Consider the following 54,187-nt stretch of genomic DNA (forward strand, 5'->3'; position numbering starts at 1 on the left):
GCGGCGACGGCGTCGCGAACCGGGACGAGCCACGGCGTCAGGAGGAACGCCGCCGTGGCGACCACGGCGAGGTCGACGGCGAGGAGGAGGACGAGTGTACGGAGGATGCGGCGAGTGAGCGTCCGCATAGGGCGTGTCCAGCTATCCGTACAGCGAACGAAAGGTCTTCTGGTGGGGCGAGTCTCGCGGTCGGATCCCACGGGGGAGGAAAGTATTTACTCTGCTGGGCGGAAACCGTGAGACAGTGTCAGCGAGCCCCGCTCGCGCCGCCCTCGCCCTCCTCTGTGCCGTCGCGGTCCTGTTCGGCACCGCGCTGTTCCCCGGCGCGCTCGGCGTCGGACTGGACGCCGGTAGTCCGCTCGACGGACGGAGCGGCGGCCCGGTCGGCCCCGACGGAGCGCCTGCCGACGGCCAGCACCGCCAACCCGGATCGACCCCGGTCGACGCGTCGACGGCGGCCCCGGCCGAGCAGACCGAGTCGACGACGGCGACACCGGACCCGACCGACACCGAGACCACGGGTGCGGACCCCGACACCGGCGGTCGGGTCTCGCTCGTCGGAACCGTCGTCGGCCTGTTGCTGATGGTCGGGATCGGCATCGTCGCCGCCGGCGTGTATCGGTCGGCGAGATCGGGGCCTTCCGACGCCGGCGTGCTGGTCGGTCTCCTCCCGGCGACGGTCGCGCGGGCCGTCGAGACGGCGTTATCCGCGCTCTCCGGGGCATCCGCGGGCCGCGCGTTCTCGCGCATTCCGCAGTTGACGACCACCGCTTTGCTCGCCGGGTCGTCGGCCATGGCGCGTGTCGCTCACGGCGTGGAGGCCGTGGCGAGCGGCGTGCTTGACGGCCTGGCCGCCGGCGTCGTCCCCATCGCGAAGCTGTCCGGTCGGGGGCTCGTGCAGTTCCCGCAGGCGCTCGGCGCGCTGACGGTCGCGCCGTTCCGGGCCCTCGGCGGCCTCGGCGGTGGCGACGGCCTCCTGTCGTCGCTCCGTGACGGTGTCGAGCGACCGTCGCTGTTCGGCTCGGCGGCCGACGAGCGCGGCCCGTCGACCGAACCTGCCGGGACCACGGACGACGGCGGTCTCGACGTCGACTCCCTGTCGGTGCGGGACGCCTGGGCGGCGATGACCGAGCGCGTCCCGGTGTCGAACCCGTCGGCGACGACGCCCGGCGAGTACGCCCGCGCCGCCATCGAACGCGGGCTGCCCGCGGAGCCGGTCCTGCGGCTGACGGATCTGTTCCGCGATGTCGAGTACGGCGGCCGCTCGGAGAACGAGGGCCGAACCGCGGCCGCCCGTGCCGCCGTCGAGCGCCTGCTTCGAGGGGGTGACGAGCGGTGACCGAGGGCGAGCGGAGCGACGAGACGCCCGACGGCGTCGGTCGAGCGACCGTCGACGCCAGCGTCGAGCGGCCCGAGCCGGGGCGGCGATTCCTCGCGCTCACGTTCGCGGGCCTCGCCTCGCTCGCCGCCGCGGTGCTGGTCGTCACCGTCCCGTCGCTGGTCCCGGCGTCGGAGTCCGTCGATCCGGCGGCGCTCCGCACGCTCGCCAGCGCCGGCGCGGTCGCGGTCGGACTGGTCGGGCTGTACACCATCTGCTTCGAGCCCGTCCCCGACGGACGAGCCCAGCGCGAGGCTGACGACGAGTCCCACGACGACCTGCTCCGCGACATCGAGTCGACGGAGCGACCGAGCGGCGGCAGTGCCGACCTGGTCGGCGGCGACATCGACTACAAACTCGAACGGATCGGTGGTCGCGTCGACCCCGCCAGCGGGCTCGAAGCGAGCTACGCGGCCGACGTCAGGGGCGACCTCCGGGCGGCGGCCAGACGGGCGCTCGTCCGGCGGACCGAGCGGACACGCGACGAGGCGGTCGAGGCAGTCGAAACGGGAACCTGGACGGACGACCGGCGGGCGGCCGCGCTCCTCGGAGGAGACGCCGCGCCGGACCCGCCGATCGCCGTGCAGGTGCGCGACTGGGCCAGCGGCGAGGGGTTCGACCGTCGGGTGGAAGCCGCGACGGCGGAGATCCACGCGCTGTCCGAGGAGGGCGATAGATGAGCACCCGCGAGACCTCGCGGCGGAACGTCGGCGTCTCGGCCGCGCTCGTCGCCGGCGGCGCGGGCGTCGTCACCGGGAATCCGGCGGTGTTCATGGTCTCGGTCCTCGGCCTGGCGTACGCGGCCTACCAGGCCGCCATCGGCGACCCGGAGCCGACGCTGACCGTCGAGCGCGAGGTCGAGACGACGGAGCCGCTCCCGGGCGCGGAACTGGGCGTGACCGTGACGCTCCGAAACGACGGCGACGCGACGCTGCCCGACGTGCGCGTCCGCGACGGCGTCCCCGAACGCCTCGACGTGGTGGACGGCTCGCCGCGGTTCGGCACGCACCTCGAACCCGGCGGGAGCGACTCGTTCACCTACACCATCCGGGCCCGGCGGAGCGACCACGCCTTCGCGGAGACGACCGTCGTCTGCCGGAATCTCACCGGGACTGTCGAGTTCGCCGAGCGGGTCGGCATCGAGACGCCGATCGAGTGCAGCGCGCCGGTCGACCGCTTCGAGCTCTCGGCACAGACGCTCGCCCAGACCGGGCGCGTCCCGACGGACGCGGGCGGCGACGGCGTCTCGTTCTACGCCATCCGGGAGCACCAGTCTTCGGACCCGATGAGCCGGGTCGACTGGAACCGGCTGGCCAAGACGAACGAACTGGCGACCGTCGAGTTCCGCGAGTCGCGGGCGGCCAGCGTCGTCGTCCTGGTCGACGCCCGCCACCGGGCGGCGAGCGAGGCGGGCGCGCCAACGGCGGTCCAGTACAGCGGGTACGCGGCCGAACAGGTCGCCACGGCGCTGCTCGACGAGGACAACCGCGTCGGGGCCGCGGTGTACGACGACTGCTCGTACCTCCGGCCGTCGGCGAGCCGGGAACAGGCCCGCCGCCTCCGGTCGTTCCTCGCCGAGATCGGCGACGGGTCCACCTCCTCGGAACGCCGGGGCACGGGACCGCTCTCGGACGGGTCGCGGCACTCGTTCTTCCAGTCGGTCGACGAGGTCGAACGGCGCTACGGCCTCACCGACGGCGGCGACCCGGTCGCGACGCTCGACCGAACGATTCCGGGCGAGGCGCAGGTCGTCTTCTGTACCCCCCTGCTCGACGACCGGGCGGTCGACGCGGCGACGCGACTGTCCGCGCACGGCCACGACGTCACCGTCGTCAGCCCGGACCTGACCTCGACGGAGACGCCGGGGGCGACGCTCGAACACGTCGAGCGGAGCGAGCGCGTCGGCGACCTCAGAGGAACGGTCCGCGTCGTCGACTGGCCGCGAACGGAGCCGCTCGCGAAAGCGCTCGTCCGGTCGACGGAGCGGTGGTCGCGATGAGCCGAGACGACGCGTCGACGCTCGACAGGCGACCCGCCGAGTCGAGTTCGGCGCTGGCCGGCGCGGTGGCCACCGTGACCGCGCTCGGACTCGGCCTGGCCGTGGGAGAGCCGGTCCCGGCGCTGGTCAGCCTGCTGGGCGGCCTGACGGTCGCCGCGGGCGTCTGGTCGCTCCGGGAGTCGTCTCACGCGCGCGTCGCGGTCGGCAGCGCGAGCGTGGTGCTCGGAACGGCCGCCTTCACCGGGAGCGCCTGGCTGACGGGGGACGCGTGGCTGCTTGCGACCTACCTCGGGTTCGCCCTCGGCGCGACGTTCGTCGTCGTGGACGCGACGAGTGGGCTGGTCCCGGACGACGCGGACGCGGACCCCCTCCCGCGGATGTTACGCGCGGCCTCCGCGGCGACGGCCGTCGGCGTCGGCGTCGCGGCCCTGCTGACCGTCGCCGCGTACGTCGACCTGCTGTCGGTCGCGCTCGGAGCCGTCGAGAGCGGGATTCACCCCCTCGTGGGCTTCGCGACGCTCCAGGCCGGCGTCGTCGCCGGCCTCCTGTTGCTCGATCGCGCCGTCCCGATACTCGACTCGTGGCTCCCGTCACCGGCGGCGACCACCGACAGGGCGCTCGACGGGCTGGCCGCCGTCGGGACGGACTGGTGGGAGATCGACCGGTCCATCCGCGTCGCCGTCGCGATCCAGCTCGTCGTCGCGTTCGCGCCCGTCGCACAGCGGCTCTTCGACCGGTTCCTCGCGAGCGTTCCGGTCGTGGGACGAGTGCTCCGCGTCGCGCTCTCCGGTCCGCTGCACGTCCCGCTCGCGGCCTGTCTCCTGCTGTTGCTCGGCGTCGTCGCCGCGGACGTGGTCCGGAGGTGGACGGTTCGCTCCCTCGGCGACGACCCGGCGATCACGCTGGCGCTCGCGGCGGGCGGCATCGTCGTCCCGGCGCTGGCGCTCCTCGGCGGGACCGCCCTCGCCGCGGTCGGCGTCACGGTGCCCGTCGGAGACTCGCTGGCCGGAACCGGCAACTACGCGGCCGCCACCGCCGCGCTGCTCGGCGTGCTGGTGGCGCTGACCGCGTGCCGGGCGGTCGTCCACGTCCTCAGTGCAGTGGCCCGCGAGGGGACGCTCCCGCGGCGCACCGCCGGGTTCGCGACCGGGAGCGCGCTGTTGTTCGTGACGACGCTGGTCGCGGCCGAACTCGGGCTCGCGCCGCTGCTCGTGCTCGCCGGCGCGGCGGCGGCGCTGCTTGTCTGGGACACCGGCGCGCACGCGAGCAGCGTCGGCGCGCAACTGGGGCGCGACGCCGAGACGACCGACAGCGAGTTCGTCCACGTCACGGGGACTGCGGCCGTCCTCGGCGTGGGCGTCGTCGCGGTCCTGCTCGTCAGGTACGCCCTGTTCCCGTTCGTCGTCCCGACCGCGGCCGCGGGCCTGTCGCCCGCCACGGTGATCGCGCTGGGACTCGTTCTGCTGTCGGTTCTGCTCGTCACCGTCGCGCTCCTCTCGCACCGCGAGCGGCCGCGGCAGCGCGAACGGGCCGGCGGCGAGGGGTGAGCGGCGGTCGCCATCTGCACCGGTCGAGACGCGCCGGCCGAGAGTCGGGTGCTTTTACTCCCGCACTGCGAATCGAGGCGTATGCTGGACGGTGTCAACGTCGTGCTGGGGGTCTCGGGGTCTATCGCCGCGGTGAAGACGGTCGAACTCGCCCACGAACTCCGCCGCGAGGGGGCCTCGGTCCGGGCCGTGATGACCGACAGCGCCGCGGGCATCATCCACCCGTGGGCGCTCGAGTTCGCGACCGAGCACGAGGTGGTGACGGAGCTGACCGGGAGCGTCGAGCACGTCGACCTCTGCGGGCGGACCGGCTGGGGCGACGTGCTCCTGCTCGCGCCGGCGACGGCCAACACCGTCGGCAAGGTCGCCGCGGCCGTCGACGACACGCCGGTGACGACCTGTGCCACCACCGCTCTCGGAGCGGACCTGCCGGTCGTCGTCGCGCCGGCGATGCACGAACCGATGTACGACCACCCCGGCGTGCTGGACGCAATCGACCGCGTCGAGTCCTGGGGCGTCGACTTCGTCGACCCGCGCGTCGAGGAGGGAAAGGCGAAGATCGCGACCGAGGAGGCCATCGTGACCGCCACGGCCAGAGCGGCGGGCGAGACGCCGCTCGCCGGCAAGCGCGTGGTCGTGACCGCGGGCGCGACGACGGAATCGGTCGACCCCGTGCGGACGCTCTCGAACCGTGCCTCCGGGAAGACCGGGCGCGCGGTCGCGCGGGCCTGTCACGTTCGAGGCGCGGACGTGACGCTCCTCCACGACGGGCCGGACGTGCCGTACGCGACCGTCGAGCGGGTCGAGTCCGGGGCGGAGATGACGGCGGCGGCGACGGGCGTGGCCGACGAGGCCGACGCGCTGGTCTCCGCCGCCGCCATCTCGGACTACACGGTCGAGCGGGCCCCCGAGAAGATCAAGAGCGGACAGGAGGGGCTAACGCTCTCGCTCGAACCGACGCCGAAGCTCATCGACGCCGTTCGAGAACGCCACCCCGACCTCCCCATCGTCGGCTTCAAGGTCGAGACCGAGGGCGACGACGAGACGCTCGTCGCCCGTGCGCGGGAGATCCGCGACCGCGCGGGCCTCGCCTTCGTCGTGGCCAACGACGCGAGCGTGATGGGCGCGGCCGAGACGCGCGCCCTGCTCGTCGACGACGACGCGACGGAATACGTCGGCGACAAGCAGGGGCTGGGAATCGCCGTCGCCGACGAACTGGCCGAGCGATTGACGGATTGAACCCACGCCGTGTCCGATTACGAAATAGTTTTGCGTGTCCCGTTGTTCGGGACCGATAACGACAGTAACGCTCGTCAAACAGCTACAAACAGGATTTTCAAGGAACACCGTGACTGCATCCCAACCCCGTCGTCTGCTGGTGCCACTCGACGACTCGGTGACGGTCCGGAATACCGTCGCTTACGCCGTCGAACAGGCCGAGACGACGGCTCGCGACAGTCAGCAGCAGGTAGCGCTCCACCTCGTCGTGGTTGCGAGCACGCGCGCGGTCGACCCCGAGGCGCAGGCGGAACTCGGGGATGCCAAGTCGCTGCTCGACCGCGCCGAGGTCTGGGTCGAAGAGGACCTGGGCGCGGACCCGCCGACGAACCTCGACGTGACGTTCGAGATCACCGGCGCGGACCGCTATCTGTTCAGCCCGGGCGACTACGCCGACGCGATACTGGCCTACGCGGCCGACAACGACATCGGGCAGGTCGTCCTCGACCCCGAGTTCAATCCCGGCGGGACCACGCCGATGCTCCGGCCGCTGGAAGTCGAACTCGCACGCGACGACGTGACGGTCGTGACGGCACCGGTCGAGCGACCGGCGCGGTCGACCGCCCTCGCTCGGGCGGCGACGCTCCCCAAGTACGGCACCGTATTCGGCATATCGTACCTGTTTTACCTCCTGTTGAGCACCTACAAGCCGCTCGACTTCCTGACCGGCGCGATCACCGCGGCCATCGTCTCCGGGCTGCTCGCACCGATCGCGTTCAGCCGGCAGCCCTCGCTGACCCGCATCCCGAAACAGCTCGCGCGGCTCGCGATCTACGTCCCCTACCTCATAAAGGAGATCGCGGTGGCGAACGTCCAGATCGCCTACGTCGTCTTGCACCCCTCGCTGCCGATCGACCCGAAGATCGTCAAGTTCGAGGCGGCCGTCTGGGGCGACGCCCCCGTGACGACGCTCGCGAACTCGATCACGCTGACGCCCGGGACGCTCACCGTCAGCGTCTCAGAGCGGGCGTTCGACATCCACTCGCTCACCGCCGACGTGCGCGGAGACCTCTTCGAGGGCGGCCTGGAGCGGGCCGTCCGGTTCGTCTTCTACGGCCGCGAGGCCGCTGCGATCCCCTCGCCGCGCGAGCGCGGCCAGGGCGAGGACGAGGACGCCGGGAGCAGCGGCGACCCGGAGGTGCCAGCGGATGGTTGAATTCGAGACGGCGCTGCTCGCCATCGCGGCCGCGTTCGTCGTCTTCGCCGTCGTCTCGCTGTACCGTGTGATCGCCGGTCCGACCGACCACGACCGAGTCATCGCGGTCAACGTGATGGGGACGAACACGGTCATCGCCATCGCGCTCGTCTCCAGCGCGCTCGACGCGCCGCTGTTCCTCGACATCGCGCTCGTGTACGCCCTGTTGAACTTCCTGCTCTCGATCGCGTTCTCGAAGTTCAACGTCGAGCACGGAGGTGTGCTATGACGCCGACCGAGTGGGCCATCGTCGCGCTCGCGCTCGTCGGCGCGTTCTTCGGCGGCGTCGCCGCCGTCGGTATCGTCCGGCTACCGGACGTGTACACGCGCGCCCACGCCGCGTCGAAGAGCGACACGCTCGGAGCCGTCCTCACGATCAGCGCGGCGGCGCTGGCGCTTCAGACCGACCTCTCGACCATCAAGGCCGTCTTCCTGCTCGCGTTCATGTTCCTGACGAACCCGACGGCCGCCCACGCCATCGCCCGGGCGGCCCAGGACCAGGGAATCGAGCCGTGGACCGCCGGCGACGAGGAGGGAGAGCGATGACGCTGACGCTCATCGAGGGGGCGCTGCTGGTGTTCGTCCTCGGGTGCGCGCTGGGCGCGGCGCTCCTCAAGGACGTGCTGGCGTCGGTGATGGCCTTCGCCGCCTACAGCCTCGGCGTCTCCATCATCTGGGTGATACTGGAAGCGCCCGACGTGGGGCTGACCGAGGCCGCCGTCGGGGCCGGCATCATGACCATCCTGTTCCTGCTGGCGCTGGCGAACACCGTCCGCCCGCAGGAAGACCAGATCCTCGAACGGGTCCGGTTTCGGACCGTCGCGTTCGTCGGGGCGTTCGTCCTCGTGATGCTGGCGACGGTCCCTTCGCTCCCCGCCATCGGTGCCGATGGGGCGGCGAATCCGGTCGTCAGCGGCGAGGTCACGCAGTACTACCTCGCGAACGCCTACGAGCAGACGGAGGTCCACAACGCCGTGACCGCCGTGCTCGCGGCCTACCGCGGATTCGACACGCTGGGGGAGGCCGTCGTGGTCTTCTCGGCCGGCGTCGCCGCGCTGACCGTCCTCAGGCAGGAGGTGTTCGCATGAGCGGCGAGGACCGGCCGGGACTGTACGTCGAGAGCACCATCATCATGACGACCGTCCGGGTCGTCGCGCCGTTCGTCCTCACGTTCGCGCTGTTCGTCATGTTCCACGGGGCGAACTCCCCCGGCGGCGGATTCCAGGGCGGCGTCATCGCCGGGTCCGTGATCATGATGCTCGCGTTCGCGTACGGCATCGACTCGACGCGCGAGTGGGTCGACGTGCGCGTCGTCGCGACCCTCGCGTCCGGCGGCGTGCTCCTGTTCGCCGCCATCGGCCTGGGCACGATCCTGCTCGGGGGGAACTTCCTCGAGTACCACCTGTACGAGCGGTTCATCTCGCACGCGACCGCGTACGGGATCGAACTCGTCGAACTGGGCATCGGCGGTATCGTCGCAAGCGTCGTCATCGGGCTGTTCTTCCTGCTGGCGGCGGGCTACGGCCACGCGGTCGACACACCGGAGGCTGAAGAGTAATGTTGGGACTGCTCGATTCGCACTACAACTACGTCGCGGTCATGCTGTTGCTGGGTATCGGCCTGTACATGCTCGTCGAGTCCCGGAACCTCGTGAAGAAAGTCATCGGGATGAACGTCTTCCAGACGGGCATCTTCCTGTTTTTCATCACGCTCGCGTTCCGGGCGGGCGGCAATCCGCCGATCATCGAGGACGGCGGCGGCCCCTACGTCAGCCCGCTCCCGCACGTCCTCATCCTGACCGCCATCGTCGTCGGGGTGAGCCTGACCGCGGTCGCGCTGGCGCTGCTCATCCGCATCTACACCGAGTACGGCACGCTGGACGAAGACAAACTCAAACAGCTCTACTATGATTGATCACCTCCCCGTCCTGCTGGTCGTCCTGCCGATACTCGGCGGCGCGGTGCCGCTGGTGGTCAGCCTGCTCCACGAACGGGCCGGCTGGGCCGTCGCGACGCTGACCGTCGCCGGGCAGGTCGCCCTCGCGGGACTGCTGGCCTGGACTGTCGAAACGAGCGGCACAGTGAGCTACGAGGTGGGCGGCTTCGCCGCCCCGTACGGCATCGAACTCGTCGTCGACGGGCTCTCGGCGGCGGTCGCGCTGCTCGTCGCCGTCGTCGCGCTGGGCGTGCTCGCGTACGCGCGCCACGCCGGCCCGCGGTCGAACTCCTTCTACAGCCTGTACTTGCTGCTGGTCGCCGGGCTGACCGGCATGAGCGTCACCGGCGACGTGTTCAATCTGTACGTCTTCCTCGAGATCACCGGGCTCGCGGCCTACGGGCTGGTCGCAAGCGGCGACGAGGCGAAGTCCGCTGTCGCCGCGCTGAAGTACCTCATCATCGGGACCGTCGGCGCGTCGCTGTACCTCCTCGGCGTCGGCTACCTGCTGGCGGCGACGGGGACGCTCAACATGGCCGACCTGGCCGGGAAGCTCGGGTCGATGGCGGCCTACGACTCCACGCTGGTCCTGACCGCGTTCGGGCTGATGGTCGGCGGGCTGACGGTGAAGGTCGCGCTGTTCCCGCTGCACACCTGGCAGCCCGACGCCTACGCGAACGCGCCCGACACGGTCAGCGCGTTCATCTCAGCGCTCGTCTCGACCGTCTCCGCGTACGCGCTCGCGAGACTGCTGTTCTCGGTGTTCACCGTCGAGTTCCTGTCGGCCGTGCCAATCGCGCGCTGGGCGCTGCTCGGCCTGGCCTGCGTGAGCGTCGTCACCGGCAGCGCGCTCGCCGTCTCCCAGAGCAGCGTCCAGCGGATGCTCGCGTACTCCTCGGTGTCGCAGTTCGGCCTCGTCGTCGCCGGCTTCACCGTCGGGACGCCGATGGCCGTCGTCGGCGCGAGCGTCCACCTGCTCGGACACGCGGTGATGAAAGGCGGACTGTTCGCCGCGACGGGCGTCATCGAGCGCAAGACCGGCGCGACGACGCTGAACGGCTACGCCGGAATGGGCAGTCGCGTCCCGGTGACCGCCGGCGCGTTCTCCGTCCTCGCCCTCGCGATGGTCGGCGTCCCGCCGGCGATCGGCTTCGTGGGCAAGTGGTTCATCGTCTTCGGCGCGGTCAAGGCCGAGATCTGGCCCGTCGTCGTCGTCCTGCTCGCGAGCACGCTGCTGACGCTCGCGTACTTCGCGCGCCTCGTCGAGCGACTCTACTTCGCCGAGGCGACCATCCACGCGGATGAACAGGCCGACGCGACCGCGGACGTACCGGCCGACGCCACCGTCGCCGACGGCAGCGGTCGAGCGGTCTCGACGGGGATGGTCGCCGTCGTCGTCGCCGCGGCCGTGCTCGCCGTCGCGCTGACCGCGGCAGTCCCGGCGTTCGAACAGGTTCTGAACGAGACGCTTCCGCAACTCCTCACCCAATGACCGACATCACCTCACTTCGACCCCTGTTCGCGATCCTCGTCTCGGCGCTTGCCATCCCCGTCATCCTCTCGCTCGAGCGGCGGCCGAACGTTCGGGAGGGCGTGACCATCGCCGTGGCGCTCGCGAAGTTCGCCATCGTCGCGAGCATGGTGCCCGGCGTGCTCTCGGGCACGCGCTACGTGTTCTCGCTCGGGAAATTCGGTCCCGGCATCGAACTGACCTTCCGGGTCGACCCGCTCGGCCTCCTCTTTGGCCTGCTCGCGAGCCTGCTGTGGATCGTCACGAGCTTCTACAGCATCGGCTACATGCGCGGGCTCGACGAACACGCCCAGACGCGCTACTTCGCCTCCTTCGCGGCGAGCCTCGCGTCGGCGGTCGGCGTCGCGTTCGCGTCGAACCTGCTCACGCTGTTCGTCTGCTACGAGCTGCTGACCGTCTCGACGTACCCGCTGGTCACCCACGACGAGACCGACGAGGCCCGCGCCGCCGGTCGGAAGTACCTCGCGTACACGTTCGGCGGCGGCGTCGCAGTGCTGGGCGGGACCGTCCTCGTCTTCGTCCTCACCGGGACGACGGCGTTCACCCCGGGCGGCATTGAAGCGCTCGCGACGGCCGACCCGACGCTCGCGCGGGCGGCGTTCGCGCTGCTCGCGGCCGGGTTCGGTGTCAAGGCTGCACTCATGCCGGCACACTCCTGGCTCCCGGACGCGATGGTCGCGCCGACGCCCGTGTCTGGCCTGCTCCACGCCGTCGCCGTCGTCAAGAGCGGCGTGTTCGGCATCGCTCGCGTGGTCCTCGACGTGTACGGAACCGGGACGATGGAGCAACTCGGCGTCGGCCTGCCGCTGGCCGCCGTCGCGGCCTTCACCCTCTTGACCGCGAGCGTCATCGCGCTGAGACAGGACAACCTCAAGCGCCGGCTCGCGTACTCGACGATCAGCCAGCTCTCGTACATCGTGTTAGGACTGGCGCTGCTGAAGGGCGACGCGCTCATCGGCGGCCTGCTCCACATCCCCGCCCACGCGTTCATGAAGCTCACGCTGTTCTTCTGTGCCGGCGCGATCCACGTCGAGACGCACACCGACGACATCAGCGACATGGCGGGTATCGGGAAGCGGATGCCGCTGACGATGGCCGCGTTCGGCGTCGCCGCGGCCGGGATGGCCGGCATCCCGCTCGTGGCCGGGTTCGTCAGCAAGTGGTACCTCGTCATCGGCGCGCTGGACGGCGGCGGCCTCGTCTTCGCCGCCGCCCTGCTGGTCTCCGGGGTCCTGAACATCGCGTACTTCTGGCCGATCGTCTACCAGGCGTACTTCGAGTCGCCGGAGGGCCACGACGAGAAGCCCCTCCTCGAAGGCCCGCTCGGCGGGCGCGACGTCGTGCGGACCGACGGCGGCGACGCGGACGACGACACGGCCGAATCGTCTCCGGTCGAGTCGAGCGAGGACATTCCCGAGCCCCAGCACGTCGACCACCTCGGCAAGCACCACGAGGACGACGAACACCACGGCGGCCCGCCGGCGGGCGGCTGGACGAAATCCGGGTGGCGCGGCGGCGAGAGCACGTGGTTCATGCTGGGGCCGATACTGACCGCGGCGACGCTGTCCCTGCTGCTGGGGACCGTCCCCAACTCCGTCGTCTTCCTCCGCATCGTGACGACGATCGTCGGTAACCTCCCGGGGGTGACGCTCTGATGAGCGAGTTCCTGACGCTCGTCCCGCCGGTGGCCGTCCTGCTCCCCGTGGCGGTCCTCGTCGCGCTGTTGCCGCGTCGGAGCGGGCACGCCCTCGGGGCGCTCGTTCCCGCGCTCGCGGTGGCCTGGGTCTGGTTCGTGCCGACCGGCGCGCACCTCCAGACGACGTTCCTCGGCTTCGACGCGGTGCTGTTCAACGTCGACGACTTCTCGCGGTTGATGGGGCTCATCTTCGGCCTCATCGCCGCCGTCGCGGTGCTGTACTCCTACGCCAGCGAGGCCGACACCACGCAGACCGGCTTCGCCCTCTCCTACGTCGCGACCAGCTTCGGGGCCGTCTTCGCCGGCGACTGGCTCTCGCTGCTGTTCTTCTGGGAGCTGATGGCCGTCACCAGCACGCTACTGGTGTGGCATTACGGCGGCAAGGCCGTCAGAGCGGGCTTTCGCTACGCGCTCCTCCACGGCCTCGGGGGCACGCTCCTGATGGCCGCGATCCTCCAGACGTACGTGGCGAAGGGGACGTTCCTGTTCGCGTCGGTCCCGAACGGCCCCGAGACGGCCGGTATCGCGGCGGGACTTCCCGCTGCGCTCGCGGCGGTCGGGATCGGGGTCAACGTCGGCTTCATCGGCCTGCACGCCTGGCTCCCCGACACCTACCCGCGCCCGCACGTCGCCGCCAGCGTGTTCCTCTGTGTGTTCACCACGAAGACCGGCGTTTACGGGATGTACCGCGCGTTCCCGGACGGGCACGTCGCGGTCGCGTACATGGGCGGCGGGATGGCCGTCTTCGGCGCGATGTTCGCGCTGTTCCAGAACGACATGCGCCGCCTGCTGTCCTACCACATCCAGTCGCAGGTCGGCTACATGGTGGCCGGCGTCGGCATCGGCGGTGCGCTCGCGCAGGCCGGCGCGTTCGCGCACGTCTTCAACCACATCCTCTACAAGGGACTGCTGTTCATGACCGCGGGCGTCGTGATCTACCGGACCGGCACGGAGAGCCTGAAGAAGCTCGGCGGCCTCTGGCGGGAGATGCCACTTACTGCGGGGGCGTTCTCCGTCGCGGCGCTCTCTATCGCGGGCTTCCCCGGCTTCAACGGCTTCGTCAGCAAGGGCATCGTCATCTCGGCGAGCCACTACAGCTTCTCGAAGGGGCCGCTGCCCGTCGGGGAGTTCTACACGCTCGAATGGCTGCTACTGCTCGGCGGCGTGGGCACGTTCATGTCGTTCATCAAGTTCGGCTACTACGCCTTCTTCCACGGCGAGTACGAGGGGAGCGTGCCGGACGCCAACCGCCTCCAGAGCGTCGCCATGCTGACCGTCGCCGCGCTGTGTGTCGCCTACGGCATCTTCGATAGCGCGCTGTTCGCCATCCTGCCCTTCGACGTGACCAACGAGGCGGTCGTCGACCACGTCTACAAGACCTACACGGTCCCCCACATCGTCGAAGGCGTCGCACTCGCCGCGCTCGGACTCGTCGGGTTCGCGGCGACGAAAAAGCCCCTGTCGAAGCTCGGCCGCGTCCCCGACGTCGACCGACTGTACAACCCCGTCGTCTTCTACGGGACCCGCGCCCTCGTCGTCGGCGTAACGGAACTGTACGCGGCCGTCGACCGTGCTGTGGTCCGGGCAACGGCAGTAGTCGTGCGGACGGCCACGGAGCCAGACGAACTCCTGGCGCAACTCCGTGACACGTCGGCGGGCGACGACGGGCTGGCCCATCCGCTTCGGGCCGGTATCGGGTTCAGCGTCCTGATTCTCGCGGTGTTCGTGACGGTGGCGTTGTTATTGCTCTCGTAGCCAGCCCGTATATCTGAGCTGATAACAGTTTTTGCGATCTGTGTATCAGGCCGCACTTGTACACGTTTGATCGACTTGAATATTCCCAGAGATTACAGGCTCTGATAATACAGGTGCAAGCTTAAATAGCTCCATATCCACTCCCGAAGTAAGCACAACGTACCGGGACATCTCCACGGCGGTGGCCGTCCCGTCCGCGTGTGCCGGATAGACAACCATGGAATTCAAACGGTTCTTCAACGACGACGACGCTGTATCGCCCGTCATCGGGGTCATCCTGATGGTCGCGATCACGGTCATCCTCGCGGCCGTCATCGCGACGTTCGTGCTCGGTCTGGGAGACCAGGTCAGCAACACGGCCCCGCAGGCAAGTTTCAGTACGGAATACGATTCCGGCGCGAACGATGTTGATGTCACCCACGACGGCGGTGATTCAATTAAGGCGAGCAATCTCTATTTCCGGGGAACTGGCTTCGGAAGTGATAGCAGCGACGATATCGATGGCAACAACCAGAACTGGCCTGACTCCGCTACTAGTGGGTCCAACAGCAAAGTCGTGGCCGGTGACCGCGTCGTGGTCTCCGTAACGGGCGGCAGCTACGACTTCAACGTCGTCTACGAGTCGGCGACCGGCGACAACTCCGCGACCCTCGCAACGGCGACCGGGCCGAACGCGTAATCTCGGCTCTTTGCCTTTCATTACGCCGCCGATATCAGTGATATTATAACCGATGGACCACCTGACATTCGCTATAATGCACGGACAGGGTGGTGGATCGGAGGCGATCGCATGAGCAAGCAAGTACATGGAGACGGCTCTGACGACGAGCAACACATCTCCAAAGGGGAGATCTTCGACGTGCTCCAGAACGAGCGGCGTCGACACACCCTCCAATATCTCCGGGAGAACGGCGGGCCGGTGTCGCTCGGTGATCTCGCGTCGCACGTCGCGGCCCAGGAGTACGATTGCCCCGACGCCGACGTGACGAGCGCACAGCGAAAGCGCGTCTACACCACGTTACAGCAGTCACACCTCCCTCGGATGGACGAAGCCGGCATCGTCGAGTACGACGACGAGACCGGAACGATCGAACGGACCGAGCAGACGGAAGAGCTCACCGTCTATCTCGAAATCGTTCCCGGGAGCGAGTTTCCTTGGCGGGAGTACTACCTCTCGCTGGGAGCGGTGAGTCTGGCAATCGTCACCATCCTCTGGGTCGGCGTCTATCCGTTCACGCTCATTTCGCCGCTGGTCTGGTGGGCGGTGCTCTCCATCGTCCTCTGTATCTCGGCCGGATACCACACGTATATCGGTCGGGAGATGACCCTCACCGAGTTTACCGAGCAATCCGACTGCGACGACTGAATCGGGCCTCGAAGGAGCGCTTTTTGACTCAGCCTCGACCGCCCATTATATATCCAGTACGCTCGGGAAAAATGGATTTACAGGCTCTCTTGAAGGGTTTCAGGCCGCCATTGAACGCCTGAAACGTACTACGTGTTTAAGTGGATCCCTCCCATGTGCCTGAATCAGCGCACCGCCGTGAGTCAGTAAGCATCCCTTTCGATGCGTAGGATGTTGTTACTCGGGTCGTACTCGCGGTGTGCGACGAAAGGCAACCGAAACAATGGATATCAAACGTCTCATTCAAGACGACGACGCAGTCTCGCCGGTCATCGGGGTCATCCTGATGGTCGCAATCACGGTCATCCTGGCGGCCGTTATCGCCTCCTTCGTCCTCGGGCTCGGGGACCAGGCACAGCAGGCGACCCCGCAGGCCAGCTTCTCGTGGGAATACGAGGGCGGTGGCACGGATACGGTCACCATTACGCACGACGGTGGGGACTCCATCGAAGCACAGGAACTCTACGTCCGCGGTGACTTCGATAGTGGTGGAGACTCTGCAGACACTTGGGGAGGAGGGACTTTTGATGGGACCTCAATCTCAGGTGCTTCAGAAGTCACTGCAGGTAACTCGATAGATGTTGACGCAGGACCTGCGTACGAACTCCGCGTCGTCTACGAGCCCGTCGAGGGCGACACCTCCGCGACGCTCTCCGAAGACTCTGGACCGAACGCGTAATCCGACCGCCGCTTCTTCATTTTTCGGCCGGTGAGCGACAGCACTGCGCCACGATGCTTTTATTTCCGCGCATCCAGTGAGCGAATACGATGGATGTGACCCGGGGCGTCGTCGCCGTCGTGACGCTGATCATCGTCGGCGTCACGCTGCTCTCCGGGCCGCTCGTTCCCGGTGTGACGCTCGCGTCCGAACCCGAACCGCTGACGCTGGAGACGGGGACCGTCACGGTCGGCGACGCGCGGTTACCCGCCAACGCGACGCTGGAGAAGGGGGCCTACGGCGCGGCGAGCTACTACCTCGACGTGCCGCCGGCGACGGTCCAACTCTCGTCGCTCGACGGCAATCCGACGCTGGTCTACCGGTTCGCGATCGACGAACTGGGCTACACGCGGACGACGAACCACTTTCTGAACGACGACACTGCCGAGACGTACGAACTGACGCTGGCGTCGGACACGTTCGAAGCGGACGAGATCGATCGAGAGCGATACGACGGCACCGTGAGCGTGAGCAAGCGCGACGGCGAGGGCCACGCCGAGGTCGCGTCGCGGAACGTCACGGTCAGGGTGATCGAATGAGCGCCGAATCGCTCGCCGTCGAACTCCGGGACCGGTCGACGGTACTCGCGGGCGCCCGCCGAACCGCGGTCTCGGTCCTGTTCGGCGACCGCCTCGGCCTGACGGTGTTCCTCGCGGCTGTCTGTCTGTTCGGGCTGGTGTGGCGGACGACGTTTCTCATCAACGACTCCGTCACGCTGGCGAACGGGTTATACAGCCTCTCGAACGGACAGGTCGCGCTGCTGGAGCCGGCCTACGGCGGGACGCTCAACACCCCCGGCGTGAACAGCTACGGCGGCCGGGAGTTCGCGCGGAACTACGGCGTGATCGCGCTCTCGCTCCCGTACCTGCTCGGGCTACAGGCGCTCGCTGCGGTGGTCGAACTCCGAATCGCACTGGTCGGGATCTGGTCGCTCGCGCTGTTGGCGCTCGTCGTCCAGAGCGGGCGACTCACCGACAGCGACGGCGTAACCGTCGGCGGCAGCCTCGCGGTCCTCGGCCTGTTCGGCCTCAACGTGGCGCTGGCGCGGCCGCTCGACCCCAGCGCCGTCCACCTCTACGCCCTACAGCTGTTCCACCTCACCGTGGCCGCCTTCGTCCCCGTCTTCTGCTATCGGCTGCTCGCGCTCGCGGAGACCCGGCGGCTGGGATTACTGGCCGCGGTCGCGGTAACGGCGGGGACGCCACTGGCGTTTTGGGCCTCCGTCCCCAAGCGGCACGTCGTCACCGCCACAGTGGTGATGGGCGTCGCGTACTGCCTCTACCGCAGTCGCCGCGAGGCCGACGGACCGCTCGTCTCGCGCCCCCGGACCTTCCGGGCGCTTGCCTACGCGCTGGTCGGCCTGTACGCGTGGGTTCACGCACCCGAGGCGTTGCTCCTCTGCGTGACGCTGGCGCTCGTCGACGTACCGACCGCCCCGGAGAACAGCCCGCGGACGCTGGCGCTCGTCGGTGCCGCGTTCCTGCTGTCGCTCGTTCCGTTCGTCCTGACGAACGTCGCGATTACCGGCTCGCCCGTCGAGCCGCCGCGGTTGCTCTCCGGCGGGTACTCGGCCGGGGGCGACGCCGCTGCCGGCGGCGGAAGCAACGGCGGCTCCGGCGGCGGGTCAGCGAGCGGCTCGGTGGGGATACTCGCACCGCTCCAACCGGTCCTCGGCGTCGTCGAGAGCGGGGCTCGCCCGCTCCTGATACTCGTCGACCAGCTCCTCGTCGGATTCAGGGCGTTCCGGGCGGAGCCCGCCGACGTGTACCACACCTTCGTCCGCTCCGGGAGCGCGCAGTCGACGCTCAGCGACACCGACGCGGAGTCGGTGAACCTCTCACTGCTTGAGTCGGTCCCCCTGCTGGCGGCGTTCGCCAGCGCCGTCCCGGCACTCGTCCGCCGTCGTTCGTCGCTGTCGATACCGGATCGCCGACTCGGTCCGGGTCGCGTCGCGGATCTGTTCGCCGCGACGACCGTTCTCGGGATCGTCCTGCTGTACACGAGCCGGCTGCCGACCCACGCGCAAGTGACCGCAAGATACCTGTTCCCGCTGTGTCCGCTCGGGGTGTACCTCATCGTGCGACTGCCGCCGATACGAGACGCACTCCAGAAACACTGGCGGACGTACTGCTGGACAGTCGCCGGGACGATACTCGTCGGCGGCCAGCTCGCGCTCGTCGCCGTCGCGCTGACGGTGAGCGGCATCGGCGAGGCGTTCCAGTTCCACGCCCTCGTCGGGCTGGGAACGGCGCTGCCGCTGGGACTCTGGTCGCTGAGGGGCCGGAACGAGGGAACAGCGGGGCGGCTCGGCGCGGCACTGCTCGGCCTCACGACCGGCGTCACGCTCGTCTTCGTCCTGCTGACGACGGTAGAGTACTACGCGCTCGGCGATTCGCACGCGCTCCCGATGATGCGAGCGCTCGGCGAACTGCTGACGCTGTACTGAGTCGGTGACGGAGAATTTTAGTATGGCCTCGCAGTACCGACGGCATGGACCGACTCAAGGAGTCCCTCCTCGAGGCCCCGATCATCGAGAAAGAAGGGTACCACTATTTCGTCCACCCCATCAGCGACGGGGTCCCGATGCTTCGACCGGAGCTCCTGCGCGAGATCGTCATCAAGATCATCCGCAAGGCGGAACTGGAAGACGTCGACAAGATCGTCACACCGGCGGCGATGGGCATACACATCTCGACGGCGGTGTCGCTGATGACCGACATCCCGCTCGTCGTCGTCCGCAAGCGCCAGTACGGCCTGGACGGCGAAGTGTCGCTCTCGCAGGTGACGGGCTACTCCGAGAGCGAGATGTACGTCAACGACGTCTACGAGGGCGACAGCGTGCTCGTTCTCGACGACGTGCTCTCGACGGGCGGCACGCTGGCCGGCCTCACCGGCGCGCTCGAAGACATCGGCGCGGACATCCGCGACATCGTCTGCGTCATCAAGAAGGCCGACGGGACGAACAAGCTCGACGAGGCAGGCTACGACGCCAAGACGCTCATCAACGTCGAAGTCGTCGACGGCGAGGTCGTCATCGTCGACGAACACGGGGACGATTAAGTCGGCCGGTACTCGGAGTCTTGTAGAGAGTCGAACGCACACCGTCGAGAATTGACAGAAGGATTATAAAACTCCGAACCGATACTGGCTGTTGTGTCTCCCTCCATTCGCTCTCTCACAGGGAATTTCGCCGCCCTGTTCAGTTCGCTTGTTCTGCTGGGGCCCCTAACGTTCGGATTACTCGTCGGCGCGGGCAGGATTATTATCGGAGCGGCCGGAGTCACGGTTCCGAACGCGCTCGGAATCGTCGGCTTCTGCGTCGCCGTGTTGCTGGCGCTCTGGATGGCGCTCGAAGGGGCGCTGGTCCAGCGGCACGGACTCGCCGCGATTGACCGCGGCGGCCCGGTGCAGCGCAGTGGCCGATACCTATTGGCCGGTGTTACCACTGTCGCTGGATTCGTTGTCTCTGCCGGGGTCCTTGTGCTGGCGCTCCCGTGGGCAGTCGAGACGCGAAACACACCTGCACAGGTACTCGGCGTCCTGCTCGTCGTTGCATTGGCCGCCGCACTGTACCGGACACTCACGGCGGCCAGAGACGGGTATCGGAACACCGGTGAACGTCGGGGGTGAGCCTACCGAGGACGGTCGCCGATACGCTACCTTTGCGACTCACGATCAGTTCGCAGCAACATGATAGCGGGCGGTAGATTTGAACTACGCGAACACCTCGCTGACGCTCGGCGTTCTCTCGTTCAAACTCCCTCGCAAAGAATGTGCTTCTCACGTCGATGTTCGAAGCAAAATATAGCGGGAGGTAGATTTGAACTACCGATCTGCGGGTTATGAGCCCGCCGGAATCTCCTGGCTATCCCATCCCGCTACCTTCTGGTAGTCCGGTCCCCTCATTAAGGGTTGTGATTCGAGTGCCGTCCGTGACTTTGTGACGCGCTACAGGGAGTCGTCCCGGTGGACCTGCCACGTGAAGACGCTCTCGGCGACGTAGTTGACGAACATGGCGATGCCGATGGCGATGGGGCTGGCTGCGATGAACCAGAGGTCCGTGCCCGCGATCACGAGTTCGAACGCGAGGCGCTGGGTCAGGAGCCAGTAGACGGAGAGTTGGACCGCGACGCCACCCGACCGGACGAGGTGGGACTTCGCGAGGCGCTTGGCGAACGACCGGCGGCCGGTGTCGCCCTCGTCCGCGAACGTCCAGTGTTCGTTGACGATGAACATCACCAGAATCGCCGTCTCGATGCCCGCGGCCTTGGCCGCCATGTCGCCGACCCCGAATCCCAGGCCCAATATGGCGAGGACCGTGTTGTCGCTGATCGCGCCGACGACGCCGACGGAGACGAACTGCCCGAACCGAACGCCCGAGACGAGCGACTCGAAGCGGTCGGGCACGTACCGCCGGACCTGCCGTTCGAGGTCGCTCATCGGTCCTTCTCGACGAGCGCCGTCGGTTCGTCGAGGTGTTCGGCGAGGGCCGTGTGGAAGCTATCGTTGCGCAGTTGTTTCGAACGGTGGCGAGCCGTCAGGAGCGCCTGGAACAGGTCGATCGAGGTGCGTATCGGCGACACCGTCGAGCCGGGCTGGTCCTCCCACGCGATGGGGACCTCCTCGATGCGCTGATCCAGCGCCGCGGCGATAGCGATGAGTTCCACGTCCCAGGCGAAGCCGGGCTCGTAGAGGTGGTCGCGGACGCGCTCCCAGGCGGTCGCGTCGATTGCCTTCGCGCCGCACTGGTAGTCGTACAGGCTAGCGTCGAGCAACTGTCCCGCGAGCCACGCGAAGCCGTCGCCGAGGAAGCGCCGGGCGAAGGTCTGGTGGCTGGCGACCTCGGCGTCGGGGTGGCGGCGCGACCCCACGGCGAGGTCCGCGCGACGGGATCGGACCGGGTCTAGCACCTCGTCGAGCGACGCGACGGGCGTCGACCCGTCGGCGTCGGCGAACGCCAGTACGTCGGTGTCGAGGCGCTCGAAGCCGGCGGTGATCGCCGCGCCCTTTCCGCGGCGGTACGGGACCGTCTCCACGTCGACAGAGAGGGAGGCGAGCTTCGCGGGGACTCCGTCGCGCGGCGCGTCGAGCTCGACGACGACGGTTTCCGGGGTGAGAGCGTTCTGGATGTCGGTGATGTAGGTCCCGAGCTGGGAAACGTCGGGACGATAGGCGGGGAGGACGACGCCGACGGAACGCGACATTGGTAGCGTGTCCGACTGGAAGGAGTAAAAACAGTTCGAAGCTACTCACCAGAGCAGTTGATACGCCGGCGGGAGCCGCCCAACGAAAAGACGTATAGGCCAGCGAACCGGTCCCCCTACTGATGGAATACGGGGTCCTCGCCCTCTGGCTCGCGCTCTATCTGCTGTTGCTCTATGCCGGCGGAACCGTCGCGACGGCGCTGTTCCCCCGGTTCGCCGACCGCGGCGTTTCCCTCGGCGTCCCGGTTGCAGTGTCGGTCCTGTGGCTCGTGACCTACTTCGTCGGTCGCCTCTCGCTGACAGTCGGCGTCTGGCTCGGCGTCGCGGTGCTCGCCGCGAGCGCCGTGGCCGCGGGCCGGTCGAACGGCACAGTCGACCCGCGCGCGTACGCCGAGACGGCCGGTGTCTTCGCACTCGCCTTCCTGTTTCTCGTGTGGATCCGAGCGCTAGATCCGGCCATCGTCCCGCTCGGCGGCGAGAAGTTCCTCGACTTCGGCCTCCTGCAGTCGCTGTTGCGCGCCGACAGCCTCCCGCTGGAGGACGTGTGGTTCGCGGGCGAGCCGGTCGCGTATTACTACGGCGGCCACCTCGCGGCCGCGATACTCACCAGAATCACGGGGACGGCCGGACAGTACGCCTACAACCTCGCGCTGGCGGGCTTCTACGCGACGCTCGTGACGGCGGCGTACGGGCTGGCCGGAGCGATCGCGAGCGACCGCGGGCTCCCTCGGCGACTCGCCGCCGGCCTGACCGCCTTCTTCGTCGGATTCGCGAGCAATCTCTCGACGCCAGCCCGGTTCGTCATCTGGCTCCTGCCCGACGGCCTCAGTCAGACTGTCGCGACGCGGGCCGGCTACGAACTGGAGGGGCTGGCGAGCGGACCGGACTCGTTCAGCTACTGGGACGCGAGCCGCGTCATCGACGACACGGCGGCGGACTTCGCGACCTACGAGCCCGGAGCGGCGCTGGTCATCGACGAGTTCCCGCTGTTCGCCTGGCTCAACGGCGACCTCCACGCCCACATGATGAGCACGGGCTTTCTGCTCTTCGCCGCCGCGCTCTGTTTCAGCTACTACCAGACGCCGGCCAGCGAGCGGCGGCGGCGACTCGCGCTGCTGTTCGGCGCGCTCCCGGCCGTCGGCGGCGTCATGGCCGTCACCAACACCTGGTCGTTCCCCTCGATAGGCGGGCTCGCCCTCCTGACGGTGACGGTCGCGCCGGCCGACCCGACGACGCTGCTTCCCGGCGGCATCGGCCGAAAGCTCCGACTCGACAGCGCCGGACAGGAGGGCGTTCGAATCGGGATGGGGCTCGCCGTCGCGGTCGGCGTGCTGGCGCTCGGGCTCCTCTGGTCGCTCCCGTTCTGGCTCGGCCCGGCGAGCGGCCGCGAAATCGCGGTGCTTCCCGACCGAACGTCGCTGCTGGAACTGCTCGCCATCCACGGCGTGTTCGTCGCCCCGTTCTGGCTGTACCTCTACGCCCAGACCGGCCGCGCCGTCGGGCGGGAGTCGGCCCGCGTCGTCGGCCTGCTGGCGGTGGCCGCGGCGGCCCTCACCGCGTCGCTCGACGCTGCCGCGGTCGGCCTCCTCCTGCCGCTCTTGCTCGGCGCCTGGGTGTTCGCGCGCTCGCCCGCGCTCGGGCGAACGGTCGAGAGGGTCCCCGCGATCGCCGACGGCGGCGACCGCCCCGTCGGCTTCGAGGCGGTGCTCCTTCTCGCGGGCGCGGGGCTGGTCCTCCTCGTCGAGTTCGTCTTCGTCAGGGAGAACATCGGCCGGATGAACACCGTCTTCAAGACGTACATGCAGGTCTGGGTGCTCTGGGGCGTCGCCGTCGGGCCGGTGCTGGCGTGGCTGATGACTCGCTGGCGGCCGAGCGGCGAGCGCGCGCGAACGTTGACCCGAACGGGGGCGCGGGCGCTCGTCGTCCTATTGGTCTGCTCGTCGTCGCTGTACGGCGCGTTCGCGCTCTCGAACCACGTCGAGTACGCGGACGACCCCACGCTGGACGGACTGGCCTACCTGGACGAGGAACACCCCGCCGAGGCGGAGGCGATCAGGTGGCTCGACGCGACGGTCGAGGGGCGACCGAACATCGTCACGGCCGCACCCGCCGGATACCACTGGAATCCATCCGATGGCGAGGGCGCGAGCGCGCCGGCGAGCCTGACCGGCCTCCCGACCGTGGCGGGCTGGCACCACGAGGCGCAGTACCGCAACGACACGGTGTACGACCGCCGGGTCGATGACGTGGAGACGATATACACGGGCGAGCCGGCCGCTCAGCGGCGACTCCTCCGCGAGTACGACGTGCGCTACGTCTACGTCGGCCCGGCGGAACGGAAACGCTACGGTGAGATAACCACCGACCGGGCGGACGGCGTCACCATCGCGATGCAAACCGAGGGCGTAACCATCTATCGCGTGCACCCGGAACGGCTCTGAGAAGAGGACGGAGAGAAGCGTGCCGGTCGGCCGACAGTGTGCTGGCGCTCGCTGGCTTACGATTCGGCGTTCGCCGTCCCGCGCTCGCGGAGCACGGTGACGGCCTCGGCGTCGGCGTCGATGGTGTCGAGGTGCATCGGGATGTACTCCTGTGTCTTGAACGTCTCTTCCTCGTCCTCCGAGCCGACGGTACACCACAGCTGGGGCCGGTCGGGGCCGTGCCAGTCGCCCTGGCGGTTGACCGAGAACACCTCGTACTCCTCGCCGTCGTACTCGATGCGGCCGCCCTTGCGGAGCCCCGGGTCGCCGTGGATGATGAGCTTCTTCATACCCGCTCCTTTACCAACTGCGTACTTAGTGACTTCGAAGGCGACTGCGCTGTCGGTGGAATCGACGGCTGCGACTCCCGTGACGAGGTGCCAACGACCTAATGTGACCTTATATCATTCCGAACAGTGTTTAGATGCTTAACATCCTGATAGCCGACCTTTATGTATCGAAATCGCTGACAGTCATGTATGTTGAAACAACAGCAGCGGTCGTGCGAGCGGGCCTCCGTCGTGACCTCTCCGATGGACGAGAGTGGCAAGATGGAACTCCGAGACGTCGAAACCAACGAGAGGTACGAGGTCGTGGACTACGTCGACGAAGAACTGGCGGCGAAACTGGGCGCGCTCTCGGCGGGCGAAGCGGTGAATCTCGAACTGTTCGCGGGGTCCGGCGAGTCCGACGTGTTCGGCGCGGTCCGAATCGAGTCGAGCGGGCCGTCGGCGCGGTTCAAGTAAGGTCACGGGAGAGAAACGGTATTCGGAGGGGCCGAGGTGCGGGCCAATGTCACGCGGTTCGGACGCACGGAGCGGTGAATCCGCCCGGCGGGCGGTCGGTGCGAACCAAACGGGTTTTAAGCGGTCACGTCAAATCGCTCGGTAAGGCCGATATCTATGCAGATGCCACGACGCTTCAATACGTACTGTCCGCACTGCAACGAGCACAACGAACACGAGGTCGAGAAGGTTCGTTCCGGGCGCGAGACCGGAATGAAGTGGATCGACCGCCAGCGAGAGCGCAACTCCGGTATCGGGAACGACGGGAAGTTCTCGAAGGTCCCCGGTGGGGACAAGCCCACCAAGAAGACGGACCTCAAGTACCGCTGCTCGGAGTGTGGGAAGGCCCACCTCCGCGAGGGATGGCGCGCCGGCCGACTGGAGTTCCAGGAGTAAACCGATGGCAGGAAGCTTCCTCACCGTCGAGTGTCCGGACTGCGAGAACGAACAGACCCTCTTCGAGAAGGCCGCGAGCGAGGTCTCGTGTGCCGTCTGCGGCCACACGCTCGCCCGCCCGACGGGCGGCAAGGCCGACATCGAAGGCGAAGTGACCGCCGTCGTCGAGGCACGATAGGATGAAATACAGCGGCTGGCCCGAACCGGGCGAACTCGTCGTCGGCAAGATCGACGAGATCGAGGACTTCGGCGTGTTCGTCGACCTCGAGGAGTACGAGGGCAAGCGCGGCCTCTGTCACATCTCCGAGGTCGCCAGCGGGTGGATCAAGAACGTCCGCGACCACGTCAACGAAGGGCAGACAGTCGTTGCCAAGGTGCTCGACGTCGACGAGAGCGCCCAGCAGATCGACCTCTCGATCAAGGACGTCAACGACCACCAGCGCAAGGAGAAGATCCAGGAGTGGAAAAACGAGCAGAAGGCCGACAACTGGATGGAACTGGCCTTCGGCGAGGACTTGGACGACGAGACCTACGCCGCCATCGCCAACGAGCTGCTCGCGGAGTTCGGCTCCATGTACGACGGCTTCGAATCGGCGGCGATCCACGGCGATGAAGCCCTCGACGACGTGGACCTCTCCGAGGACGAGATCGACGCCATCGTCGAGACGGCCCGAAACAACGTCTCCGTCCCTTACGTTCAGGTCACCGGCTACGTGGACCTGTCCTGCCCCGAGAGCTCCGGGGTCGACGTGATCAAGGAGGCGCTGCAGGCCGCCGAGGGCAACGGCGAGGTCCCCGACGAGATCGACCTGGAAGTGACCTACGTCGGCTCGCCGGAGTACCGCATCCAGGTGCAGGCCCCCGACTACAAGACCGCGGAGGACGCGCTCGAAGAGAGCGCGGACCGCGCGAAAGCCGTCGTCGAAGACCACGGCGGCGCGGGCGGCTTCCACCGCGAGCGCAGCGAAGACGACGAGTAAGCCACCGCGTGACGGCATGAAATCGGATATCCGCGTGTGCGCCGACTGGGAGCGCGAACACGACCGACCGGTGTACACGCTCGCTTCGACCTGCCCGGACTGCGGGGGCGAAGCCGTCAACAGCGCTCCCGCGCCGTTTTCGCCGGAGGACTCCTACGGCGAGTATCGACGTTCTCTTAAGCGCCGCCGCCGCGAATAAGCCGTATGGACGAATTCGACATCGAGACGGTCGCCGACCCGGAGCTTGACGACCCGGTGCTCGTCGAGGGCCTCCCGGGCGTCGGCCACGTCGGGAAGCTCGCCGCCGAGCACCTGCTCGAAGAGCTCGACAGCGAGCTTGTCCGCCGCGTCTACTCGACGCACTTCCCGCCCCAGGTCAGCATCGACGAGGGGCAGGCGTCGCTCGCCTGCGCCGAGTTCCACGCCGTCACGCCCGAGGAGGGACAGGACATGCTCGTCCTCTCGGGCGACCACCAGGCACAGGACAACCAGGGCCACTACGGGCTCACCTCGACGTTCCTCGACGTCGCCGACGACTTCGGCGTCGAGCGGGTGTTCGCGCTCGGCGGCGTCCCGACGGGCGAACTCATCGAGGAGTACGACGTCCTCGGCGCGACCACGACCGAGGACTTCCGCGAGACGCTCGATGACGCCGGCGTCGAGTTCCGCGAGGACGAACCCGCCGGCGGCATCGTCGGCGTCTCGGGACTCCTGCTCGGGCTGGGCAAGCGCCGCGACGTGCCCGCGTGCTGCCTGATGGGCGAGACCTCCGGCTACCTCGTCGACCCCAAGAGCGCCCAGGCCGTCCTCGAAATCCTGCAGGAGGTGGTCGGCTTCGACGTGGACTACGGAACGCTGGAGGAACGCGCCGACGAGATGGAGGAGGTCGTCCGGAAGATCCAGGAGATGGAACAGCAGAACTCCCCCTCGCCGGCGGACGAGGACCTCCGATACATCGGGTGAGCGGGCGGCGAGCGCACCGACGCGAGCGAGAATTTCTTTAGCGACCGGCCCCAACGGCTGAGCGTGCAGACCCAACCGGGCGTACTGCCGGAGTGGCTCGTCCTCGGCTTGCTCCTCGGCGTCGCCGGGAGCCTCGTCGTCGCCGGCCTGTTCGTCGTCGCCGGCCGGCTCTTTCCCGCGGAGCGGCCGAACCGGCAGGCGACGGACGGCGGAGAGATGCGCCGCCGCGACGAGCTCCGCGAGTACCTGACCGCCATCGACGAGCAGTTCGCCGAGAACCACTTCGTCGAGGGCCAGCACGTGGCGTTCTATCTCCCGAAGCGCGACGTGGCGATCACCTTCGACGCGCGGGCCTTCTATCGGATCGAACGCTCCCCGACGGTCCCGGTGCTGGTCGAACACGAGATGCCGGGGGCGGCGCTGGGCGCGCGCCTGCCCTTCGAGACGCCGGAGGTCGACCTCGGCCCGGACCCCGAAGAACAGGTCCACCCGACGGTCCAGGCGTTCGGCGAACTGGGGCTCACCCGGAGCGCCTCGCTCGACGACGTGAAATCGGCCTACCGCGAGCGCGTCAAGGAGGTCCACCCGGACCACGGCGGGACCGAGGCCGAGTTCAAGCGCGTCCGCGAGGCCTACACGACGGCCAAGCAACACGCCGCCGGCGCGGCGAAACAGCGCGCGTCGTGAGGGGCTTCCGGTTTTCAGACTCGGCGTTCAGTCGAGGACGCTACGGGTCGATGTGATGGACCGCCTCGGGGGAGATCAGCCGGCCGGTCGGAACAGCGATCCAACCGTTCGGGAGAATGCGAACCGACCCCTGGTGCAGAATCTGCTCCTGTTCGAAATCGCCGTACACGGTCGCATCCTCGTACTCGATGATCGTGTCGTCCGTGATCTCGTCCGCGATTTCGCCCCATACCGACGTGGTGGAGATAACCATATTCGACAGATCACTCCCGGAGACCATTGTTTTTGCGTCGCCGGGATGCACGCGCACGACGCGTTCTATCGCGGGAGACACGCCAGTCGGGTCGTCGAAACGATAGTAGCCATTGAAAATCAGTGCACACCCGATCGCGCGATGGCAGTGCGATCGGTGTGTAAATCGTTTCAATTGTTACTATAGGGCGTCACGACGAGCTTCCCGACGCTCTCGCGATCCTGCATCGCCGCGAACGCCGCACCGGTCTCTTCGAGAGGGTACGTCTCGTCGATTTCAGGGGTGAAAGCGCCGTCAGCGACGAGCCCGACGAGTCGCTCTAAATCGCCCTGCGTCCCCATCGTGCTCCCGATGACGCGTTTGTGGCCGAGGAACAGGTCGGGAACGTCAATTTCGGACGTGCCACCGGCCGTCCGACCACAGATCGCCATCCGGCCACCGCGTCTGAGGACATCGAGGCCGACCTGCGTGTACGCCCCGCCGAGGTGATTGAGCACGCCGTCGACCGGCCCGAGATCGCTGACCACCGCTCGAATCTCGTCCGGGTCGGTGCTCTCGATTGCGTGGTCCAGACCGAGCGATTCGACGCGGCTCAGTTTCGCCCGCGAGGACGAGGTGCCGACGCTGTGAGCGCCGAGCACGTCCGCGAGTTGCACGGCCGCGACGCCGACGCCGCCGGTGACGCCCGGGACGAACACCAGGTCGCCCGGACCAGCCTCGATCCTGCGGAGCATGTGCAGGGCGGTCACGTAGGCCGTCGGCAGCGCGGCCGCGTCGACCGTATCCAGGCCGTCGGGGAGTCTGACGAGACGATCGGCCTGGACGCGGGCCGCCTCTGCGAGGCCGCCGTGGTACAGCGAGAAGTTCTCACAGCGGTTCTCCGGCCCCTCTCGACAGTAGCGACACGTCCCGCAGGTCTCGTTCGGGCAGAGGACCACGCGGTCCCCGGGTTCGACGGCGGTAACGCCCTCGCCGACGGCGTCGACGGTCCCGGTGACGTCGAGTCCGCTGACGAACGGCAGGTCATCAGCGTCGACCATCGCGGAGTCGCCCTCGAGGATCCAGAGGTCGTGGCGGTTGATCGCGCACGCCTCGACGGTGACGACGGCCTCGCCGCGGCCGGGGTCGGGCCTGGGTTGGTTGGTGATCGAGACGCCGTCCGGGCCAGTGAGATCGCTGAACGCTGCGACGCGCATCGTTCCGGTTTCGCGCCACGATCGGATAAAATACAGCGACGCCTGTAGGAGCCGGAAGCGAGCGATCAGCCACCCGCCTGACGCGATGGCGAGCGCCGCCACGCGACCGACAGCGATTGTCTGGGCGACGATTGCATCGGATCCCCAGTCCGACGCGACCGGCCCCCTCTCAGATGCCCTGGCTCATGAGGTGACTGCGCAGCAGGTCGGCCTCCTTGCTGCCGGCGACGGGGTTCACCAGCACGACGGTGTCGTCGGCCGCGAAGGCGTCGCGCTCGGCCAGCGCGCGAGCGCCGGCGACGGCCGTGCCGCCGGTCGCACCCGTCTCGGGCCCCATCTCGCAGCCGTCGACGGCCCCCTGGAGGATCTCCTTGTCTGGGACGGCGACGCCGTCGCCGCCGGTCCGGTCGAGCGCGGTGAGCGCTGCAGCCCCGGCCGCGGGCTCGGGGACTTCGAGCGGCCCGACGATGGTGTCCGGTCGCTCAACGGTCACCGGCTCGGTCTCGCCCTCGCGCGCCGCGTCCGCGACGGCCGCCGTCGTCTCGGGTTGGGCGGCGTAGAGGCGCGGCGCGGCGTCGGTCAGCCCGCTCGCCTCGGCGGCCGCGAAGCCTCGTTCGAGGCCGACGATCGTCTCGCCGTGTCCGGTCGGGTGGACGACGGCGTCCGGCACGGCCCAGTCGAGTTCGGCGGCGATCTCGAACGCGACGCCCGTCGCGCCCTCGATGCGGAAGGGGTGGCCGGGCGCGACCGACGCCCAGTCGTCGTCGGCCTCGTCGGTGGCGTCGTCGAACGCCGCCACCGCGTCGTCGTAGCGGCCCTCCACGACGCGCATGTCGCCGCCGTGGACGTTCACCATCGCCTTGTTGAGGAACGGACAGCGCGAGGGGACGAACCCCTTCGAGTCGACGCCGGCGCGGGCCGCGTACGCGGCGCTCGCCTGCGCGCCGTTGCCCGTCGAGGGCGTCAGGACGCGCTCGGTCCCGCGCTGGGTCGCGGCCGTGACGGCGAGCGAGAGCTTGCGGTCCGCGAGCGCGCCCGTCGGGTTCCGGCCCTCGTCTTTGACGTAGGCCGCCCCGACGCCGAGTTCGTCGGCCAGGTCGGGGACCGGGACCAGCGGCGTCGCGCCCTCGCCGATGCTCACCGTCTCCGCCCGAGCGAACGGCCGCAACGGCTCGAACCGTCCGGGACCGGGCGCGTCCGGCAGGTCGGCGGGGGTCAGCGCCTGGGTGTCGTAGTCGCCGACGAGGACGCCCCCGCAGTCGGGACAGCGGTCGGCCGTGCCGTCGGTTTCCGCGCCACACGCCGTACAGCTGAGGCCGCGAAACGCCGCAGTCGTCTCCATGCGTTCCCGTGCGAACGGCACGACCAAGTGTGGTCCGATCCTTCTCTGATCGCTTCGATAACATCTCGGAAATAGAACGTGATTATCGGAGAGTGGTGCGCTTCCGGAGAGCCGGCATCCGTCGCGTGGCGATTCGGAGGCGCGTGGGTGGTAGAGCCCGAACGACGGTCGTGTGGTGCGTGGGTCCTGATAGGGAAGCGACGGGTGGCCGTAAACGCTTTATCCCCATCCTATTCGGTAGATTATATTGTTTGATAGTTGCGCGCGAGCGCTTTTAGCCCTGAATAGCAAACCTCAGGGAAGATGGTCGAATCTGCAAGCGGTTCGAGGGGAGACCTGTCTCCGGTGAGCAGGCTGGAGGCGACGATTCAGGAGTTTATCAGATACATTCCTGCCGGGGACACGATTCCGGACGAGACGTGGCGCGGACGGCATCGGAACATCCTCGTTCTGTTGCTCGCGCACGTCCCGTTCCTGTTCCTGCTGGGGACCTACGAGGGATCCGAGTCGCTGATCACGGGCGCGACGCTCCCGTCGATTCCGCTTTCGACCGTCCTGCTCGAACTCGGTGTCATCGTCGCGCTGGCTGGACTGGCGAGCTGGTCGCGGTTCGGCAGGCGGACCCGGACCGCTCTCGCCACGATGGGACTGGTAGCGTCTTCCGCGTTCCTCGTCCACTTCTCGGGCGGCTTCATCGAAGCCCACTTCCACTTCTTCGTCGTGATGACCGTGGTCGCGGTGTACGAGGACTGGGCGCCGTTCCTGCTCGGTATCGTCTTCGTGACGGTGCAACACGGCGTCTTCGGAATGATCGATCCCAGCCGGGTGTACAACCACTCGGCCGCGATCAACAACCCCTGGGCGTGGGGGGTCATCCACGGCGCGTTCGTGCTGGCGCTCGCGTCGGCGCTGATGGCTCACTGGTACTCGACCGAGCGGTCCCGCGAGGAGGCCCAGGAGCAGCTCCAGCAGGCCCGTGAGAAGACCGCCCAGATCGAGGACTTGGAGCAGAAGCAGGCCGAGATCGAACAGGCCAGGGCCGAGGCCGAGGAGATGAAGGCCGAGGCGGAGGCGAAGAAGCGAGAGGTCGAGCAGCTGAACCAGGACCTCGAAGCCACGGCCAACGCCTACAGCCAGACGATGGCACAGGCGGCGGCCGGCGACCTCGCCGTGCGGGTCGATCCCGAGACCGACAGCGACGCGATGGCCCAGATCGCCGAGGCGTTCAACGAGATGATGGACGAGACGGAGACGGCGATGCAGGAGATTCAGACGTTCGCAAGCGAGGTGACGACCGCGAGCGAGGAGGCAAGCGAGGGTTCCAGAGAGGCGAAGCAGGCCAGCGAGACCGTGAGCGACGCGATCCAGCAGATCGCGGACGGGGCCACGGAGCAGCGCGAGACGCTCCAGACCGTCTCCGGCGAGATGACCGAGCTGTCGGCCACGGTCGAGGAAGTGGCCGCGTCCGCCGAGACGGTCGCCGAGACCTCTCACGAGACGGCGGCCATCGCGGAGGACGGCGAGACGACGGCCGAGGAGGCCATCGAGGGTGCGAAAGCCGTCCAGAAGACGATCGAATCGACCATCGAGAACGTCGAGACGCTGGACGAGCAGATGGGCGAGATCGGCGATATCATCGGTCTCATCGGCGATATCGCCGAACAGACGAACATGCTCGCGCTCAACGCGAACATCGAGGCGGCGCGGGCCAGCGGCGACGGCACGGCCGGCGGCGACGGCTTCGCCGTGGTGGCGGACGAGGTCAAGCAACTGGCCGAGGAGACCCAGGAGTCGGCGTCCGAGATCGAACAGCTCATCGAGGAGACGCAGGACCAGACCGAGACGACCGTGGCGGAAGCGCGGGCGGCCGGGAAACAGGTCGACGAGAGCGTGACGGCGGTGCAGGACATCGTCGACGTGTTCTCGCAGGTGGCGGCGAACGCAGAGGAGACCGACAGGGGCATCCAGGAGATCAGCGACACGACCGACGATCAGGCCGCGAGCACCGAGGAGGCGGTGTCGATGGTCGACGAGGTAGCCGACATCAGCCGCGAGACGGCCGACGAGGCGGAGCGCGCGTCGGCGACCGCTCAGGAGCAGTCCGCGGCCATCGCGCAGGTGGACGCCAACGTGAAGTCGCTGAACGAGCGCACCGAGGAGCTTCAGACGCTACTATCCGAGTTCTCTGTCGGCGACGCGCGGTCGGCGTAGGCACGCCCGCGGTCCAGCACGCTCTTGTCCGCAGCAGCCGAACGACGAGCCATGACAGTTGTCGTCGTCGGCGGCGGGCTCGCCGGACTGGTCGCCGCTCGTCACCTGGCCGAGTCCGGACGCGACGTGACCGTGTTCGAGGAGCGTGAGGAGGTCGGCGGGCGCGTCCGGACCGCCAAAGCGGACGGCTACACCTTCGACCGCGGCTTCCAGGTCATGTTCAGCGCCTACCCCGCAGCGAAGCGGGAACTGGACATCGAGGCGCTGGCCCCGCGGGCCTTCACGCCGGGGGCGACCATCGCCGCGCCGAACCACCGCTCGGTGCTCTCGGACCCGCTCCGGAACCCGACGGCCGCTCCCCAGACGCTGTTCAACACGGACGTGCGGACGGCGGACAAGCTCCGGCTGTTTCGCCTCCAGCGCGAACTGGCGGATGTCGAGCCGGCCGAACTGCTCGCCCGCGGTGGCTCGACTATCGCCGAGTATCTCGCCGACTACGGCTTCTCCCGGCGGTTCGTCGAGCGCTTCGCCGCGCCGTTCTACGGCGGCATCACGCTCGACCGCTCGCTCGAGACGGACAGCGCCGTCTTCGAGTACACCTACAAGATGCTCAGCGAGGGCGAGATCTTCGTCCCGGCCGGCGGGATGCAGGCGATCCCGAGACAGCTCGCCGACCGAGCGCGGGCGGCCGGCGCGACCATCGAGACGGACGCGGCGGTCACCGACCTGCAGGCCGACGACGGCGAGGTAACCGTCGAGACGGGGAGCGAAACCGTCACCGCCGAGAGCGCCGTCGTCGCCACGGACCCGCGAACCGCGGCGGACCTGACCGGCGTGGAGACGATTCCGACCGAGGCCCTGGGCTGTGTCACGCAGTACTTCTCGCTGCCGAGCAGCCGCGCCCCGGACACGGGCAAGCGAATCGCCCTCAACGCGGCCGACGACCGGCCCAACACCGTCGCACCGCTGTCGGCCGTCGCGAGCGAGTACGCGCCCGAGGACATGGCGCTGTACGGCGCGACGTTCCTCGGGACGCCCGAGGAGAGCGACGCGGAACTGGCCGAGGAGGTCAGGGCGGCCCTGCGGTCGTGGTATCCGAAGGCGAGCTTCGACGCGCTCGAACTGCGTCGAACCGACCGCGTCCCGTTCGCGCAGTTCGCCCAGCCGCCGGGCTTTCGCCGGTCGCTCCCCGACCCGACCGCGCCCGAGGGGAACGTCGTCCTGGCCGGCGACTACACCCGCTGGTCCTCGATTCAGGGGGCGCTGGAGAGCGGCAACGTGGCCGCCGACCTGGTACGCTGACGACGAGTGGAGAGAAAGGTCCGGTCGATGCGACGGCCTACGCTGCCCGGCCGCCGCTACTCGTGTTTCCCTCGTCGTGGCCCTCGTCCTCGTAGAGCACTTCAGAGACGTACTTGATGGTCGCGAAGTAAATCAGCGTCAGCGCGAGCAGCGTAACCGCGATGAGGCCGAGCGCGATCTGTGTCTGAACCATGTTCCAGCGTCCACCGTCGCGGCTCAAATACCTACCGCTATAGCATGCGCCGAAATTCCCCCAGCGGCGGGAACGACAGGGTCTCGCGCCCGCTCTCGTCCCAGACGCTCGGTTCCAGTCGGTCGGCGTCGGTGAGCAGCGGCGACTGGAAGTCGTCGGCGCGCATGTCGTTGACCTCGACGCCCGCGTTCAGCCTGTTGAACGACGGGAGCATCACGACCTCTGCGCCGCGGTACTGGTCGGTCCCCACGAGGTAACAGGGCCGGCGCTGGCCCTCGATGCGGATGGTCGGGTGGTCGTGGCCGACGACGTAGCGGTCGGCGTCGGTCTCGGGGACCTCGTGGCCGTGACAGACCACCGTGTCGCCGACGCGGTACTCGCGCTCGGTCGGGCCGTCCCAGACCGAATCGAGCATCGTGTCGTGGTTTCCCGGCGTCACCAGCAGGCGTGCGCCCGCCTCGCGACACGCGCTCCTGAGGCCCGCGACGGTGGTCTCGACGGTCCGGGGTACGGTCTGGAACGAGTGCAGGAGGTCGCCGGCGACGACGGCTTCGTCGGGGTCGTGGCGCTCGACGAGCGACCGGAACCGCTCGACCACGTCCGAACTGGAGCCGACCGGGAGTTCGAGCGAGCCGCCCGTCCCGCGTCCGACGTGGAGGTCGGCGACGACGAGCGTGTCGCCGAGGACGAGCGCCCGGTCGTCGTACGCGTCTGTCATCGCCGTCCAGTCGGTGCCGACGACGGATATATCGCCCGCCACGGTCGCGGCGGCCGTCCTGACGCTGTCGGTGGTATTTTTACCGGGGACCCCCGTGGGTCCTGTATGGTCGACGTCCTGGAGAACAAGCGGGCCGCGACGCGGTTCCGGGTCCTCGTGGAGATCGCAGAGCGCCAGCCCGCGGTGAGTCAGGGCGAGATCGCCGACGCCGTCGGCGTCACCAGCCAGGCCGTCAGCGAGTACATCCGCGAACTCGTCGACGAGGGGCTTGTCGAGAAGGAGGGCCGGTCGCGCTACCGCGTCACCAAGGAGGGCGTCGACTGGGTGTTCCAGTCCGCGACCGACGTGCGCCGGTTCGTCGACCACGTCACCGACGACGTGCTCGGTAGCGTGCAGGAGGACGCCGCCATCGCGACGGCCGACGTCGGAGAGGGGGAGACGGTCACGCTCTCGCTGACCGACGGCCTGCTGCACGCCGACCCCGGCGGCGGCGACGCCACGGGCGTGACCACGACGAGCGCGGCGGCGGGCGAGGTCGTCGGCGTCACCGGGTTCGAGGGCGTCATCGACCTCGATCCCGGCCACGTCAGCGTCATCCAGGTCCCGCCGGTCCGCTCCGGCCCGGTCGAGGACCTCGATGCGATCGCGGAGGCCTGCGCGGACGTGCCGATCGTCACCGCCGCGGGCGTCGAGGCCGTCGTCGCGCTCCGCGACGCCGGCGTCGAACCGACGACCCACTTCGCCGCCGGCGAGGTGGCCGCGGACGCCGCCTCTCGTGGGCTGGACGCCGTCGTCGTCGCCACGCAGGACACCGTCGGGCGCGTGACCGACGCGCTCCGGGACGCCAGCGTCTCCTACGACGTGACGCAGTAGGGGGAGGGACGCAGTCGCACCGAGTGGAGAGACTTTTCCCGACGGCAGCCGTCGCCCGAGCCATGAGCGACGACGACATCGAGACCGCCGTCGAGGCGTTCCTCAACGAGGCCGACAGCGCCTACAGCGAGTACGAGCAGGGGTACAGCGACGCCGACGCGACGCTTCGGCGACTCGAAGCGGCCATCGAGGAACTGCGGACCGCCGCCGACGAATAGCGCCGGACGCCACCGGCCGAACAGTATTGTAGGGCGAGCGTCATGTATGCGCCATGACCGACGTGGTCCTGGTCGACGGCGCACGCACCGCACACGGCGAACTGCTCGGAGCGCTCTCGGAGCGGACCGCCGTCGATCTGGGGCGTGCCGCGGTCGAGGGACTGCTGGACCGCACCGGACTCGACCACGACGCGCTGGACTGGGTCGGCCTCGGCAACGCCGTCCAGGCCGGCGTCGGCCAGGTCCCGGCGCGGCAGGTCGTCGTCGAGTCGCCGCTCCCCGGCGGCGTGGCCGCGACGACATTGAACGAGGCCTCGGGATCGGGTCTACGAGCCATCACGACCGCCGTCGACCGGATCGAGGCGGGCCGCGCCGCGACCTGCATCGCCGGCGGCATGGAGTCGATGTCGAACGCGCCGTACCTCGTCCCGGACATGCGTAGCGGCCGCCGCCACGGCAACGGCGAACTCGTGGACGCGATGGTCTGGGACTCGCTGTGGGACAAGCACTACGACGCCCACATGGGGACGCTGACCGAGGAACTCGCCGCCGAGCACGACATCGACCGGACGGCTCAGGACGAGTACGCTCGCCGGAGCAACCACCGCGCGGCCGAGGCCATCGAGTCGGGGACGTTCGGCGAGGAACTGGTCCCCGTCGAGACCACCGACGACCTGGTCACCGAAGACGAGGGGCCACGAGCCGACACGACGGTCGAGCAACTGGCGAAACTGTCCCCGGCGTTCGTCGAGGGCGGCACGATCACCGCCGGCAACGCGTCGAAGCTCTCCGACGGCGCGGGCGCGGTGTTGCTCGCCGACGCCGAGACCGTCGAGCGCGAGGGGATGGGCCCGATGGCCCACGTCGAGGACTACGCCGTGTCCTACCGCGACCCCGCCGAGTTCTCACAGGCCGTGGCCGACGCCGTCGGGGAACTGCTGGAGCGCAACGACCTCGCGGTCGCCGATGTGGACCACTTCGAACTCAACGAGGCCTTCGCCGCCCAGATGGTCTACGTCGCCGACGAACTCGGGATTCCGACCGAGAAGCACAACCCCCTCGGCGGCGCGGTGGCGCTCGGCCACCCCATCGGTGCGAGCGGCGGCATCCTCACGACCACGATGTTGTACGCGATGGAGCGAGAAGATCATCACCGCGGCGTGGTGGGGATGAGCGTCGGCGGTGGCGGCGCGATCGCGATGTCTGTCGTCCGGTAGTACCCGTCAGCGCCGAGGCGAGTGAGCGTCGGCGGTGGCGGCGCGATCGCGATGTCTGTCGTCCGAGTACCCGTCAGCGGGGACGAGAGCGAGCGGCGAGTCCCCCGTTGCAGTCGCTGTCGGTCGGCGTTCACTCGGTGTCGTTCGGCGTGATCCGTACCCTGACGACGTCCTCGGTCGCCGGGTAGTCGTACCCGTTGACCTCGGCGATGGGCGCGACGGTCCCGCGCTCGACGAGACCGACGTTCGCGCCGCGCTGGCGCGGTGCCTGGTCGGCCCCGACGCCGGGTTCCTCGTTGACCTCGGTGCCGGCGTCCCAGAGGCCGACCCGGTCGGTCACGTCGCCCGCGACTGGGGCGTTCCCGTCGCCGGAGAACAGCGCCAGCCCGGACGCGCCGCCGAGCGAGTAGAACAGGTCGTTGGACTGGATGAACATCGTCACCAGCGAGAGGTACCGCGTCGGGCGGCCGCGCTCGGCCGCGACGGTGAACTCGTAGGCGTCGCCGGGACCGATGGGTGCGGGGCCGTCGGCACCGTCCGGCGTGGTGAACGCACCGCTCTCGAGTACGGTATTACGGGCGTGCAGCGATTCGACGAGCCGGCCGGGCATCCCGTCCTCGGCGATCTCTTCGAGGCCGTTGTCGCGCTCGGGGTGCCCCGAGGAGAATATCGGCTCGTCGCGGGTGTGGACCGCGTACGCGCCGGGCGAGAGCGGGATCGCCGTCGTCCCGTCCGTGGTGTCGAGCGTCGACCCGTCCGAGACGTTCTCGATGCGGACCGTGAACGTCCTGCTCGTCGACTGTGCGTCGTTCTGTGCCGCCGTCGCGCCGATGCCGATGGCACCGAGACCGACCGCGGTCCCCGCGGCCAGGAACCCTCGGCGGCTCCAGCGGGCGTCGGCGTCTGTGGATTCGTCGGATGACATGTCGTCTCTGTCCCGGGTGGGACGACGAGGAAATCGCCGGAGACCAACATATCAATATTTCCAACTGTCGGTCGAAACACTCCCAACTCTGTGACCAGTTCGGCCTGACTCGGCCGGTCCGGGTGCCCCTGCGGCGGCGGAGTGAGGCGGCCGACACTGACGGCGAGACGACAGCGCCGGTCCCGAGCGCCGACCGCGGCTCGCGGAATCGGGAAGATTAATCGGGCCGGCCCCCCGCAGGGAGAGTATGACAGGGTTCTCTCGACGAGTCGAGCAGGTATCGATCTCCGGCATCCGCGAGGTGTTCGAGGCCGCGGGCGAGGACGCCATCAACCTCGGCCTGGGCCAGCCGGACTTCCCGACGCCGGATCACGCCCGCGAGGCGGCGGTCGAGGCCATCCGGAGCGGGAAGGTCGACGCGTACACGTCGAACAAGGGGACCGAGGAGCTACGCGAGGCCATCGCCGCGAAGCACGCGCGGGACAACGACCTCGACGTGGACCCGGAGGACATCATCGCCACGTCGGGCGGGAGCGAGGCGCTCCACATCGCGCTGGAGGCCCACGTCGACGAGGGCGAGGAAGTCGTCTTCCCCGACCCCGGATTCGTCTCCTACGACGCGCTCACGCACCTCGCCGGCGGGACGCCGCGGCCGGTCCCGCTGCGCGACGACCTGACGATGGCCCCAGAGACCGTCGAGGAGGCCATCACGGAGGACACGGCGGCGTTCGTCGTGAACTCACCCGCTAATCCCACCGGTGCGGTGCAGTCGCCCGAGGACATGCGGAAGTTCGCCCGCATCGCCGACGAGCACGACGTGCTCTGCGTCTCCGACGAGGTCTACGAACACCAGGTGTTCGAGGGCGAGCACCGTTCGCCGGCGGCGTTCAGCGAGTCGGGGAACGTCGTCGTGGTCAACGCCTGCTCGAAGGCGTACTCGATGACGGGCTGGCGACTCGGCTGGGTCACCGGCGCGAACGACCGCATCGAGCGGATGCTGCGCGTCCACCAGTACGCCCAGGCCTGCGCGTCGGCCCCGGCGCAGTACGCCGCCGAAGCGGCGCTGACCGGGCCCCAAGACCCCGTCGCGGAGATGCGCGAGGCGTTCGAGGAGCGCCGCGACGTGCTGCTCGACGGCCTCGAATCGATGGGGCTGGACTGTCCCACGCCGAAGGGCGCGTTCTACGCGATGCCGAAGGTCCCCGAGGGGTGGGTCGACGAGGTCATCGACCGCGGCGTCGTGGTCGTCCCCGGCGAGGCCTTCGGGGAGCACGGCGCGGGCTACGCTCGCATCTCCTACGCGACGGACCTGGAGACGCTGAAAGAGGCCATCGGAATCATGGCCGATGCGACCGAGGCGCTCCGCTGAGCGCTGAGCGGGCCGCTTGACACACTGTCAGTCCGACCACTGGGCCCGAATTTGGTACGGTCTCGGAAGGGAGTGCGAAGAACGGTTATGTCGGTCGCTGTCCTGTCTCCGACAATCCACCGTGTCACATGCGAACGAAACCGGAGCCGGGCCGTTCGGCGGGGAGAGACAGGACTATAAAACGGGCCGACGCAGTTCTCGGGAGGACAGAGGGATGGAGAAAGCGCTCTGGTATCTGCTGACGGCGACGCGCGGCGGAGCCAATCGAGCGCGCATCATCGACGCCCTCTCGGACCGACCGATGAACGCGAACGAACTCGCCGACGAACTCGACGTGGGCTACAAGACGATCCGCCACCACATGGACCAGCTAGAAGAGCACGGCGTGGTCGAGTCCGGCGACGAGGACTACGCCAAACTGTACTTCCTGACCGACCGCTTCGACAAATACCGCGACACGTTCGAGGAGATCGTGGAGAAGATGGACGAATGACCGAGCGAACGCGACACACTGCACCGTCGACGGCCGATATCGCCCCTTACGACGGGGATTCCGACGGGGAGGTGCACCGCTGATGGCGATGGGACCGCTCATCACCGCCGCGGCCGCCCTGGCCGCCGTCAACGTCCTCCTGTTGCTCCCGCTGGTGGGCGTCTGGGTGCGCAACTACGCGACGTTCCGGACCGGGCTGGTCGCCGGCCTGCTCGCGTTCGCCGTCGCCATGCTCGCCGAGAACGCCGTCGCCGTCTACTTCTTCTTCTCGATGCAGAGCTTCTACGCCGGCGACCCGCACGTCCAGCAGGCCGTCCTCGTCCTCCGGGCGCTGCAGTTCGTCGCCATCGCCGTCCTGAGCTACGCGACGCTGCGGTGAGCCGGCGTTGCAAGGCACTTCGATCCAACGCAAGGCATATATGTCATCTGTCGTATTTTTACACCGCCTCTGATGACTACCCGCAGGCAATTCTTCGCGCATCTCTTGGCCGCTGTCAGTGTCGGTATCGCCGGCTGTACTGCACAATCCGACGAGGTCAATCCGAGCGAAGAAGTGGAAGACTGGCATGAAGCTCCAGAGCAGGGGAGAGCTGACCCTGTACGAAGGGAGGTATCGATAGAAGAGACTTCAGACATCGAACGCACGTGTTACACCGAAGCCAGAGATGCCCTCTTGACCAGTATTAGAGAGGGGCATCCCTCTAGTGGAATTCTGGCTGGCAGGAACCCTCATTCTGCTAACGCGACAGAGTCCTTCCCACCAGAACATCAAAACCGACCGGTCCTATACGTCCATCGGAACCACCTCTTCGCTCCGAATGGAAGGCTACTAGAAACCCCGGACGGGGATTTTGATTCGCTCCGCAATAGGACACCGGCGAGAATCACGATGCAGATATCGACACCAGATACAGAACACAGTTGTGAGTTCCCGGTATACGTGGTTGACGTAGTGCAACAACAGACCTAACAGCACGTTCGTCCACACGGAGGGCCCGTCACCACTTGTTCTGTCTCCGCAATGCCGTCTGCAATCTCGTGCCGATGCGACCCGGCGGTGAGACTGCCGAAAGGTAATGCCGCTCCGGCCCGTATTTGGGGGTGGATGAAGCACCTCGCTCCGTCGAACGTCCCGGTGTACGCGACGCGCGAGCAACAGCGCGCCATCTGGGAGCGCTGTCGGGACCGGGGCCAGCCGGTGCTGGCGGTCCGCGAGGCCCGGCGCGGCTACATCGTCAGGTACGACCTCCAGCACCTGGAGTACGAACTGTCGGACGCGACGGTCCAGGAACTGCGCGACAGGGTCCGGTCGCGTCGCCCGTATCCCACCACGACGGACCCAATCTCCGAGACCGAGGGCGTCGGCGGCGAGGCCGGCCCGGTCTCCGGCGAACTCCACGCCCACACCGAGGACGCCGCCCGCGAACTGGCCTCGCACATCTCGGGGTTCGTGCTGGACCGCTCGAACTGGCGGTGATGCGAGCCAGGACCGACATTGAGCCCCCACACCCGACAGTACCCCAACAACGCGGACGAGTCTTTTTGCCACGCGCGTCCGTTCGTCCTGCATGGCAGTCAGCCGACACGACACGGGCGCGCTCGCGACCGGCCGGGCGCTGGCCTCACAGGTCCACCCGGTGTTCATGCTGCCGCCGCTGGCCACGTCGCTGTTCGGCGGCCTCCTCTCCGGCGGGTTCTGGCCACCGGTAGCCGCGCTCCACGCGGGGGCCATGTTCTTCGCCGTCTACACCGCCCACGTCAAGGACGGCTACGTCGACTTCCACGTCCGCGGCGAGGACGACGACCACCCGCTGACCGGCGGCGGCTGTCGCCTCGCGCTTGTCGGCGCGGGCGTCGGCTTCGCGGCCTGTACGGTCGGTATCTGGCTGCTCGTCGGCCCCGGAGCGGCGCTGCTGACCCTCCCGACGTGGGTCATCGGCTACACGCACGCGCCGCAGTTGGACACGAACCCCGTCGGCGCGACGATGGGCTATCCGACGGGCATCGCGCTGTCGCTGCTCGGCGGCTACTACGCGCAGGCGACGACGCTGACACCCCGAGCGGTCGGGTTGGCGGCCGTGTTCCTCGTCCTGCTGACCGGGGTCAAGATCATCGATGACGAGCAGGACTACGACTACGACCGCTCCATCCAGAAGCGGACGGTCGCCGTCGTGCTGGGGCGGCGGCGCGCGCGCCAGTTCGCGCTCGGGCTGTTCGCGGTCGGGCTCCTCGGCGTCGTCGCGCTGGCCGTCGCGCTCCCGGGAGTTCCGTCCAGCGCCGCGGGGGCCGCCCTTGCGTTCGGTGCCGTCGCAGTGCTCGCCCGGCGGGCGGACCCCGAGACGGCGACGATGCTGCTGATCCGCGGCTCGTACCTCCTGCTGGCCGTCCTCGTCGCGGCCGTCTGGTTCCGGCCGCTGGCGTAGGCCCCGGCACCGCACCGCCACCGCGACGACGCCTCGCCACTGTTTTCCGCGAACCGACCCTTGGCCCGACAATGACCTCCGTCGCCGACCACCGCCGCCTCTCGACCGCACCGCCGGCCGCGACCAGCGACTACTTCGCGCCCGAACTGCGGTCGATCGAGGGCTATCTGGAGACGGTCCCCGACGCCGTCGACGCGGCGGCCGGCGACGCCGCCTTCGGACCCATCCATTCGCTCCCCTGGCTCTACGTCGCGGACCTGACGGGGTGGCGCGGCGGGACGCTCGCCCGCCTGCTGGCCGACGAGCGCGACTGCCCCTGTTACGAACTCTCCGCGATGGCCGGCGACGCGCTTCCGGCGCTGTGGGAGATCGTCGACGAGAGCGGCGAGGGCCCCGTCGTCCTCCACTTCGAACTCCAGAGCGAGGGCGGCCCGGTCTCGCGGACGCTCCGGGAGGCCGCCCGCCGCGGGTACGCACACTCCCCCGACGGCTGGGACCGCCCGGTCCGGGGCGAATCGGCGAACCTCCACGTCGTGTTCACGGACACGGCACCGTCGAAGCGCCTGTCTGTGCCCTTGCCCGCCGCGACGACGCCGCTGACCGGTGCGGTCCTCTCGTACGCCCCGCGGTCCGGAATGGTCCCGGAACTCCCGGACGCGACGACGGTGCTGGACGATCCCCCCGCGTTGCAAGCTCGCGAATCGGAACTCGAAGCGTTCTTGCGATCGGCGCTGGGTGGGGACGGCGACGGCGAGCGGAGTGACGAGTACGTCGACGGCGCCGTCGAAATCCTCTCGATCACCCACTCGGCCATCGGCAGGCGGGACCTGCTGTTCGACGTGTCGCCGCGCGTCGCGCTGAAGTACGGCGGCCTGCTCGACCGGCTCTCGGTCGAGGAGGCGCTGGACCGACTCGGGCGGGACGTGCTGGCCCAGGTCCCACAGAGCCCCGGCAGCGAGGAGCTCCGGCGGACGTTGCGAGATCTGTTGTCAAAATAGAGCCGAGACAGGCCCGACTCTCAGACGCACTGCGCGTTCAGTGTCCGGTCGAGTGCGACGCCGGTTTCGGCTCCCGTCACCGTCACAGTGACAGTGACGACCGTCTCGGTGGTCGAGTTCGCGCAGGCGACCGCGCCGGAGACGGGCGCTCGCTCGCCGCTTCCGAGCGAGTCCGGCGCGCTGACCGATGTAAGGTTCAGACGGCGGTCGCCGGCGGATTCCGCCGCCGTCACATTGAGTTCGACCGCACCGTCGAGTCGATTCGCGACGAGAGCGAGCGTCACGTTCGCCGACGAATTGCGTTCGACAGCGACCGGTCGCGCCTGGACGCCGACGAGCGCCTCCTCGTCGTCGACGACGGCGACGCGGACCTCCCGCTCGGCCGAGACTGCAGAGTACGCGCCAGTCTGCGAGACGAGTGCGGTCGACGCGGTGATCGCCGCCAGCGCCAGCGTCACCTGCCAGAGGTTCACCGCCGGTTCACCTCCGGCGGTTCCTCGGTACTGCCGAGTCGGAGACGAGAGTAGTTCAGGAAGGTGTGGACGCCGGCAGAGAGCAAGAGCGCAACCGACACGGCCATCGCCAGCGACACGCCGGAAACCGGCCACAGGTTCCCCCAGGAGATCAGCGAGAGCGCGACAGCGATGCCGCCGAGCCCCATGTAGTAGAGACTCCACGGGATGTCGGCCCCGGGAACCACGTCCAGATACACCTGCAGGCCGGCGACGCGGTCATCGAGTTCGACCGTCTCACGAGTCGAATCGTAGCGCACGAATCCCGCGTCGTCCATTTTCGGCAAATGATGCTGATGCAACGCCGTCTTCACTCGCTTGGTCTCCGCTGAGGTGAGCTCCGGAACCGGTTTCTCGTTCTCCCAGGCGGCCACCCGCTCGGCGAGCTCCCTGAGATACACCTCGCGTTGCTGTTGCTTCAGGTAGTGAAAGACGTACCGCCGCCGCGTGTTGCTCAGCACCTCGAATACCTGTTCCTCCGTCAGCCCTCGATTTCCGTCCTGTCCACCACGTGCCCGAGACGAGTCTATCAGTGCCTCACTCATGCGATGATGCCACCACTCCGCGACCGCACTGTCACCCTCGGAACCCGGCGATATAGTTAGTGAATCTACATCTAAAAATAATCCAATACTATCGATAGTGCAGGACCCGCTATTCTATGGGCATGGAGAGTAAGGCCTGATTATTCCGGCCCAGAGTCTCTTTGCGCACCGAAATGACCCATTCCAGCGACGCAATCCGCCTTTGCACTGTGGCCCCTGTGTATACCAAAGACGTGACACGACGAGGGCCCTCACGAGCGCGCCCCTGCCGTGGTGTCGGTCTCGCGACTCTGTCGTCCGGGCGTGCACGGAGAAATATACGACCATGCAACGACGCAAATTCCTCGTCGGAATGGGATCGCTCGCCGCCGGATCGGCGGCCGCAATGGGTACAGGTGCGTTTTCGATTGTAAGCGCTGGCCGGGACATGAACGTGAATGTTACCGGAGACCAACAGGCGTACCTTCGACTCGATCCCTCGATAAGTCAGTACGGATCCATAAACAGTGACGGCCAGATGGTCTTGCAGTTTAACGGTTCTAACGGCCAAAACGGTGCTGGAATAAATGACGAGGCCAATACGCTGATACAGAACGTCTTCCGAATCGAAAATCAAGGGACGAATAGTATTAACGTCGTTCTCACCGGCCTAGATACCGATGCAGGCGGTGATGGTAACGGCGTCGATCCGATCACAGTCTACTGGACTGATGATGAAGTCGACGAGAATTCACCAGGATATGGCGAGATGTCTGTAATGAGTGGATCACCGAATCCACTTGGTGACGAGAGTTACGGAACAAGCACGGCTCTCCCAGTGTTAGCACCGGGTGACGATATATACGTGCACATCGAGTTCTATCTGAGTGACTCCGATACGCTCAACGATGTGAAAACGAATCCCGGCGATATTCCAGAGGAACTCAGTATCTACGCGCAAGGATACAACAACTGAGAAGATCCTGCATTTTATTACTGGCCTGAATCAACACATAACCCACATTTTTCTCAGATCAAAATACAGAATGTGTTCCAGTTACCAAAATCGGCGGTCGTAAGCAGATCATAGTGAATAAATTGAATTCCGTACGTTACGCGAATAGATGGCACTCACATCGCGCTTGGGGGCATTACTCTACGCTCTCGCCGTTTTGGCTGTGATATTTCTCGTCGTTGGCCAACTCCTCGGCCAGCCGATTCTCCTCGGGTTCGTTACCTCCGGCAGCATGGAGCCCACCCTCGACGAGGGAGACGGATTCGTCGCGATTCCGGCCGCCGTCGCTGACCCGGTCGAAGAAGGCGACGTGGTAGTGTTTCGCGCCGAGGAGATACAGGGCGGTGGTCTGACAACCCATCGAGTCGTAGAAGAGACGGATCGGGGATACATCACGAAAGGCGACGCCAATCCGTTCACCGATCAGGACTCGGACGAACCGCCGGTGAAAGACGAACAGGTCGTGGCCGTCGTCTGGCGACCGAACGGGGAGGTACTCGCGATTCCCGGTGTCGGGGCGGTCGTCACTGGAACTCAAGACGCGCTCCAAACGGTCCAGGTCCACATCGCCGCGGCACTCGGAACCCGCTCCCTACTAGGCGCACAGGGACTCGCCTACCTCTTGTTCGCGCTCTCGATAGCGCTCTACGCCGTGGATGCCTGGCGCGATAGGGGCCGAAACCGGACTACACGTGACCGCACGCGACAGTCCGGAACCAGCGCTCGCCTGCTCGTCGGCGTCTTCGCAGTGCTGCTTGTCCTCGGCGCGACGGCGGCGATGGTCGTCCCGGCCGGGCCGACAGAGTTCGGTATTGTGAGCGCCGAACGCGACTCGCCCGGCCAGCGCGTCATCGAGCAGGGGACCACGGAGTCGACGACCTACCCGGTCGGCAACGGCGGCGCCCTCCCGGTGGTGGTCTTTCTCGACCCCGGCGACGAGAACGTGGACGTCCAGCCACGGGAACTCAGGGTCGGACCGCGGTCCGTCGAGAACGCCACACTCACGCTCTCCGCGCCACCGGAGACGGGCTACTACCGCTACTTCGTCACGCAGCATCGCTACCTCGCGCTGTTACCACAGGACCACATACGCGCGCTCTATCACCTCCACCCCTGGGCACCGATCGTCGTCATCGACGCGATGGTGGGCGTGCCGTTCTACCTCGTCGGCGTATCGCTGGTCGGCAGCGGTCGGGTCCGCGACCGCTCACGGAGCGCGGGCCCCTCGCTGTGGGCACGCTTTCGGTGACCGGCCGGTTGCAGACGTGCGTTACTCTCTCGGACGCGATATATTCCGAGTATAACAAAACGGGACGCTGTCACCTTACCTCTCATGGGACACATGTGGCTCAGGGTGCGGGCAGTGCTGGACGACTGGTTCGCGGTCGCAGTCCTGGCACTCCTCATCGTGTCGGTCGCCGGTGGGTGGCTGACGTATACCGGACACGTCGATCCCGGGATGACGACGGAGCGCGAGACGGTCTCGGCGTGGGAGACGAACGGGACGTTCACCCACGCGGCAGTCGTCTCGGCGGAGAACCCGGTGTACGACGTGGGGACGGAACTGCGAGGCGAGTCGCTCTACCTCGACTCCATCGCGCCGGTCGTCGACGGGAGCTTCGTCTTCCGGTACGCGGCGACGGAGAGCGGGACGATCGACGTAAGCGTCGATCAGCACCTCAGGAAGCGGAAGGTCGTCGAACGAGGGACCGGGACGGTAACGGTCTGGGAGACGATGGAGCCGCTCGGGAATCGGTCGGTCGGCGGCGTCGAACCGGACTCTCCGGTCCGAGTGCCGTTCACGGTGAACGTGACGGAGGAGCGCAACGAGTCGGGGCAAATCGACGACCGACTCGACAATCCGCCAGGCGAACTGCGTGTGGCCGTGGTCGCCACGGCGACGCTCTCGGGCACGGTAAACGGGCGCTCGGTCGAACAGACTGTCACGTACGAGATGCCCGTCGAATTCGACGGCGGGACCTACAGCCTCAACGGGACTGCGGCGACGGATCGACACGAGCGCACGCGGGTCGTCGAATCGCCGCGAGACCCCAGTCCGGTCCAGCGGGCAGGTGGCCCGGCGGTGCTCGGTCTCGCACTTCTGGGACTCGGGGGACTACTCGCCTCGCGGACGCGAAACGAACTCTCTCTGACGGAGACCGAACGGGCTCGGCTCGCGTTCGAGAGCGACCGGGAGTCCTTCGGGGAGTGGATCCACACGTTCGATCTGCCGGCGGTGGCTGAGGAACGACCTCGCGTCGAGGCGGCGACGCTCGGCGACCTCGTCGACTTCGCTATCGACACGGACAACAGCGTCCTCGCCGACCCCGACGGGGAGCGATACGTGGTACTCCACGACGGACACTGTTACGTGTACGAACCGCCGACGACCGGAGGCGCGCCCGGAGAGCGGGCGACCAGCGGCGGCGACGGAATCGCCGGCCGACTCCGGTCGCTCGCTGGCCGGTCTGAATCCTCCGCTCGCGAACCGATCGAGGAAGACGGCGAATGAGCGAGCGACTTCGTTCGTCGGCGCACCGCGATGCTCTGGCACGAATGCCGCTCGATGAGCGGGTCAGTTCGCGTCGCTGACGATCTTCACGACAGCGCCTTCTTCCAGTTCCGTCTCGTCGCTGATCCGCATCCCCTCGCGGGCGTCGACGGCGTGGATGTAGCCGTCGCCGATGTCGGAGTGGACGGCGTACGCGAGGTCTTTCGGCGTCGATCCCCGGCGGAGTAAGACGGCGTCGGGGAGCACGTTCCCCTGGCCGTCGGTCCACTTCGACTCGTTCTGGACCGGATAGGCGGTGATGCGGTCGAGCAGGTCGTAGACGGCGGTGTCCATCGCCCCCTGGACGCCCGTGCCGCCCCACTCGGCCATGGCCTCGCGGATGCGGTCCAGCCCCTCCCGTTGCTGGTCGCTCACGTCGCCGACGACCTCGAAGTCGGGGTCGCCGGGGTCGTAGTCGACGACGCCCGCCTTCGCCGCGTTCCGTAGCGCGAGTTCGCCGTCGGCCGTGGCAGGGACGACGTGGTCGGCGGCCTCACGGAGGCGTTCGACGTTGCCCTCGGGCGCGATGTCGACCTTGTTCGCGACGACGACGAACGGTTTGGTGCGTCGGCGGATCTCGCTCGCGAGCGCCTCGCGGTGGTCGTCCTCCCAGGCGATGGGGTCCTCCGGGTACTCGAGGTCCCGGAGGGTGCGGGCCACGTCGAGTTCGGTCGCGCCGACGCCGGCCAGCAGGTCGACCAGCGCCTCGTCGAGGTCGAAGTCGGGCGAGCGCGACTGACGCTCGATGGACTCCCAGTTGCGGTCGACGATGCTGGCGAGCCAGAGGTCCATCTCCTCCTCGACGAAGTGCACGTCCTCGACGGGGTCGTGCGTGCCGACCTCGACTGGTTCGCCCTCGGCGTCGGTGCCGCCGGAGGCGTCGACGACGTTCAGGATCACGTCGGCGTTCGTGAGTTCGTCGAGGAACTGGTTTCCGAGGCCGCGGCCCTCGTGGGCTCCGGGGACGAGGCCGGCCACGTCGATGAGCTCGACCGGGACGTACCGCTTGCCGTCGCGGCAGTCGTCGTCGCCGCAGCGCACCTCCAGGTCGAGACAGGGGCAGTCGGTGCGGACGTGGCTGACGCCGCGGTTGGCGTCGATGGTGGTGAACGGGTAGTTCCCCACGTCCACGTCGGCCATCGTCGCCGCCTTGTAGAAGGTGGACTTGCCGGCGTTGGGCTTGCCGGCCAGCGCGATAGAGAGCATGCCACCACGTACCAGTGACCGCGGAAAGGGGGTTTCGGTTCGCGGGTCGTCGAGTCGCTTCCGACCGGGACCTCAGAACGAGCCCCGGTCCAGCGTTTCGAGGTGAGCGACCGTCCCGCGGTGGGCGTCGTCGTCGAACGACTCCACGCGGGCGAGGACGCGACAGCCGACGAGGTCCCGCGACCCGTCGACGAACGAGAGGCGCGTCTCGCCGACGAGGGCGTACAGGTCGCCGTCGGCCTCGTCGTAATCCGTGACGTACACCTCGATCTCCTCGCCCGCCTCGAAGGAGGGCGTCGTCGTCCGGAACGTCGCTCCGGCGAGGAACTGGTCGAGAATGCTCATACGCGACTCACCTCGTCGGAGCGGCGGTCAGTGGTGTACTCCAGCCCGAAGCCGGTCAGCGCCGACAGCAGGAACACGAAGAACAGCAGCCAGCCGTGGAAGACGAACGGCCAGACCTGAATGGGGTTGACTATCATCGCCTCGGTGAACCACTCGTACTGGTCGGGCAGGCCCTGCATGGTCGCGAAGCCGACGAGGACGCCGCCGGCCCACGGGAAGATGTAGCCGAGCGCCGAGGTGTTCGCGTCGAGGATGTTCGCCCGCCGGTAGCCGTTGATGTTGTACTTCTGGCCGATGCGGGCGATGTACGGCGCGATGGCGATCTCGGCGGCGGTGTTGATGGTGATCATGGAGTTGACGAAGGCGGTGCCGACCACCATCGTGGTCTCGGCGCTGCGGACGCCCGTGGCGACGTTCTCGAGCAGCCAGTCCTGGATGGCCGCGAAGCCGCCGCCGCGGATCATGATCTCCGAGCCGGCGATGATGAGGAGGACGAGCACGATGAGCGGGAAGAACCCGGCCGCGCCGCTGTACAGCGACCCAGTCACGCCGGCGTTGCCCGGGTCGACGATCTCGACGACGGGCAGGCCGGCGACGGCACCGGCGGCGACCGAGGTGTCGGGGACGCGAAACAGGAGCACCGCGCTGAGCGGCGCGAGGCCGAAAACGAGGTTGAACGCGACGGCCACGACCAGTCCCCAGGAGACCGCTTCGACGATGTGTCGCCCCATGACGGCGGTCACGATGACGACGAGCATCGAGAGGAGGTGGACCAGACCGGCCGGTTCGCTGTTCTCGATGAACAGGTCCTGGGCCTGCTGGGAGATGTCGAGGCCGGGCATCGCGCCGCCGGCGACGACGTACGCCGCGAACGCGAAGACGGCGGCGACGATGGCGTACTTGAACCGCGAGGCGACGACGCCGCCGATGTCGGCGTCCTGTGTCACCGCGCTCACGATGGTGGTGTCGCTCACCGGCGCGAGGTTGTCGCCGAAGACGGCTCCAGAGAGGATGGACCCGAACAGGAGGACCGGGTTCGCGCCGAGCAGGATCCCGGCCGGGAAGAACAGCGCCGTGAACGCCACCGTCGTCCCGTAGCCCGTGCCGATGCCGGTAGCGAGCAGCGCGGCGAGAACGAACGTGACCGCCGGGAACAGCGCCGGACCGACCGCGGCGGCGTCGGCCGCCCAGACGAGGCCGCCGACGAATCCGCCGGCCTGGAGCGTGTTCGCGAACATCCCCGCCCAGAGCCAGGCGACGACGGCCGTCGCGGCGACGCGCTTGGTCATCCCGTCGAAGATGGTGTTGGCGTAGTCCGTCCAGTCGCCCTTCACGAAGAACATCCCGACGATGAGCGAGACGAGCATGCCGGCGACGAGCCCGGTCGTGTCGCCGATCCTGAACAGGCCGCTCTGGACGATGGCCCACAGGACGAACAGCGCGATGGGCAGGACGCTCGTCCAGCGCCCGCCGTAGAACTCGATGCGATCCACGTCCGGCCCCGAGATCGCGTCGACCTCGGGCGACTCGTCGGAGGGTGTGTCTGCCATGTGTTATGACACCTGACAAAGACCACGACAGAGAGTGGCACAATAACCATTTCCCCGCTGCGAGGCGACGATCGGAAATTCGACCGCGAGACGGACGCGTTCAGGAGAGAACCGTCGCTACCGAGACGCTGGTCTCAGGTTCCGTTCCAGACCGTCGCTACTCGGTCGCCTCGGCGGTGTCCTCGGCCGCCGCGGACTCCCCAGAATCCCCGGTGGCGTCGGTCTCCGCAGAGTCAGTGGCGTCGTCCGCCGACTCGGACGGTTCGGTGTCGGCCGACGAATCCGCGGTCGCGTCCTCGTCGGTCTCGTCGTCCGCCGTGGCGTCGTCGGTGTCGGGCTCCGTAGTGTCACTGTCGCCTTCGAGCGCCTCGGCCATCTCGGCCATCGCGGCGGCGGACTCGTCCGGGCGGTCGAGCACCTCGTCCGTGTGCATCCGCATCTCGTCGCTGGCTCGGATCGTCCCGTCGACCGTCGCGTTCTCGTGCAGTTCGACGGTCGCGCCGGAGATGTCGCCCCAGATCTTCGCGCCGGGGCCGACGCGGACGGTCCCGCTCCGGGTCGTCACGTCCCCTTTGATCTCCGTGCCCCGGCCGACCACGAGGTCTCCCCTGGCGCGGAGGCTCCCGAAGACGACGGTGTCGCGGCCGACTTCGAGGGACTTCGCGCGGATGTTGCCGTGGAGTCGGCAGTCGTCGCCGACCGTCGCCGGCGTCGAGACGCGCCAGGCGTCGTCGGAGACGCGCGCGCCGCGCGGGACGAGTACCGGATCGTGGTCGTCGGCGTCGTCGCCGAGCATCTCCTCCATGACCTCCTCGGCCGCGTCCTCCTCGCCGATTCGGAGGAGCTGGGAGAGGTAGACGAACAGGAAGACGATGGTCGGCATCGGGTTCCGGATGACGATCCAGCCGTTGGCCTCGAAGCCGTTCTCGATGTCCACGTCGTCGCCGATGTCGAGGTCGCCCGCGACGCGGAGTTCCCCGCCGATGTGGACCCGCTCGCCGATGTATGCGTCCTCGCCGACGAGCACGTTGTCCTCGACGTCGCACCACATGTCGAGGCGGCAGTCGCCCTCGGCCTCGATGTGGCCGCCGAAGCGCACGCGCTCGTCCGCGATGACGGTCCGTCCGCGGACGCCGAACTCCACGGTCGACTGGCCGCCGACGATCACGTCGCCGTCGGTCACCAGGTCGTGTTCCTCGACGGTCGTCCCGTCTGGAATGGAGAGTTCGGAGAGCGGGTCGGAGCCGAGAGGCACACTCACATACGCGTGTTCGGTCGTCTTAAAGCCTCAGGGCGCGCATGACGGACGTCTGACGCTGGTCAGACGCGGCCCGTCGAAAGCTACGTTTTTACTCCTGCCGCACCTACCGAACGACATGACCGTGTTGTCGTTCGACGAGCAGGGCGTCGACGTCGTCTACGAGGGGACGGAGTTCCGCCTGGAGAAGGCCCTCATCGAGGACGCCACCCAGAAGTCCTACCCCGACGTGACCGACCACGAGGTCCTCCAGATCGTCGAACCGGACCCCGCGCTATCGGGCGAGCCCCGTCGGATCGCCGAAATCGTGAAGTGAGCGCGAGAGCTGGATATTTGTACCCACGAGGGATTTAAAACCCACGTGTGAACCATAGCCGTCGAAAGATCGAAACCCACCTCTGAGCACCTGAAAAGTGCGATTTTGCACTAATTAAGCGCGCGAGCAGTAGGCATTTAAGCCGCCAGCGCCCACTGGCAGATAATGTCAGACCCACGTATCGCTGGGGCGGGCGTGACGAACTTCGGGAAACACCCCGAGCGGACCGGCCGCGACCTGTTCGCCGAGGCGGGGCTGGAGGCGCTGGACGCCGCCGGCGTCGACCCGGAAGACGTCGAGAGCCTGTACTACGGCAACTTCATGGGCGAACTCGCCGAACACCAGGGCCACCAGGGCCCGCTCATGGCGGAAGCGATCGGCCTGGACGTGCCGGCCACGCGCGTCGAGGCCGCCTGCGCGTCCGCCGGCGCGGCCATCCGCGAGGCCGTCAAGACGCTTCGAAACGGCGAGTCCGAGGTCGTCGTCGTCGGCGGCGCGGAGCGGATGACCAACATCGGGACCGCGGCCGCGACGGACGCGCTCGCCATCGCCGCCGACGACCTCTACGAGGTCCGCGCCGGGATGACTTTCCCCGGAGCGTACGCGCTGATGGCCCGGTCGTACTTCGACCAGTACGGCGGGTCACACGAAGACCTGGCACACATCGCCGTCAAGAACCACGAGCACGCGCTGGTGAACGAACACGCCCAGATCCGCAAGGAGATCACAGTGGAGGACGCGCTGGAAGCGCCGACCATCGCCGACCCGCTGGGCCTCTACGACTCCTGTCCGATCACGGACGGGGCCGCCGCGGCCGTACTCACGACCGAGGAGTACGCCGCGGAACACGACCTCGACGCGCCGGTCGCCGTCACCGGCACCGGCCAGGGCGGCGACAACCTCGCGCTGCAGGACCGCCCGCACCTCGCGCAGACGCCCGCCGCCGACAAGGCCGCCGAGGAGGCCTACGCAGACGCCGGCATCGGGCCCGACGACGTAGACGTCGCCGAAGTCCACGACTGTTTCACCATCGCCGAAGTGCTGGCCATCGAGTCGCTCGGCCTCTACGAGCGCGGCGAGGGAATCTCCGCCGCGCGCGACGGGAAGACCACCCGCCACGGCGACCGGCCGGTCAATCTCTCCGGCGGGCTGAAGGCAAAGGGCCACCCGGTCGGCGCGACCGGCGTCGCCCAGCTCGCAACCATCGCGTGGGTGCTCGACGGGTCGCACCCGCGGGCCGACGCCGT

Annotated in this window: 61 protein-coding genes and 1 tRNA gene (2 of these 62 only partly in view); 45 read left to right on the forward strand and 17 right to left on the reverse strand. The window is 68.0% G+C overall.

The features are described 5' to 3' along the window. On the reverse strand, positions 1-128 hold the start of the coding sequence (locus GM656_RS00895; RefSeq protein WP_162411764.1) for a M48 family metalloprotease. The gene continues 937 nt to the left of window position 1, outside the view; the window shows 128 of its 1,065 coding nt (coding positions 1-128); the start codon lies at positions 126-128; its stop codon lies beyond the left edge, outside the window. Between the two features lie 116 nt (positions 129-244). Between GM656_RS00895 and GM656_RS00900 the strand changes: the two genes are divergently transcribed. The 21 genes from GM656_RS00900 to GM656_RS01000 all read left to right on the forward strand — a co-directional run bounded on the left by GM656_RS00900 (position 245) and on the right by GM656_RS01000 (position 20,067). Beyond that, the gene (locus GM656_RS00900) at positions 245-1,339 is read left to right on the forward strand and encodes a DUF4129 domain-containing protein (RefSeq protein WP_162411765.1); all 1,095 of its coding nucleotides are present in this window, start codon (positions 245-247) and stop codon (positions 1,337-1,339) included. After that, complete coding sequence (locus tag GM656_RS00905; protein ID WP_162411766.1) at positions 1,336-2,058, forward strand: DUF7269 family protein; 723 nt, start codon at positions 1,336-1,338, stop codon at positions 2,056-2,058. Before GM656_RS00900 ends, GM656_RS00905 begins: the two co-directional genes overlap by 4 nt. Then, a complete protein-coding gene (locus tag GM656_RS00910; RefSeq protein WP_162411767.1) occupies positions 2,055-3,377 on the forward strand; it encodes a DUF58 domain-containing protein in 1,323 nt (440 codons plus the stop codon). The genes GM656_RS00905 and GM656_RS00910 overlap by 4 nt, the downstream gene beginning before the upstream one ends. Further along, positions 3,374-4,924 (forward strand): DUF7519 family protein, encoded by a 1,551-nt coding sequence (locus GM656_RS00915; RefSeq protein ID WP_162411768.1) that lies wholly within the window; start codon positions 3,374-3,376, stop codon positions 4,922-4,924. The genes GM656_RS00910 and GM656_RS00915 overlap by 4 nt, the downstream gene beginning before the upstream one ends. 81 nt (positions 4,925-5,005) lie before the next feature. After that, entirely contained in the window at positions 5,006-6,163 is a 1,158-nt protein-coding gene (gene coaBC, locus GM656_RS00920; protein ID WP_162411769.1) for a bifunctional phosphopantothenoylcysteine decarboxylase/phosphopantothenate--cysteine ligase CoaBC, read from the forward strand. A gap of 109 nt (positions 6,164-6,272) precedes the next feature. Further along, the gene (locus tag GM656_RS00925) at positions 6,273-7,358 is read left to right on the forward strand and encodes a monovalent cation/H+ antiporter subunit E (RefSeq protein WP_174242911.1); all 1,086 of its coding nucleotides are present in this window, start codon (positions 6,273-6,275) and stop codon (positions 7,356-7,358) included. After that, positions 7,351-7,626 (forward strand): cation:proton antiporter, encoded by a 276-nt coding sequence (locus GM656_RS00930; protein ID WP_162411770.1) that lies wholly within the window; start codon positions 7,351-7,353, stop codon positions 7,624-7,626. Before GM656_RS00925 ends, GM656_RS00930 begins: the two co-directional genes overlap by 8 nt. Further along, a complete protein-coding gene (mnhG, locus tag GM656_RS00935) occupies positions 7,623-7,943 on the forward strand; it encodes a monovalent cation/H(+) antiporter subunit G (protein WP_162411771.1) in 321 nt (106 codons plus the stop codon). Before GM656_RS00930 ends, mnhG begins: the two co-directional genes overlap by 4 nt. Next, positions 7,940-8,485, forward strand: a complete 546-nt coding sequence (locus GM656_RS00940; RefSeq protein ID WP_162411772.1) for a DUF4040 domain-containing protein — start codon at positions 7,940-7,942, stop codon at positions 8,483-8,485. Before mnhG ends, GM656_RS00940 begins: the two co-directional genes overlap by 4 nt. Further along, positions 8,482-8,955 (forward strand): Na(+)/H(+) antiporter subunit B, encoded by a 474-nt coding sequence (locus tag GM656_RS00945; RefSeq protein WP_162411773.1) that lies wholly within the window; start codon positions 8,482-8,484, stop codon positions 8,953-8,955. The genes GM656_RS00940 and GM656_RS00945 overlap by 4 nt, the downstream gene beginning before the upstream one ends. Next, positions 8,955-9,311, forward strand: a complete 357-nt coding sequence (locus GM656_RS00950; RefSeq protein WP_162411774.1) for a cation:proton antiporter subunit C — start codon at positions 8,955-8,957, stop codon at positions 9,309-9,311. The genes GM656_RS00945 and GM656_RS00950 overlap by 1 nt, the downstream gene beginning before the upstream one ends. Beyond that, positions 9,304-10,824, forward strand: a complete 1,521-nt coding sequence (locus GM656_RS00955; RefSeq protein ID WP_162411775.1) for a monovalent cation/H+ antiporter subunit D family protein — start codon at positions 9,304-9,306, stop codon at positions 10,822-10,824. Before GM656_RS00950 ends, GM656_RS00955 begins: the two co-directional genes overlap by 8 nt. Beyond that, a complete protein-coding gene (locus tag GM656_RS00960) occupies positions 10,821-12,518 on the forward strand; it encodes a cation:proton antiporter (protein ID WP_162411776.1) in 1,698 nt (565 codons plus the stop codon). Before GM656_RS00955 ends, GM656_RS00960 begins: the two co-directional genes overlap by 4 nt. Beyond that, positions 12,518-14,314 carry a Na(+)/H(+) antiporter subunit D gene (locus tag GM656_RS00965; RefSeq protein WP_162411777.1) on the forward strand — a complete coding sequence of 599 codons (1,797 nt, stop codon included), beginning with the start codon at positions 12,518-12,520 and terminating at the stop codon, positions 14,312-14,314. The genes GM656_RS00960 and GM656_RS00965 overlap by 1 nt, the downstream gene beginning before the upstream one ends. A 217-nt stretch (positions 14,315-14,531) precedes the next feature. Beyond that, positions 14,532-14,993, forward strand: a complete 462-nt coding sequence (locus GM656_RS00970; RefSeq protein WP_162411778.1) for a type IV pilin — start codon at positions 14,532-14,534, stop codon at positions 14,991-14,993. 111 nt (positions 14,994-15,104) lie between these two features. Continuing rightward, the gene (locus GM656_RS00975) at positions 15,105-15,680 is read left to right on the forward strand and encodes a DUF7344 domain-containing protein (RefSeq protein WP_162411779.1); all 576 of its coding nucleotides are present in this window, start codon (positions 15,105-15,107) and stop codon (positions 15,678-15,680) included. A gap of 262 nt (positions 15,681-15,942) precedes the next feature. After that, entirely contained in the window at positions 15,943-16,398 is a 456-nt protein-coding gene (locus tag GM656_RS00980; RefSeq protein ID WP_162412530.1) for a type IV pilin, read from the forward strand. An 89-nt stretch (positions 16,399-16,487) separates the two neighbouring features. Continuing rightward, on the forward strand, positions 16,488-16,976 hold the full coding sequence (locus GM656_RS00985) for a hypothetical protein (RefSeq protein WP_162411780.1): 489 nt from the start codon (positions 16,488-16,490) through the stop codon (positions 16,974-16,976). Continuing rightward, positions 16,973-18,883: a hypothetical protein gene (locus GM656_RS00990; RefSeq protein WP_162411781.1), complete on the forward strand. Its 1,911-nt coding sequence runs from the start codon at positions 16,973-16,975 to the stop codon at positions 18,881-18,883. Before GM656_RS00985 ends, GM656_RS00990 begins: the two co-directional genes overlap by 4 nt. Before the next feature lie 44 nt (positions 18,884-18,927). Further along, positions 18,928-19,497, forward strand: coding sequence for a hypoxanthine/guanine phosphoribosyltransferase (gene hpt, locus GM656_RS00995; RefSeq protein WP_162411782.1), 570 nt, complete (start codon positions 18,928-18,930; stop codon positions 19,495-19,497). Positions 19,498-19,590: 93 nt separating this feature from the next. Beyond that, complete coding sequence (locus GM656_RS01000) at positions 19,591-20,067, forward strand: hypothetical protein (RefSeq protein WP_162411783.1); 477 nt, start codon at positions 19,591-19,593, stop codon at positions 20,065-20,067. Positions 20,068-20,242: 175 nt separating this feature from the next. Here the strand turns inward: GM656_RS01000 and GM656_RS01005 are convergent. The 3 genes from GM656_RS01005 to GM656_RS01015 form a co-directional block, all read right to left on the reverse strand. Beyond that, positions 20,243-20,317, reverse strand: a tRNA-Met gene (locus GM656_RS01005). A gap of 68 nt (positions 20,318-20,385) precedes the next feature. Continuing rightward, positions 20,386-20,877, reverse strand: a complete 492-nt coding sequence (locus GM656_RS01010) for a GtrA family protein (protein WP_162411784.1) — start codon at positions 20,875-20,877, stop codon at positions 20,386-20,388. Beyond that, entirely contained in the window at positions 20,874-21,641 is a 768-nt protein-coding gene (locus GM656_RS01015; RefSeq protein ID WP_162411785.1) for a glycosyltransferase, read from the reverse strand. The genes GM656_RS01010 and GM656_RS01015 overlap by 4 nt, the downstream gene beginning before the upstream one ends. 122 nt (positions 21,642-21,763) lie before the next feature. Here GM656_RS01015 and GM656_RS01020 point away from each other — a divergent pair, with 122 nt between their 5' ends. Continuing rightward, entirely contained in the window at positions 21,764-24,082 is a 2,319-nt protein-coding gene (locus GM656_RS01020; RefSeq protein ID WP_162411786.1) for a DUF2298 domain-containing protein, read from the forward strand. Positions 24,083-24,138: 56 nt separating this feature from the next. On the opposite strand, the gene GM656_RS01025 is transcribed toward GM656_RS01020, so the two are convergent. Continuing rightward, positions 24,139-24,411, reverse strand: coding sequence for an HAH_0734 family protein (locus tag GM656_RS01025; RefSeq protein ID WP_162411787.1), 273 nt, complete (start codon positions 24,409-24,411; stop codon positions 24,139-24,141). 189 nt (positions 24,412-24,600) lie between these two features. Between GM656_RS01025 and GM656_RS01030 the strand changes: the two genes are divergently transcribed. The 7 genes from GM656_RS01030 (at position 24,601) to GM656_RS01060 (ending at position 27,932) form a co-directional block, all read left to right on the forward strand. Next, positions 24,601-24,867, forward strand: a complete 267-nt coding sequence (locus GM656_RS01030) for a hypothetical protein (protein ID WP_162411788.1) — start codon at positions 24,601-24,603, stop codon at positions 24,865-24,867. Positions 24,868-25,023: 156 nt separating this feature from the next. Next, positions 25,024-25,302, forward strand: a complete 279-nt coding sequence (locus GM656_RS01035; protein ID WP_162411789.1) for a 50S ribosomal protein L44e — start codon at positions 25,024-25,026, stop codon at positions 25,300-25,302. A gap of 4 nt (positions 25,303-25,306) precedes the next feature. Next, entirely contained in the window at positions 25,307-25,480 is a 174-nt protein-coding gene (locus GM656_RS01040; RefSeq protein WP_162411790.1) for a 30S ribosomal protein S27e, read from the forward strand. A gap of 1 nt (position 25,481) precedes the next feature. Next, positions 25,482-26,282, forward strand: coding sequence for a translation initiation factor IF-2 subunit alpha (locus tag GM656_RS01045; RefSeq protein WP_162411791.1), 801 nt, complete (start codon positions 25,482-25,484; stop codon positions 26,280-26,282). Positions 26,283-26,298: 16 nt separating this feature from the next. Next, complete coding sequence (locus tag GM656_RS01050) at positions 26,299-26,481, forward strand: RNA-protein complex protein Nop10 (protein WP_162411792.1); 183 nt, start codon at positions 26,299-26,301, stop codon at positions 26,479-26,481. A gap of 5 nt (positions 26,482-26,486) precedes the next feature. Continuing rightward, positions 26,487-27,245 carry a proteasome assembly chaperone family protein gene (locus GM656_RS01055; RefSeq protein WP_162411793.1) on the forward strand — a complete coding sequence of 253 codons (759 nt, stop codon included), beginning with the start codon at positions 26,487-26,489 and terminating at the stop codon, positions 27,243-27,245. 63 nt (positions 27,246-27,308) lie between these two features. Continuing rightward, positions 27,309-27,932 (forward strand): J domain-containing protein, encoded by a 624-nt coding sequence (locus tag GM656_RS01060; RefSeq protein ID WP_162411794.1) that lies wholly within the window; start codon positions 27,309-27,311, stop codon positions 27,930-27,932. 40 nt (positions 27,933-27,972) lie between these two features. Here the strand turns inward: GM656_RS01060 and GM656_RS01065 are convergent, their stop codons facing one another. From GM656_RS01065 to GM656_RS01075, 3 genes are all read right to left on the reverse strand, one after another. Then, on the reverse strand, positions 27,973-28,185 hold the full coding sequence (locus tag GM656_RS01065) for a hypothetical protein (protein WP_162411795.1): 213 nt from the start codon (positions 28,183-28,185) through the stop codon (positions 27,973-27,975). Positions 28,186-28,355: 170 nt separating this feature from the next. Further along, positions 28,356-29,381, reverse strand: coding sequence for an alcohol dehydrogenase catalytic domain-containing protein (locus GM656_RS01070; protein ID WP_162411796.1), 1,026 nt, complete (start codon positions 29,379-29,381; stop codon positions 28,356-28,358). Between the two features lie 169 nt (positions 29,382-29,550). After that, positions 29,551-30,723, reverse strand: a complete 1,173-nt coding sequence (locus GM656_RS01075) for a threonine synthase (RefSeq protein ID WP_162411797.1) — start codon at positions 30,721-30,723, stop codon at positions 29,551-29,553. Positions 30,724-31,026: 303 nt separating this feature from the next. On the opposite strand from GM656_RS01075, the gene GM656_RS01080 reads away from it, so the two are divergent. Beyond that, a complete protein-coding gene (locus tag GM656_RS01080; protein WP_162411798.1) occupies positions 31,027-32,934 on the forward strand; it encodes a methyl-accepting chemotaxis protein in 1,908 nt (635 codons plus the stop codon). A gap of 51 nt (positions 32,935-32,985) precedes the next feature. Then, positions 32,986-34,236, forward strand: a complete 1,251-nt coding sequence (locus GM656_RS01085) for an NAD(P)/FAD-dependent oxidoreductase (protein WP_162411799.1) — start codon at positions 32,986-32,988, stop codon at positions 34,234-34,236. A 37-nt stretch (positions 34,237-34,273) separates the two neighbouring features. Here GM656_RS01085 and GM656_RS18960 read toward each other — a convergent pair whose 3' ends face one another. Continuing rightward, positions 34,274-34,429 carry a hypothetical protein gene (locus GM656_RS18960; RefSeq protein WP_174242912.1) on the reverse strand — a complete coding sequence of 52 codons (156 nt, stop codon included), beginning with the start codon at positions 34,427-34,429 and terminating at the stop codon, positions 34,274-34,276. Positions 34,430-34,466: 37 nt separating this feature from the next. Then, positions 34,467-35,147: a metallophosphoesterase gene (locus tag GM656_RS01090; protein WP_162411800.1), complete on the reverse strand. Its 681-nt coding sequence runs from the start codon at positions 35,145-35,147 to the stop codon at positions 34,467-34,469. Positions 35,148-35,252: 105 nt separating this feature from the next. On the opposite strand from GM656_RS01090, the gene GM656_RS01095 reads away from it, so the two are divergent. From GM656_RS01095 to GM656_RS01100, 3 genes are all read left to right on the forward strand, one after another. Next, positions 35,253-36,020: a DUF7839 domain-containing protein gene (locus GM656_RS01095; protein ID WP_162411801.1), complete on the forward strand. Its 768-nt coding sequence runs from the start codon at positions 35,253-35,255 to the stop codon at positions 36,018-36,020. Positions 36,021-36,082: 62 nt separating this feature from the next. Further along, positions 36,083-36,238, forward strand: coding sequence for a hypothetical protein (locus GM656_RS18965; RefSeq protein WP_174242913.1), 156 nt, complete (start codon positions 36,083-36,085; stop codon positions 36,236-36,238). Positions 36,239-36,291: 53 nt separating this feature from the next. After that, complete coding sequence (locus GM656_RS01100) at positions 36,292-37,455, forward strand: thiolase family protein (RefSeq protein ID WP_162411802.1); 1,164 nt, start codon at positions 36,292-36,294, stop codon at positions 37,453-37,455. A gap of 130 nt (positions 37,456-37,585) precedes the next feature. Here GM656_RS01100 and GM656_RS01105 read toward each other — a convergent pair whose 3' ends face one another. After that, positions 37,586-38,380: a spondin domain-containing protein gene (locus GM656_RS01105; protein ID WP_162411803.1), complete on the reverse strand. Its 795-nt coding sequence runs from the start codon at positions 38,378-38,380 to the stop codon at positions 37,586-37,588. Between the two features lie 247 nt (positions 38,381-38,627). Here GM656_RS01105 and GM656_RS01110 point away from each other — a divergent pair, with 247 nt between their 5' ends. The 6 genes from GM656_RS01110 to GM656_RS01135 all read left to right on the forward strand — a co-directional run bounded on the left by GM656_RS01110 (position 38,628) and on the right by GM656_RS01135 (position 43,663). Continuing rightward, positions 38,628-39,749: a pyridoxal phosphate-dependent aminotransferase gene (locus tag GM656_RS01110; RefSeq protein ID WP_162411804.1), complete on the forward strand. Its 1,122-nt coding sequence runs from the start codon at positions 38,628-38,630 to the stop codon at positions 39,747-39,749. A gap of 214 nt (positions 39,750-39,963) precedes the next feature. Then, entirely contained in the window at positions 39,964-40,242 is a 279-nt protein-coding gene (locus tag GM656_RS01115) for an ArsR/SmtB family transcription factor (protein ID WP_162411805.1), read from the forward strand. Positions 40,243-40,324: 82 nt separating this feature from the next. Then, a complete protein-coding gene (locus GM656_RS01120; protein WP_162411806.1) occupies positions 40,325-40,621 on the forward strand; it encodes a hypothetical protein in 297 nt (98 codons plus the stop codon). A gap of 726 nt (positions 40,622-41,347) precedes the next feature. Continuing rightward, a complete protein-coding gene (locus tag GM656_RS01125; RefSeq protein ID WP_162411807.1) occupies positions 41,348-41,719 on the forward strand; it encodes a hypothetical protein in 372 nt (123 codons plus the stop codon). Between the two features lie 91 nt (positions 41,720-41,810). Beyond that, a complete protein-coding gene (locus tag GM656_RS01130; protein WP_162411808.1) occupies positions 41,811-42,665 on the forward strand; it encodes a UbiA family prenyltransferase in 855 nt (284 codons plus the stop codon). Between the two features lie 71 nt (positions 42,666-42,736). Next, positions 42,737-43,663 (forward strand): hypothetical protein, encoded by a 927-nt coding sequence (locus GM656_RS01135; RefSeq protein ID WP_162411809.1) that lies wholly within the window; start codon positions 42,737-42,739, stop codon positions 43,661-43,663. A 20-nt stretch (positions 43,664-43,683) separates the two neighbouring features. Here the strand turns inward: GM656_RS01135 and GM656_RS01140 are convergent, their stop codons facing one another. Both GM656_RS01140 and GM656_RS01145 read right to left on the reverse strand, forming a co-directional pair. After that, positions 43,684-44,136 carry a hypothetical protein gene (locus tag GM656_RS01140; RefSeq protein WP_162411810.1) on the reverse strand — a complete coding sequence of 151 codons (453 nt, stop codon included), beginning with the start codon at positions 44,134-44,136 and terminating at the stop codon, positions 43,684-43,686. Then, a complete protein-coding gene (locus GM656_RS01145) occupies positions 44,133-44,720 on the reverse strand; it encodes a DUF7344 domain-containing protein (protein WP_162411811.1) in 588 nt (195 codons plus the stop codon). The genes GM656_RS01140 and GM656_RS01145 overlap by 4 nt, the downstream gene beginning before the upstream one ends. A 352-nt stretch (positions 44,721-45,072) precedes the next feature. On the opposite strand from GM656_RS01145, the gene GM656_RS01150 reads away from it, so the two are divergent. From GM656_RS01150 to GM656_RS01160, 3 genes are all read left to right on the forward strand, one after another. Then, a complete protein-coding gene (locus tag GM656_RS01150; protein ID WP_162411812.1) occupies positions 45,073-45,675 on the forward strand; it encodes a hypothetical protein in 603 nt (200 codons plus the stop codon). Between the two features lie 148 nt (positions 45,676-45,823). Beyond that, positions 45,824-46,963 carry a signal peptidase I gene (locus GM656_RS01155; RefSeq protein WP_162411813.1) on the forward strand — a complete coding sequence of 380 codons (1,140 nt, stop codon included), beginning with the start codon at positions 45,824-45,826 and terminating at the stop codon, positions 46,961-46,963. Between the two features lie 84 nt (positions 46,964-47,047). Beyond that, positions 47,048-48,226, forward strand: coding sequence for a DUF5305 domain-containing protein (locus GM656_RS01160; RefSeq protein WP_162411814.1), 1,179 nt, complete (start codon positions 47,048-47,050; stop codon positions 48,224-48,226). A 63-nt stretch (positions 48,227-48,289) separates the two neighbouring features. Here the strand turns inward: GM656_RS01160 and GM656_RS01165 are convergent, their stop codons facing one another. The 4 genes from GM656_RS01165 to GM656_RS01180 all read right to left on the reverse strand — a co-directional run bounded on the left by GM656_RS01165 (position 48,290) and on the right by GM656_RS01180 (position 52,621). Then, positions 48,290-49,471 (reverse strand): redox-regulated ATPase YchF, encoded by a 1,182-nt coding sequence (locus tag GM656_RS01165; RefSeq protein ID WP_162411815.1) that lies wholly within the window; start codon positions 49,469-49,471, stop codon positions 48,290-48,292. Between the two features lie 72 nt (positions 49,472-49,543). Further along, entirely contained in the window at positions 49,544-49,816 is a 273-nt protein-coding gene (locus tag GM656_RS01170) for a DUF7513 family protein (protein WP_162411816.1), read from the reverse strand. Next, positions 49,813-51,366, reverse strand: coding sequence for a Na+/H+ antiporter NhaC family protein (locus GM656_RS01175; protein ID WP_162411817.1), 1,554 nt, complete (start codon positions 51,364-51,366; stop codon positions 49,813-49,815). Before GM656_RS01175 ends, GM656_RS01170 begins: the two co-directional genes overlap by 4 nt. A 157-nt stretch (positions 51,367-51,523) precedes the next feature. After that, positions 51,524-52,621 (reverse strand): polymer-forming cytoskeletal protein, encoded by a 1,098-nt coding sequence (locus GM656_RS01180; protein ID WP_162411818.1) that lies wholly within the window; start codon positions 52,619-52,621, stop codon positions 51,524-51,526. A 121-nt stretch (positions 52,622-52,742) separates the two neighbouring features. Between GM656_RS01180 and GM656_RS01185 the strand changes: the two genes are divergently transcribed. Beyond that, a complete protein-coding gene (locus GM656_RS01185) occupies positions 52,743-52,940 on the forward strand; it encodes a DUF5800 family protein (protein WP_162411819.1) in 198 nt (65 codons plus the stop codon). A gap of 165 nt (positions 52,941-53,105) precedes the next feature. After that, positions 53,106-54,187, forward strand: partial view of a thiolase domain-containing protein gene (locus GM656_RS01190; protein ID WP_162411820.1) — the 5' portion only. 85 nt of this gene lie beyond the right edge of the window; the window shows 1,082 of its 1,167 coding nt (coding positions 1-1,082); its start codon is at positions 53,106-53,108; its stop codon lies off the right edge, out of view.

The sequence above is a fragment of the Haloarcula salina genome, assembly GCF_010119195.1.
In the GTDB taxonomy this organism is placed as follows: domain Archaea; phylum Halobacteriota; class Halobacteria; order Halobacteriales; family Haloarculaceae; genus Haloarcula; species Haloarcula salina.

Bases quoted from the DNA above. Each gene is read 5' to 3' on its own strand.
- GM656_RS00910 (WP_162411767.1), top strand. From the start codon at position 2,055: ATGAGCACCCGCGAGACCTCGCGGCGGAACGTCGGCGTCTCGGCCGCG.
- GM656_RS00915 (WP_162411768.1), top strand. From the start codon at position 3,374: ATGAGCCGAGACGACGCGTCGACGCTCGACAGGCGACCCGCCGAGTCG.
- coaBC (WP_162411769.1), top strand. From the start codon at position 5,006: ATGCTGGACGGTGTCAACGTCGTGCTGGGGGTCTCGGGGTCTATCGCC.
- GM656_RS00930 (WP_162411770.1), top strand. From the start codon at position 7,351: ATGGTTGAATTCGAGACGGCGCTGCTCGCCATCGCGGCCGCGTTCGTC.
- mnhG (WP_162411771.1), top strand. From the start codon at position 7,623: ATGACGCCGACCGAGTGGGCCATCGTCGCGCTCGCGCTCGTCGGCGCG.
- GM656_RS00940 (WP_162411772.1), top strand. From the start codon at position 7,940: ATGACGCTGACGCTCATCGAGGGGGCGCTGCTGGTGTTCGTCCTCGGG.
- GM656_RS00945 (WP_162411773.1), top strand. From the start codon at position 8,482: ATGAGCGGCGAGGACCGGCCGGGACTGTACGTCGAGAGCACCATCATC.
- GM656_RS00950 (WP_162411774.1), top strand. From the start codon at position 8,955: ATGTTGGGACTGCTCGATTCGCACTACAACTACGTCGCGGTCATGCTG.
- GM656_RS00955 (WP_162411775.1), top strand. From the start codon at position 9,304: ATGATTGATCACCTCCCCGTCCTGCTGGTCGTCCTGCCGATACTCGGC.
- GM656_RS00960 (WP_162411776.1), top strand. From the start codon at position 10,821: ATGACCGACATCACCTCACTTCGACCCCTGTTCGCGATCCTCGTCTCG.
- GM656_RS00965 (WP_162411777.1), top strand. From the start codon at position 12,518: ATGAGCGAGTTCCTGACGCTCGTCCCGCCGGTGGCCGTCCTGCTCCCC.
- GM656_RS00970 (WP_162411778.1), top strand. From the start codon at position 14,532: ATGGAATTCAAACGGTTCTTCAACGACGACGACGCTGTATCGCCCGTC.
- GM656_RS00975 (WP_162411779.1), top strand. From the start codon at position 15,105: ATGAGCAAGCAAGTACATGGAGACGGCTCTGACGACGAGCAACACATC.
- GM656_RS00980 (WP_162412530.1), top strand. From the start codon at position 15,943: ATGGATATCAAACGTCTCATTCAAGACGACGACGCAGTCTCGCCGGTC.
- GM656_RS00985 (WP_162411780.1), top strand. From the start codon at position 16,488: ATGGATGTGACCCGGGGCGTCGTCGCCGTCGTGACGCTGATCATCGTC.
- GM656_RS00990 (WP_162411781.1), top strand. From the start codon at position 16,973: ATGAGCGCCGAATCGCTCGCCGTCGAACTCCGGGACCGGTCGACGGTA.
- hpt (WP_162411782.1), top strand. From the start codon at position 18,928: ATGGACCGACTCAAGGAGTCCCTCCTCGAGGCCCCGATCATCGAGAAA.
- GM656_RS01010 (WP_162411784.1), bottom strand. From the start codon at position 20,877: ATGAGCGACCTCGAACGGCAGGTCCGGCGGTACGTGCCCGACCGCTTC.
- GM656_RS01015 (WP_162411785.1), bottom strand. From the start codon at position 21,641: ATGTCGCGTTCCGTCGGCGTCGTCCTCCCCGCCTATCGTCCCGACGTT.
- GM656_RS01020 (WP_162411786.1), top strand. From the start codon at position 21,764: ATGGAATACGGGGTCCTCGCCCTCTGGCTCGCGCTCTATCTGCTGTTG.
- GM656_RS01025 (WP_162411787.1), bottom strand. From the start codon at position 24,411: ATGAAGAAGCTCATCATCCACGGCGACCCGGGGCTCCGCAAGGGCGGC.
- GM656_RS01030 (WP_162411788.1), top strand. From the start codon at position 24,601: ATGTTGAAACAACAGCAGCGGTCGTGCGAGCGGGCCTCCGTCGTGACC.
- GM656_RS01035 (WP_162411789.1), top strand. From the start codon at position 25,024: ATGCAGATGCCACGACGCTTCAATACGTACTGTCCGCACTGCAACGAG.
- GM656_RS01040 (WP_162411790.1), top strand. From the start codon at position 25,307: ATGGCAGGAAGCTTCCTCACCGTCGAGTGTCCGGACTGCGAGAACGAA.
- GM656_RS01045 (WP_162411791.1), top strand. From the start codon at position 25,482: ATGAAATACAGCGGCTGGCCCGAACCGGGCGAACTCGTCGTCGGCAAG.
- GM656_RS01050 (WP_162411792.1), top strand. From the start codon at position 26,299: ATGAAATCGGATATCCGCGTGTGCGCCGACTGGGAGCGCGAACACGAC.
- GM656_RS01055 (WP_162411793.1), top strand. From the start codon at position 26,487: ATGGACGAATTCGACATCGAGACGGTCGCCGACCCGGAGCTTGACGAC.
- GM656_RS01065 (WP_162411795.1), bottom strand. From the start codon at position 28,185: ATGGTTATCTCCACCACGTCGGTATGGGGCGAAATCGCGGACGAGATC.
- GM656_RS01070 (WP_162411796.1), bottom strand. From the start codon at position 29,381: ATGCGCGTCGCAGCGTTCAGCGATCTCACTGGCCCGGACGGCGTCTCG.
- GM656_RS01075 (WP_162411797.1), bottom strand. From the start codon at position 30,723: ATGGAGACGACTGCGGCGTTTCGCGGCCTCAGCTGTACGGCGTGTGGC.
- GM656_RS01080 (WP_162411798.1), top strand. From the start codon at position 31,027: ATGGTCGAATCTGCAAGCGGTTCGAGGGGAGACCTGTCTCCGGTGAGC.
- GM656_RS01085 (WP_162411799.1), top strand. From the start codon at position 32,986: ATGACAGTTGTCGTCGTCGGCGGCGGGCTCGCCGGACTGGTCGCCGCT.
- GM656_RS18960 (WP_174242912.1), bottom strand. From the start codon at position 34,429: ATGGTTCAGACACAGATCGCGCTCGGCCTCATCGCGGTTACGCTGCTC.
- GM656_RS01090 (WP_162411800.1), bottom strand. From the start codon at position 35,147: ATGACAGACGCGTACGACGACCGGGCGCTCGTCCTCGGCGACACGCTC.
- GM656_RS01095 (WP_162411801.1), top strand. From the start codon at position 35,253: ATGGTCGACGTCCTGGAGAACAAGCGGGCCGCGACGCGGTTCCGGGTC.
- GM656_RS18965 (WP_174242913.1), top strand. From the start codon at position 36,083: ATGAGCGACGACGACATCGAGACCGCCGTCGAGGCGTTCCTCAACGAG.
- GM656_RS01100 (WP_162411802.1), top strand. From the start codon at position 36,292: ATGACCGACGTGGTCCTGGTCGACGGCGCACGCACCGCACACGGCGAA.
- GM656_RS01105 (WP_162411803.1), bottom strand. From the start codon at position 38,380: ATGTCATCCGACGAATCCACAGACGCCGACGCCCGCTGGAGCCGCCGA.
- GM656_RS01110 (WP_162411804.1), top strand. From the start codon at position 38,628: ATGACAGGGTTCTCTCGACGAGTCGAGCAGGTATCGATCTCCGGCATC.
- GM656_RS01115 (WP_162411805.1), top strand. From the start codon at position 39,964: ATGGAGAAAGCGCTCTGGTATCTGCTGACGGCGACGCGCGGCGGAGCC.
- GM656_RS01120 (WP_162411806.1), top strand. From the start codon at position 40,325: ATGGCGATGGGACCGCTCATCACCGCCGCGGCCGCCCTGGCCGCCGTC.
- GM656_RS01125 (WP_162411807.1), top strand. From the start codon at position 41,348: ATGAAGCACCTCGCTCCGTCGAACGTCCCGGTGTACGCGACGCGCGAG.
- GM656_RS01130 (WP_162411808.1), top strand. From the start codon at position 41,811: ATGGCAGTCAGCCGACACGACACGGGCGCGCTCGCGACCGGCCGGGCG.
- GM656_RS01135 (WP_162411809.1), top strand. From the start codon at position 42,737: ATGACCTCCGTCGCCGACCACCGCCGCCTCTCGACCGCACCGCCGGCC.
- GM656_RS01145 (WP_162411811.1), bottom strand. From the start codon at position 44,720: ATGAGTGAGGCACTGATAGACTCGTCTCGGGCACGTGGTGGACAGGAC.
- GM656_RS01150 (WP_162411812.1), top strand. From the start codon at position 45,073: ATGGGATCGCTCGCCGCCGGATCGGCGGCCGCAATGGGTACAGGTGCG.
- GM656_RS01155 (WP_162411813.1), top strand. From the start codon at position 45,824: ATGGCACTCACATCGCGCTTGGGGGCATTACTCTACGCTCTCGCCGTT.
- GM656_RS01160 (WP_162411814.1), top strand. From the start codon at position 47,048: ATGGGACACATGTGGCTCAGGGTGCGGGCAGTGCTGGACGACTGGTTC.
- GM656_RS01165 (WP_162411815.1), bottom strand. From the start codon at position 49,471: ATGCTCTCTATCGCGCTGGCCGGCAAGCCCAACGCCGGCAAGTCCACC.
- GM656_RS01170 (WP_162411816.1), bottom strand. From the start codon at position 49,816: ATGAGCATTCTCGACCAGTTCCTCGCCGGAGCGACGTTCCGGACGACG.
- GM656_RS01175 (WP_162411817.1), bottom strand. From the start codon at position 51,366: ATGGCAGACACACCCTCCGACGAGTCGCCCGAGGTCGACGCGATCTCG.
- GM656_RS01185 (WP_162411819.1), top strand. From the start codon at position 52,743: ATGACCGTGTTGTCGTTCGACGAGCAGGGCGTCGACGTCGTCTACGAG.